The organism is Flavobacterium sp. 83 (genome assembly GCF_000744835.1).
Classification (GTDB): domain Bacteria; phylum Bacteroidota; class Bacteroidia; order Flavobacteriales; family Flavobacteriaceae; genus Flavobacterium.
This window is the reverse complement of the sequence record NZ_JQMS01000001.1, coordinates 2,594,887-2,652,557: the sequence shown is the minus strand read 5'-3', so window position 1 is coordinate 2,652,557 and position 57,671 is coordinate 2,594,887. Positions and strand designations below refer to the sequence as shown.

Here is a 57,671-nt window from a genome sequence, read left to right as displayed (position 1 = left end):
AACAATTGGCTCTGCAGTTTTTACAGCAACACTCCATGAAAATGTAACGGCAACGGCATTTAAAACTATGCTTCCACTAAGTATAAATATGATTGAGTTGAATGGAAACGAAAAATATTATAACTTAACTGAAAATATCCCAACCCAATCATCAAATCCTGGAACGATAAAAAACGGTGACTTGATGTTTTATGGTTCAAATACATTGGTATTATTCTATAAAACCTTTTCTACATCTTATCCCTATACCAAACTTGGACAAATTGATGATACAGCTGGTTTGGCATCAGCATTAGGTTCTGGAAATGTAACTGTTACTTTTGATAAGCGATAAAATATACCAATTGAAATATTTTAAAAAAAGGAACGACAAGACTTATTGTTTATTATTATCAAGAATGAATCATCTGAATCAGTAAAATTGGTTAGTAAAACCGTAAGTCGTATAACTAAAAACTATTTTATTCTAATGACCTTTGAATTCACAAAATACTAAAGTAATACACTATAAAATGACAACATTTACAGAAAAAGGAACTGCCGCTCCTATAGCCTATTTTACAGGAACCGTTTGGGTCAATATGAACGTGACACCCCAGGAAGGTTATAACATCAATATGGGAACTGTAAGTTTTGAAAAACTAGCAAGAACAAATTGGCACAGCCATACCAGCGGCCAAATATTGTTTGTTATTGAAGGTATTGGATACTATCAAGAGCTAGGTAAACCTATTCAATTAATACAAAAAGGAGATGTGATCAAAATCCCTAAAAACATTTCACATTGGCACGGAGCCTCACATAACAGTTCAATGCGTCATATTGCCCTAGTTCCTGAATTTGATAAAGATACAACAGACTGGTTACAAGCAGTAAGTGATGAAGAATATAACACTTTTAAAAATCCTGTTTATGAAGTAGAGAACCGTTTAAGTCCGTTTGCAATTATGAACCACGAACAATTATGGCCTAATAGGATTTCAAAACTCAAAGAAACGGATCCTGATTTGATTGAGATATTTGACAATTTTGCTTTTGATGAGGTGATAACCCACGATACCATGGATACCAAAACCCGTGTGCTACTTATTATGGCTTCTAGCATTGGTAGTCAAGGATTAAGTGTATATAAAATGTATGTTAGTGCCGCATTGAATATTGGAATTACACCTATTGAAATTAAAGAAGTACTATATCAATCCGTTCCTTATGTAGGAATTTCAAAAGTGATGGATTTTATTAATGCTACTAATGAAATATTTGGCGAAAGAAATATTTCCTTGCCTTTAGCAAGTCAATCGACCACTACACCAAAAACAAGAATGGAAAAAGGATTAGTTAAACAAAAGGAAATTTTTGGCGACATCATTGACAATATGTACAAAAATTCCCCAAAAGATTTGTTGCACATTCAGGAGTATTTATCTGCCAATTGTTTTGGTGATTATATTACTCGCAATGGCTTGGATTTAAAAACAAGAGAATTGTTAACGCTCTCTTTTCTTATTTCATTGGGTGGAACCGAAAGTCAAATTAAAGGACATATTCTAGGCAATTCCAATGTTGGAAATGACAGGCAAACCCTTATCAATCTGATAACACAATTATTGCCTTATGTAGGTTATCCGCGGACTTTGAATGCCATTCAATGTTTGAATGAAGTATTACCTTTAAAATAAAATTTAATAACAGCTATGAAAACAACAAACGTAAAAGCATTTGGTACAAAAGCAGCTGATACTCCTTTGAAAGAGATGACCATAAATCGCAGAGACCTCACTGTAAAAGATATCGAAATTGAGATTTTATATTGTGGCGTTTGCCATTCTGATTTGCACACTGCAAGAAATGATTGGGGATTTACGGTATATCCTACAGTTCCAGGTCACGAAATTGTAGACAGAGTAACCAAAGTGGGAAGCGAAGTAAGCAAATTAAAAGTAGGTGATATTGCAGGTGTGGGCTGTTTAGTTGATTCTTGCCAAACTTGCGAAAGCTGCAAAAAAGATTTAGAACAATATTGCCTGACCGGGTTCACAGGAACTTATGGTAGTGCTGATAAACATTTAGGTGGTTTCACTTTTGGAGGTTATTCTGAAAAAATTGTCGTAGACGAGCACTTTGTTTTGAAAGTACCTGCTAATTTAGATTTGGCAGCCGTTGCACCATTACTTTGTGCTGGAATTACCACTTGGTCTCCGCTTCGTCATTGGAACGTAGGCAAAAACAGTAAAGTAGCCGTTGTTGGTTTAGGAGGATTAGGTCATATGGCCATCAAATTAGCAAAAGGATTAGGGGCTGAAGTGACTCTTTTTTCCAGAAGCCCTGGCAAAGAAAAAGATGCTTTAGCATTAGGAGCCGATGCCGTAATTATTTCTACAGACAGCGGCCATATGAATTCTGTAAGCGGGAAATTTGATTTAATTATTGATACTGTTCCTTATGTACACGATGTTAATCCTTATGTAGCCACTTTAAACATTAGTGGCACATTAGTTTTGGTTGGCTATTTAGGCGGTTTAGAACCTATTTTAAATACTGTTCCAATGATATTAGGACGAAAATCGGTAGCAGGTTCTCTTATTGGAGGATTGGCTGAAACTCAAGAAATGCTAGACTTTTGTGGTGAACACAATATCGTTTCGGAAATTGAAATCATCAAAATGCAAGATATCAACGAAGCTTATGAAAGAATGCTCAAAAGTGATGTGAAGTATCGTTTTGTAATTGATATGGCTTCTTTGAAGGAATAATATCCATTCCTGTTTTTATATATTCCAAACACTAAATATTTTTAGTGTTTGGAATTTTTACTTTAAAATTCATAATCATAGCTAATAATAAAGTATGACACTAAAAAAACTTATTTAAAGCATTATAAAAAAAATATTTAATTCCTACATTTGAAGCTATTGCAAATTAAATTTAAAATAATGCAAAAAAAAAACCTGCAAACGATTCTACTATTCCTTTTTTGTTTTCAAATAGCAATCGCTCAACAACCTCAAAAATTAAATTCTGTTGAAATTTATAATCAAATTCAAAAGCTTAATTTTTTAGGTTCTGTTCTCTATATTGCTGCTCATCCTGATGATGAAAATACCCGTTTGATTTCTTATTTATCAAATGAAACTAAAGCAAGAACTGGCTATTTATCGTTGACCCGAGGTGATGGCGGACAAAATTTAATAGGTCCACAATTGCGCGAATTATTAGGCGTAATTCGAACTCAAGAACTTATAGAAGCCCGAAAAATTGATGGAGGTGAACAATTTTTTTCTCGTGCCAATGACTTTGGTTTTTCTAAAAATCCAACTGAAACATTAGAAATTTGGGACAAACAAAAAGTGCTATCGGATATTGTTTGGGCCATTCGGAAATTTCAACCTGATGTTATTATTAATCGGTTTGATCATCGCTCTCCGGGAACTACACACGGACACCATACAGCATCGGCAATGCTGAGTATAGAAAGTTTTGATTTAGCCAATAATCCAGTTATTTTTCCGGAACAATTAAAACTCGTGCAGCCTTGGCAACCCAAACGCCAGTTTTTTAATACCTCATGGTGGTTTTATGGCAGCAAAGAAAAATTTGATGCTGCTGATAAATCAAATTTGTTAGAAATGCAAATAGGAACTTATTTCCCATCAATTGGAAAATCAAATCAGGAAATTGCAGCTTTAAGCCGCAGTCGCCATCAATCACAGGGTTTTGGTAGTACCGGAAGTCGTGGTGAGGAAACCGAATATTTAGAATTTATAAATGGCGAAGCATTAAAAAATAAATCTTCAATTTTTGAAGGTATTGATACTAGTTGGAACCGAGTAAAAGGCGGAAAACCTATCGGAGAATTATTGACAACCATTGCCTCTCAGTTTGATTATACAAATCCTTCGGCCAGTATTCCAAATTTGGCGAAAGCCTACACAATGATGCAATCTTTAGACGAAAAGCATTGGACCACATTAAAATCATCCGCAATAAAAGAAATTATTGCTGCTTGTTCCGGATTGTATCTTGAAGCAGTTGCCCAAAACCAGGAAGCAACTGCCGGCAGCATTGTAAAACTAAAACTTGAAGCAATAAACAGAAGTACTGTTTCGATGCAATTAATAAGTGTAATCACTTTGCCGGAACAAAAAAACACGCCTCAAAATTCAGCTTTAAATACTAATATTTTAAAAAACATCAACCTTGATTTACAATTACCGACAACAATAGCATACACGCAACCGTATTGGTTAAACGAAAATGGAACGGTGGGAATGTACACGGTTAATGATCAAAAAAACATTGGAATTCCTGATATCATTCGCGAAGTGAAAGTGGTTTTTAACATACAAATCAATGGAATTGACATTCCTTTTGAGCGCACCGTTGTCTATAAATACAACGACGGTGTAAAAGGAGAAATGTATAATTATTTAGATATTGTTCCTGAAATAACAACTAGTATTCTGGACAAAGTAGCCCTTTTTAAGGACAACAAAACTAAAACTGTAGCAGTAAAAATAAAAGCTGGAAAAGATTCCGTAACAGGTAATTTACAATTTGAGTTACCAAATAATTGGATGGTTTCTCCAAAAATGATTCCTTTTAATTTAGAAAAAAAAGGAATGGAGCAAATCGTTTATTTTGAAGTAACTCCACCAAATCAACCCAGTGAAGCTGTCGCAAAAAGCATTGCTGTAATTGACAATACACAATATGATAAGGACCAAATTATAATCGATTACAATCACATTACCAAGCAACAAGTTTTAAAACCTGCCGAAGCAAAATTTATCAAACTGGATTTGAAAACGAATGAGGAACGCATTGCTTATATCATGGGAGCCGGCGATGAAGTTCCAAAAAGCTTATCGCAAATGGGTTATAAAGTAACAGTGCTTAAACCCGAAGAAATAACTCCTGAAAAACTAGCTAATTTTGATGTAGTGATGACTGGAATTCGAGCTTATAATACAGTTAAATTATTGGCAAACAAACAAAGCATTCTTTTTGATTTTATAAAAGAAGGAAAAACAATGATTGTTCAATACAATAACCCTAATGATCTTGTAACCCAAAACATAGCACCTATCGCCTTAAAAATTTCTGGAGACCGAGTGACCGAGGAAAATGCCGAAGTTCGATTTTTGGCACCGACTCACCCAATAATGAATTTCCCAAATAAAATCAATTTAAATGATTTTGAAGGTTGGAAACAAGAACAAGGATTGTATTATCCTAATGAATTTGATAAAGCCTTCACTCCTATTTTATCTTCAAATGATAAAGGTGAAACCCCAAAAGATGGTGCTTTGTTAGTAGCTCCTTACGGAAAGGGATATTATATTTATACCGGTTTAAGTTTGTTCAGGGAATTACCAGAAGGCGTTTCTGGCGCTTTTAGATTATTATCAAATATGATTTCGCTAAAATCACCTGTGACCATTCCTGCTCAAAAAATCAAGAATTAAAACAATTCAAAAAATGGAAACTAAAAAAATAAAAATCTGGAAAAAAAACTATACCTGGGTTCTATTGGCTAACGCTATCTACATTTTGATTTTTTATATAATAATGGAATTATACTCTTAAATTATGCAACTATTTGACTGGGTCGTACTCATAGCCACATTACTGTTTATTGTAATTTATGGCGCGTGGAAAACAAAAGGAAGTAAAAATGTAGAAGACTTTATTCTGGGCGGTAATGAAACACCTTGGTATGTAGTTGGACTTTCTGTTATGGCCACACAGGCCAGTGCTATTACTTTTCTTTCAACTCCGGGGCAAGCGTATCATGACGGAATGGGATTTGTTCAATTTTACTTTGGACTACCTATTGCAATGGTAGTAATTTGTGTCACATTTATCCCAATTTACCACAAATACAAAGTTTATACTGCTTATGAATATCTGGAAAAACGATTTGATTTAAAAACGCGCTCGCTTGCCGCCATACTTTTCTTATTTCAAAGGGGTTTAGGGACTGGTTTAACCATTTATGCTCCAGCTATCATTTTGTCTGCAATATTGGGTTGGAACCTTACCATAATGAATATTATTATTGGTTTGTTAGTAATCATATATACCTTTTCGGGCGGAACTAAAGCGGTAAACGTAACGCAAAAACAGCAAATGTTTGTAATTATGTCCGGAATGTTAATCACCTTTTTTCTGATTTTACATTATCTTCCAAATGATATGACTTTTAGTAATGCTATGCATATTGCTGGTGCAAATGATAAAATGAATATTGTTAGTTTTTCAACGGATCCAGAGGAAAAATACACCTTTTGGAGTGGAATAACTGGAGGTTTTTTCTTGGCATTAGCCTATTTTGGCACTGATCAATCTCAGGTAGGACGTTATTTATCAGGAAAATCAGTTCGGGAAAGCCAAATGGGATTGATTATGAACGGGCTTTTAAAAGTCCCAATGCAATTTTTCATTTTACTTACAGGAGTTATGGTTTTTGTTTTTTTTCAATTCAATCCAGTCCCTTTGAATTTTAATCCAAACAATAAAATAATTGTTGAAAAATCCCAATACAAAGGCGAATATCATGTTTTAGAAAAAAAACTGGATGCCCTATCCGAAGATAAAAAAGTAATCAATTTATTGTATATCGATCAGCTGAATCAGGATTATGATAATCCTATACTTCGAAAAGAATTAGTAGCCTTATCTAATAAAGAAAAAGATCTGAGAGATCGAGCCAAAGAAATTATATTAAAAGCTGATATTCATAGTGAGACCAACGATAAAGATTACGTGTTTTTCCATTTTATCCTTAATTATTTACCCAAAGGACTTATTGGTTTATTGCTTGCCGTGATTATTTCGGCAGCAATGTCATCTACAGCTTCCGGATTGAATGCACTAGCATCGACGACAGCAATAGACATTTACAAACGCAATTTAAAATACGAAAAATCAGAAAAACATTATCTTAATGCTACAAAGTTCTTTACACTGGTTTGGGGAATTATTGCTATTCTTTTTGCTTGTATAGGTACGTTATTCGAAAATCTAATTCAGTTGGTAAATATCATTGGCTCCATATTTTACGGAACCGTTTTAGGAATTTTCCTGGTTGGTTTTTATATCAAACAAGTTCATGCCAAAGCCATTTTTAGTAGTGCCATTTTTAGTCAATTAACCATTTTTATAATCTATTATTTCGCTATTTATATTTACCCAAGTGGGGAAGAAAAACTGGGCTATTTATGGCTCAACTTCATCGGTGCAATGTTAACCATTGTAATTTCGTTACTATTACAATGGACCATTTTCAGAAAGCAAAAAGAATTAGTTATTGATTAGCTCAAACAAAAAAAATCCCGTCTGGAAATATCAAGACGGGATTTTTGTATTAAAGAAATCGAAGATTTATTTCTTACTCCACTCTGCTATGCTTTCCTTATTCATTTTAACATAGTCTTGATTTTTAGCAATTTCAGCAGCGGCAAGAGAAACTTTAGCCGTTTCAATAGCTCCTTTTTTATCCCCTTGTTTGGCTTGAATCAAAGATTTCAAACGGTAATAATAAAATGGTTTATCTTGATTCAAATCTAAAGCTTTATCAATGTAAGTTCTTGCTTTTGCAATATCACCATTGGATTGAAATAAAAATTGAGCTGCAGAAAAATAATCTCCCGCAGTTGGACCTGCTAATGCTTTTTCTATGTTAGCCGTAGCCGTTTTTTGAGTAGGAACTTCAAACTTTAAAGCCGCATAAGAATTCTCCCAATACAATTCTAAAAAAGCAAAATTATTATCTAAATTACTTATTCCTAAAGTAAATGTTTCTACCTTTTTGGATAACGTTTCTGGTTTAACAGTAGCTTTAAGAGCTACGTTAGCTTCATTCCACTCTGCTGGATTTCCCCAATTATCAGTAGTTTTATAAAAAATTATATCCCAGCTTTCAATTTTAGGATTCGTATACAAAGCATATTTTCCTTTTTTCAAAATCTTGCCGTCAATAATCACATCATCACTAAATGATATCGTTGTGTTTTCATTTGCGCCAGTTCTCCATACTTTTCCAAAAGGAACCAAATCACCAAAAACAGCTCTTCCTCTGGCACTTGGTCTTGAATAATTAATCTCTACATCTGTCAAACCTACCGTTTGACTGATTACAGCTTTTGGGCTGGATTGTGGTGTTTTCACTTGAGCCTCAATCGTGAAATTTGCAATAATAATAGCAAATGCAATTAAAATATTTTTCATAGTATCGTTTTTAGGTTTTTCAAATTTACAAATTCAGGTATTCCAAAATGTTAATTATTACTTAATTTAGAATCAATATTTTTCACTTCATCAAAACCTAATTCATTGAAATGATTGATTACTACGTCAGCTTCCGATAAATCCTGGTCTTTAGAATGAACGCTGTTATACCCTACACAAAAAATACCGGCAGCTTTTGAAGCTTTAATTCCGTTAGTACTGTCTTCAATTACAATACAATTTTCTTTTGGAGCAATCGATAAACTCGCAGCATGCTCAAAAATGGCAGGATGTGGTTTTGACTTTGGAAAATCTTCCCCACTCACAATATGCGTAAAATATTCATGCAGTTTAAAGCGACGAAAAACACGTTCAATCGTTACTTTAGAAGCTGAGGAAGCTAAAATTAATTGTATCCCGTTTTGATGTAATTCTTTGATTAATTTTTCAACGCCTTCTAATAATTCTAAATCTTCTTTAAGATCGAAAGCGTCGTTAAAAATCGATCTTTTTCTTAGAATTAAATCTTCAACATCTTGGTCAAGATTAAATTTTTCCTTTAATTTCTGGAATATATTCCGAGTGGAATTTCCTGTAAATGAAGTATACAAGTCTTCAGTGACAGCAATATTCAATTCATCAAATTGTTTGAAATACGCATAACGGTGTACTGGTTCTGTATCGACAATTACACCATCCATATCGAAAATTACGGTTTGTATCATTTTATTTTTAGATTATTAGACCTTTTAGATTTCTTAGATTTTTAGAAGTGAATTCTGACGACTATTTCTTGAGCAGATACCGAATCACGGTTTCTGCAGCATATAAACCAAATAATCCTGGCATATAACTGTTTGTTCCGTAAAATGATTTTTTAAAATTAGAACCATCTGTCATTTTTAAACTGGATTCATCCTGAATTTCAGAAGAAAACACCACTTTCAATTTATCAATTTTCACTTCTTTCAATCGTCTTCTGATTGTTTTTGCAAAGAAACAATTCACGGTATTCGTAATATCGGTCACTTTTACTTTAGAAGCTTCCATCTTACCGCCAGCCCCCATACTGCTTATGATTTTTACTCTTTTTCTTTTGGCTGCAATAATCAAATTCAGTTTTGGAGTCACACTGTCAATACAATCCAAAACATAATCAAACTCTTCCGAAACAATTTCAAAAGCACGCTCTGGCGAAAGAAACTCCTGCACGCGTGTCAATTTCAATTCTGGATTAATATCCATCAATCGGTCGCCAACTAAAGTAACTTTGGGTTGACCCACTGTAGAATGCAAAGCTGGTAATTGTCGGTTTATGTTTGTAATATCTACAACATCACCATCCACAATTGTCATTTTCCCCACTCCTGCTCTGGCCAAAAATTCGGCAGCGAATGATCCTACACCACCAAGTCCTACAATTAATACATTTGCATTTTGCAATTTATTTAAACCTTCTTTTTTAAATAAAAGTTCGGCTCTTTCTGTCCACTCTGCCATTGTTTATTTGTTTAAATTTTAAAGTTCTTAAAAAATCTGAAATCAAGATTATAAATTAAAAACTTGATTAAAATTAGTACTTATTATTTTCTGAATTTCTTCTACCGAAACTCCTTTGTATTTTGCTGCCAAAGCATAAACGGTAGCTAAACTTTCTGCAATCGTATCCGTTTCTAAGAAAAAACGATCATTCGGCATGCTTTTAAAAACGGCCTCCAACTCAGCATTCAACAATAAATATTTACCAAACGAAATATAAAATCCGTTTTCTAATAATTGTTTCGCTAACTGTTCACTTTTAGAAAATCCATGAATCAATATTGGAACTGTAATATTCATTTTTTTTACAGTTTCAATTAATTCCTGAAAAGCGGCAACACAATGAATCACAACTGGTTTCTGATATTTCTGTGCCAAAAACAACTGTTTTTCGAAAACCAACTGCTGTAATTCCATTGGAACTTCTATTCGTTTATCCAATCCGCATTCGCCCATTGCAAGGCAACCTGGTTCCTGTAATTGGCGCTCGATTATCTCAAAATCAGATTCCAATCGTTCTTCAACAATAAACCAAGGATGTATTCCAATAGAATAATAAGGAATCGTTGCATCAAATTCCCATGGATATTGATTGACTAATTCCAAAACTCCAGACTGATTTGTGAATTTATGAGTATGTAAATTAAAAAACTCCATTAGTCGTGAAATTTTTTAACACCTGCTTTTATTTCAATATTCAAATCGTTTTCCAATGGGACAATTGGACAAGAATATTTATGACTATATGCACAATACGGATTGTACGATGTATTAAAATCGATAACCATCGTTTCTCCTTTTGGTACTTTCATGTCAATATATTTTCCACCAATATAACTTTCATTCCCCGAGGTTAAATCAGAAAACGGTAAAAATAAATAGTCTTTATAAGAAGCTTTTTTCGAAAGTTCAATATTCCTGTACACATTCAATTTTAGTTCTTTTCCATCAAGCGTAAAAAAAACTTCTCCGTATTTTACATACAAAGGCTTTCTGTCCGTCGAGGTTTTCATCTCAAATGGTTTTTCTTTTTTTGTTCTGACAAATTTAGCAATCACAAAAAAATGTTCATTCACAGGATAAAAATCCAACGCTTTAAATACAGCCAAATCTTCGGTTGTCAAAGGACTCGTTTTCACATCTGCATATTCTGTATTTAAATCCTTTTGAAATTTGGCAACAGCCGAAACATCGAATTGCTCTTGGCTAAAGCCAAAATTGAACTGCACTAAAAAAAACAAAGCGAATAGTGTTCTCATTTTTATAATTTTAAGCAAAAATAGTTTAAAAGTTACAATGCTACAAAGACGCAACGCTACAAAGTTTTCTACCTTTACAAAATTAGAACTTTATATATGCTTCAAACTGCTTTTCAACGTTATATTAACAATTTTAAAGGATTCACAAGAGAAGTATGGATTCTTACTTTGATTACTTTTATAAATCGTGCCGGGACGATGGTTTTGCCTTTTCTATCTAAATATTTGAAGGAAGATTTACATTTTTCGTACGCTCAAGTTGGATGGATTATGGTTTCTTTTGGTTTTGGATCCATGCTAGGCTCCTGGCTGGGTGGCAAATTATCTGATAAAATTGGTTTTTATAAAATCATGGTTTTTAGTTTGTTTACCAGTGGAATTCTATTATTTTTAGTTCAATATATCCGTACTTTTTGGGGATTGTGCATCGGGATGTTTGTTATCATGACCGTAGCTGACATGTTTCGTCCCGCCATGTTCGTTTCCCTAGGAACGTATGCAATACCTGAAAATCGCACCCGAGCTTTAACTTTAGTGCGACTCGCGGTTAATTTAGGTTTTACTGCCGGACCCGCTTTAGGAGGTTTAATCATTATGAATTTGGGATATACAGGACTTTTTTGGGTAGATGGAAGCTCTTGTATCGTTTCTATTTTGATCTTTGCAATATTGGTAAAAGAACGCAAAAAACCGGCTGATTTAAACTCCATAAATGATGAAACCGAAATCCCTGCTTCCGTTTTTAAAGACAAAATATTCTGGATATTCCTCTTTGTCTGTTTTGCCACAGCAATGTTGTTCTTCCAGCTTTTCACTACTTTACCTTTATATCACAATGAAAAATTTGGACTTACTGAATTTCAAAGCGGACTTTTATTATCCTTGAACGGATTATTAATTTTCTTTCTGGAAATGCCAATAGTAAGTTTCAGCCAAAGAAAAGGCATTCAAAAACTCAAAATAATCCTTTGGGGATGCGTGCTCATGTCCATAAGTTTTTACCTCCTTTTGATAAACACTTGGGCAGGAATACTAGTAATCGGTATAATTATAATGACTTTTGGAGAAATGTTCATCTTTCCTTTCTCTAATTCATTTGCTTTAAGCAGAGCACCAAAAGGACATGAAGGGCGCTACATGGCGTTGTTTACCATGAGTTTTAGCTTAGCACACATTGCGAGTTCTAAGACTGGATTGGAACTTATAGCCCATTTTGGTTATCAGACCAATTGGTTTTTCATGGGCAGCTTAGGACTTCTTTCCGTGTTAGGTTGTATTTGGCTGCAAAAACTCGTTCAAATAGAACAAAAATAATCCATTTTTAATACTTTGGGCGTGACCGCCTTGATTAAAGGGGCAAACTAACTAGCAGGTTATACTGCCCCTTTTATCAAGGCGGTCGGGCTATACGCGCTACTTTGGTAGCTTGCTTTTATCCCTCACGCGGCCTCATTTTCAAAACAATTTCACTGAAAATCAGGAATTTTATCTTTCCAAAATAACTTTATAAACAAGTCAAAATAAATCAAAAACTAAAAAATTAGTTAAATAACTATATTTATAGTTGCATAACTATAAATATAGTTTTACATTTGATTTAAATAAAAAAACTCATGCAAAAGTTAACCAATAAAGAAGAAGAAATCATGCACATTTTATGGAAGCTCAAAAAAGCTTTTGTGAAAGAAGTCATGGCCGAAATCACTGAAGAACAGCCTCATTACAATACACTTTCAACCATTGTACGCAACTTGGAAGAAAAAGGATTCGTGTCGCACAATGCCTTTGGGAACACCCATCAATATTACCCTATCGTTAGTCTGGAAGATTATAGAAAGCGTTTTATGAATACGGCAATCGACAATTACTTTAATAGTTCGTATAAAAACATGGTCTCCTTTTTTGCAAAAGAAGAGAAAATTTCTGCTGCCGAATTACGGGAAATTCTGACCATGATTGAAAATCAAGAAGAGAAAAAATAATTCTTCATAAAGAGTAGTTTTAAAACAACCAAAAAAAGCAATAAACTAGAATAAAATATAATGTAAAGCGTATGGAAGCACTGTTTATTTATCTCATCAAATCCAGCGGACTAATCGTCCTATTTTATTTAGCTTATTTCTTAATGTTACGAAAAGAAACCTTTTTCACAAGCAATCGTTGGTTTTTATTGGCTGGATTAATTACTTCAGTTCTTTTGCCATTTGTTTTTATTACAAAAATAATCTGGGTAGAACCAGCTAGTAATCCTATAAATTGGTCAAATATTCCTATGACAAATTATACGGAAGAAAAAACATTTGAAGATTATTTACCACTGCTTACTGCTCTTGCTTACGGAATTGGAACATTGCTTTTACTGGGCAAATTTGCCTTTGATTTTTATAGTTTGAATGCTGTTCTAAAAGGAAAATCCATCCAACAACAAGCCGATTTTAAATTTATAGATACTAAAGAAAATGTAGCTCCATTTTCCTATTTCAATACCATCGTTTACAATTCGGCTTTATACACCGCTTCCGAATTAGAAAATATTTTAGAACATGAAAAAGTACACAGCGAACAGAATCATACCATTGATGTTTTGATTTCGAGATTGTTTTGTATTGTATTTTGGTTCAATCCGTTCATTTGGCTGTACAAAAAAGCAATGCTACAAAACCTTGAATTCATTGCAGACAGTGAAGCTACAAAGAAAATATCCGACAAAAAAGCCTATCAAATCACGCTTTTAAAAATAACAACACACGAGAATTGTGTTGCCATCACCAATCATTTTTATCAATCATTAATCAAAAAACGAATCGTTATGTTAAACAAAAATCAATCAAAAAAATGGAATTCCTGGAAGTATGCTTTAGTACTTCCATTATTAGCGGCATTTGTATTCTTATTCCAAGTTAAAACTATTGCACAAGAAAAAACGAATCAGAATGCGTCAAAAAGTGTACTGGATGTCGTTACAACGATTAACAAGAATTTTTCAGATGAAGAATTAAAAAAGAAAGCCGAATTTTTCAAAAAAGAATTTAATTGCGATTTAATATTCTCTGAAATAGAACGCAATTCAAGTAAGGAAATCACAGGAATAACGGTCAACTACAATGGGAATTTATATGGTAATGGAACTTATAAACAACACAGCAATAGCACAATCAAAGATATCTATATCAAGCATAAAGGAGGTAAAATTGACATCAGTGATGCTGAAATTGATGCGAATATTAAAACCTCATCTTCCGATAAAATGCTTTCTATTGACAAAGAAATTTTCATTAATGGAGAAAAAGTAAGTCAAAATGATATGGATAAATTAGATCCTGATGAAATTGAGCGCATGGATGTAAATAAAAAAAATGATCAACAAGAAATCAGAATCGTTACAAAAAAATTCCACAAAACAATTACTGAGAATGACATTTATATCGATGGCGAAAAAGCAGATAAAAATGAATTGTTACAACTTGACCAAAATACAATTGACAAAATGGATGTCAATAAAAAAGAAAAAACAATTAGAATCACCACTAAAACTAATACTCAAACTTTCAATGATACCGATATTCCAACTCCGCCAACACCTCCAAAATTTCCTGACGGACCAATGCCAGTAGCTCCTCCTATTGATATGTCAAAACTGCCTTCGCCACCTGCTCATCCATCGAACGTAAAAGATAAAAAAGCAATGGCTGAATTTGAGAGAAAAATGAAAGAATTCGAAAAAAAGATGGAATCATTCGAGCCAGATATGACCACCTATGAAAAAGAAGTAGAAGAAGTAATGGCCAAACGCGAACAAATATTTGAAAAAGAAATGACTAAATACGAAGATGCCATGGAAAAATACAGAGACGCCTTGGAAAAACGTAATAATTAATTTTATTTTTCTAAAAATAACCAAAAAAACGGTCACTCATCAAGACCGTCTTTTTTATATCTTTGAAAAAAATCACCAATGTTTAAAATTTTAGCCCAAATCAACAAAGTCATTTTTCCTAGTTTCACTAAACAGCGATTGGACTTGGCTAAAGCCAAGAAATGGCAAATGGCAATTATTGGGTATCGCTATTATGTAACTACCCGAGCTTTAGATTAGTATGTTATTCCAGCAAAAATCTCATTTCCCTTGATTTTTGCTCTTCCATTTAGGAAAGTCAATTCCATCAAGAAATTGCATTGTACAATTTCACCTCCCAATCTTTCTACCAATTCACATACCGCTTTAGCCGTTCCTCCAGTTGCCAAAACATCATCGTGAATTAGAATTCGATCTCCTTTTTGAATCGAGTCAACATGAATTTCTAAAGTATCCGTTCCATATTCTAATTCATAGGTCGCTGAAATAGTTTCGTAAGGCAGCTTGTTAGGCTTTCGAACTGGAATAAAACCAACATTTAATTCTTGTGCGATAAGCATCCCAAAGAAAAAACCCCGACTCTCCACTCCTATTACCTTGTCTATTTTTTTATCTTTAAGAGTTGAAACCAATATTTCAAGGCATTTATTCCTTGCTTCGGGATCAATTAGCAAGGGAGTAATGTCCTTGAACAAAATTCCTTCTTTAGGAAAACCCTGAATATCACGTATGTAATTCTTAAGTGGCATATTTTTTTATTTTTTTACATAATTACTCTTGCAAATTACACAATTATTCCTATATTTGCACCCGCTAAGGCGCTTAACAGCAATATGTCTTACAAAAATGGCCTTGTGGCGCAACTGAATAGCGCACTTGATTACGGCTCAAGAGGTTACTGGTTTGAATCCAGTCAAGGTCACTTTAAAAATCCCTAAATACTTGATTTTCAAGGATTAGGGATTTTTTATTTCTATATTTGTACGATTTTTGTATTGCTGATATTTATTACTTCTTTTTATAGACGTTAAAACTATTTTTGACCACATTATAAACATCATTTTTTTTTAATCACAATACATCTTTTTAGCGTTGTTAATTTTAGTATAGTTGTAACTATTTAGATTTCCCCAAACTTTATTTTTCAATTCTAAATTTTCAAAATTCCAAGCGTTAAACAATCCCGAAGCTCTATTTCTTAAATGTGGAAAATCTAAAATTAAATTTGAAATGAAGTTATGATTATCTTTTGCAAGGGCTAATGTTATATATCCCTCAACGTGTTCGAAATGATATTTAATAAAATCGTTATTCTCATTCAAAAAATAAGGATGATATTTTTCAGCTTCATCAAATTTATCATTCCATAACAAAACAGAACATATTATATGAAATGCCGAAATTTTAGTTGATTCGTTTTCATCATTCAAATTATATTCTATTGCAATTGCTACATTTTCTAATGCAAATTCTTTTAAATGTTTGATGTTTTTACTCAAAATTATATAAGACAATTTTATTAATGCCGTAGGGCTTTGATTTATATCTAATACAGCAAAAAACATTCTTATGGTTCTATCGTTTACAGTACCTAAATTATATTCATTCGTGGCAATAATTTCTGCTATTAACCCCGTAAAATCATCTGAAAAATCAATACTGTCAATTTTACTTAACGCATCTTTAATATAATTGTTTGAAAGTTCACTTTTGCCTTCATAGAAATAGGCAATCCCAATAATTAAGCCAACAAACGGCATTTCTTCTACTATTGTTTTAAGAATACCAATACACTTTTTATTATCAATATCTAAAAAATCTAAACCAATTTTATAGACTTCTTTTGGGCTTTTGCCTCCTAACTCAAGTATAAAAAGGGGGTCAAAAAATTCAATTGGTTCAAAGGTTTCTTGTAATTGACTAAGATGAACTTTAAAACTCAATTCAATTTTATCTTCGGAAGATTTTAAAAGTTTTAAATCGGTTGCTCTTTCTTTTATTTTTAGTAAGTAATCAAATAAAAAACCTCTCCAGTTTACATACTCATTTTCTATTTTGTTTTGATTTACAATTTCATCGAATATAGTTTCCAAAAAAGCTCCTTTCATTTTGGTTGCAATCCAATTACTAATAAACTCAAAAGCTTCTCCAGTGTCCTTAATGGATAAATAAAATTTAGTTTCAGAATTTTTGATCGTGTAATTAGGTAATCCAACACAACTATGAGTAATACTATTGAAACCGATTGTAAATTGTTCTCCTTTTTTAAATCGAGGATAAATTCTATTAGTATTTATATTGCTAAATATGCCTTTCCAAATAAAGTTATGATATATGTATTCTTTTGCCATTTAACTATTTTCTACAATTCCAATCTCTTTTTTACTCAAACCATACAACTCATAAACCATTGCTATCATAATCATTATAATTTGATGTATTAAACTTTAAAATCCTTAAAGTCGTCAAAAATAATTTCTGTAATATTTCTATAACTTAAATCGTTTAACTTTAAATTTTCATAATCGCTTCTAAAGGGTAAGTTTTTAGCAATCATATCTTGCTTTATTTCGTCATAGGATTTGCCTTCCCAAGCCCAACATTCTAAATATGTTGCTATTTTATCACAAGCATTATCAGCTAAATAAATTATTTCTGTTCCGCCAAAAATGGATATAATATCAAATATATTTCTTCTAAATTCAAGCAAATTTTCTTTTGCTATATCCAACTGCTTGTATTCATCTTCATATAAATAACGATATTTATAAATTGTAGTTAATTCTAAACAGTTTTCATATACTCTTATACTAAAAACAAAAGGACTGGAATAATATATAAGTTCTGTGGTGTCTTCATCAGAAATAATTGTATCTAAAACCTCGTCATAAGTGTATGGAAATTCATATTCCCAATCGCCTTCACATTGTTTATATTTCCCATCTCTAAAATTACTTGTATGCTCTAATTTTAACTCTTTAAGTTTTTGAAGATAGATATCTTTGTTATCAAGAACATCTTCTTTCCTAGTTTCAATATTGCTAATAAGGTATAAATCGGTTGCCATAACTAACTATTTTCTACAATCTCTATTTCCTCACTACTCAACCCATACAATTCATAAATCATTGCATCAATAGCTTTATCGGTGGTGTAGATTTGGGTTTTGATTTCCAGTACTTTTTTGGCTTCGGTAGTGAAATACTCTTCCCACTCGGCTTCCTGCGAAAGGGCTAGTTTTATTTTCTTTTTTGCCAGTTCTTTGATGAAATCAGCATACGACAACAAATACCAATCTTGTAGTTTTTTTGGAAGAACGCTATTACTATTACTATCACTATCAACAAGGGGTTTAAACCCCTTGTCATCAGTAGTACTAAAAAACTTTCGTTGTATCGTTCTTTGAAACTTTTGCGATTGTTCTTGTTGTTGATTTTTAAATTCTATTATTTCATTACTCAAACTTCCTAACTTTATATCAATATCAATTAATTTTTCTGAAATAGGAAAAGATTTAAAATGCTGTAATTTAACTTTAGGAAACAAGTCATCAAATTCTGAATAGTTAAATTTGAAATAAAAAGCCATCAATTTTGAGCCTAAAATTGACATTATAGATTTAGAATTAAATTTTGAATTATCATAAAATCTTGCAATAAATACTGATTGGTCAATTACAAAATCTTGATCCAAATAAGCGACAATCAGCTTTTTAGATGGAATTTGTCTCAAAACTATTCTTTGTCCTGTGAAAAATTTAGGATCTCTCGGTTCTGCTAACCATCTTCCATAACTTATATAACTATCATTGTTCCAATTCAAATATCCTGATTGAACATTTCTACCTCTTAAATATGGCAAAAAAGTAGCATCGTCTTTTTTATCAGATTGAAAAGGATCTTTTTCAATAAATTCCTTTGTATGTCCAACTCGCTTATGATAAACCCCAACACCTCTGCCAATATCCGCTAAAGCTTCTAATGATATTGAATTATGATTTAATTTCTTAAATATCTCATTAATATTTTTAGTAATATGAACGTTTATATACGCACCTTTTTCTTTAAACCAATCCATTTGATTAATCTCCCCAGTAACATCAAATTGTTCATTAGTACATTTTGTTAGCTTGGTCAATTTATCTTTTGAATTTTCAAATGTTACAATTATTGTATCAACATTAGCATCTAAAAAAGTATTAGATGGCATTGAAACAATTTCAATAATTTGTGAATTAGTCAAAAAGAATTTCCTGACATTTTCTAAAAATAAATTGTTTAACCACGAATTAGGAACAATTAAAGATGACGTCCCTATATTAGAAATTAGTTTCAAACTTTTTTCAAGAAATAAAATGTATAAGTCAATTTGGTATGCTGAAGTTTTATAATTCTGTATAAAGAATTCCTTTACCTCTTTAGTAAACATTTCTTCTTTACTATTTACATAAGGCGGATTTCCAATAATCACATCAAAACCTCCTTTATATTCTTCTCTAAAAGCGTGTTCGTAAGTACAAGATATACTATCGACAAGGGATTTAAACCCCTTGTTGCTATTGTCGGGCAAATTGTGTTTTGCTCTGTTTGTTTTTATGTAATTAATTGTATTAGTCAATTGGTTTTCATCAACTATTTCTTTACATCCAAATTTTTGTGTCCACAACGGAATGCTTTTTTCTCCAGTGCTTTCGACAATGGGTTTAAACCCATTATTGTAATCTTTGTCGATTATAGGATTTATTCCGTTATTTTTATTGACCTCGCGGGCTGTTCGTCCTTTTATTTTTCTTACTATTTCATTTACTTCTTCCTCTTCGCAAACCAAAACGATATGAATATGGTCTTTGCAAATATTAAATGCCAAAATATTTAGATGTTGTTCATTTACTAAAATTGAAACGGTTTCTGCAATTACCATTTCGTCATTATCCGTAAGATAATTTATTTGTGGTTCGGGCATTGTTCCCATTGCTCTTTTTTCTCTCACTTTATAATCTATCATTCTTTGAGAAGTGCGACTATCGTGAATAGCTGTTGTGATGTGCCAAGGCTTTTTTTGCTTTTCTGTGAATATTTTAGGAAATGCGGTCTGCCAGTTAAAAGCTTTGTCACCAGCAATGGTTTCATCGTCAATCAATGAGTTGCCGCATTTAATATTGCTGTTTAAGTCGTTTAATTTTCTATTGGGTTGTGCGGTGCGTAGCCATAAGGAGAGTTTGGCGATTTCCACACTTTCTTCATTCAAATCTACTCCAAAAAGGTTGTTTTCGAGAATGCTTTTTTCTACATCGCTCAAAACCATTGCATCGCCAAATAATTTGGCTTGGAGTTCGTCAATATATCCGTGTTCTGCAATCAAAAATTCTAAAGCTTGGTTCAAAAATGCGCCACTGCCACAAGCCGGGTCGCAAATCGTAATTTGCAACAACCAATTTCTATACGCGTTTAGTTTTTCTAATAAGGGTTGTTTGATTTTCTTTGCAATGCGCTTAAGCCCATTGTTGCTAACATAGTCTTCCTCAATGATTTTGAGTTCGGCTTTTTTGTCGATACATAATTTACCAACCGTATTGTCAACAATATATTTGGTAATGTATTTGGGCGTATAGAAAACGCCGTCTTTTTTTCGTTTGGTTTGCTCTCTTGCCAATGGGTTTAAACCCATTGTTGCATTTGTTATTTCGTCTAATTCATTCAATGAATTTTCAAAAATATGCCCCAAGATGTTTACGTCAACTTCACTCTGAAAGTCGTAATTGCTTAATCTTTGCGTGTGTTTGTAAAGCAATTCATCATCAATTTTGATGTGGTCTAAAATGGCATCCGGATGAAACAATCCACCATTGTAGGCAAATATCTGATGCTCTTCTTTTTGTGCCGTCCTTGTTTCAGAAAAAGCTGGCAACACAACTTTTGCGCCTTGGTTCAAATCATTAAAATAGATTTTGTAGCGGTCGTAAAGCGAAATATTCATGCGCATTTCCTGCAATTGTCGCCATTCTTGGTTGATTCTGAAAATCAAATTAGTAGGCAGCAAATTTCTATCTTCGGCAAAGAAAATAAACAAAAAACGATCTAATAATTTTTGAGATTTTTGGAATAATTCCAACGCGTCAAAATCAGGATTTTGTTTGACTAAATCTTGGTGTAATTCTCTTTTAAATAGCGAATAATCCGAATATAATTTTTTGGTTATGTCTTTTTCCTGGCTCAAAGATTGTTCTTTGAGTTTCTTGGGAATATCATTGGCAATGTTCTCATAAGCCAAACACAAATAGAGTAATTCAAATTCCTTTAGAGTAAGACTAAAAAGATTGAACTCTACATATTCGGTGGCGTTATCAATATAGAAACGTAACTTTTCAAAGTTTGCCGTAATTACATAAACGCAATCAGGTTGGTTGTTTTTATATCCAAAAGCCTGAACTTCAATTTTATTTAAATCGGTTGTATTCGTTCCTTTTAGCTCAATTACAGCTGTAACTTTGTCTTTTATGAGTATTGCCCCATCCGCCTTTTTACTGTCTTTAACGTTTTTGTATTCTGTTGTTAAATTATAATTAGGGGTTGGATTTTTAGTATATCCCAATACATTTACAAACAAATCTATTAAGAACTCGCCTTGGTATTGTTCTTCTTTACTTGAACGAATATTATCTTGAATAGTTGGATTGTGAAAATGTTCTTTGAAAACATTCCATTGCGCAACCAATTTGATTTTATCTTGACTTTGTAATTGTTTTGTAACAACTGAATTTTGAAATAACGGCATAGACGAAAGTAATTTTTACAATTGCCAAGGTAATAAAAATCTTAGTTTGATTTATTGGTATGTCAATTCCCTTTCCTTTTACTTTTTAATTGGCGGGGATTTTATAATTCTACAGCTATTCGATTTCAATTGTACTGTATCCGGCACCGGTTCTAACTAATTTTATTTTTGAACCAATACGGTCTTTCAATTCGCCCACATGTGATATTATACCGATGGATTTATTACTCTCGTTTTGCATGTTCTCGAGTATGCTTATCGCCTGATCTAAGGATTCTGGATCTAAAGAACCAAAACCTTCATCAATAAACAAGGACTCAATTTCAACATTACGAGCGGCCAAATCTGATAATCCAAAAGCCAATGCCAAACTTAATTTAAAAGTTTCTCCCCCTGACAAGGATGATACGGAACGCTTGGTGTTTCCCATATACGTATCAATAACTTTCAAACCATCGGAATCATTGGTAACATCCAGCAAATAACGATCTGAAAAACCTCTAAGACGTATGTTTCCATATTCAAGTAATTGTCTCAAGGTTAAGTCCTGCACGAAATTGGAGAATTTTTTCCCCTGTGCATCACCAATAAGCATATTCATTTTACTCCAAAGCGACAAATCTTTATTCAAAGCATCCAACGCTTCCTGGCTATTCTTTTGCTTCGCTCTGTTTAGAGTATCAATTTCGATTCGTTTCTCCTGATCCCAAATGTGTTTTTGAAGTATGGCAAACTCTTTAATTACTGCGGGCAGTAATATTATTAGTTCATCCAGTGTAACCGTAGTATCATTTAATAGCTCTTCTTCGGCTAAGGTTTCATCAATTGCTTTTAGACTAGTCTGCAGGCGTATCTCGTTGTCCTTTAGCATTTGTAACTTTTTACGAATTTGACTCGCATTGGATTCCTCGAGTATTTTAGATTTCAATATTAACAATGAATCAATCTCCTTTTTTTGAAGTTCAGGGATAAGAACGGCTAATAACTGCTCTTTAAGAGCTACCGTTTTGGTTCTACTGGCTATAAATTCAGAAAGCTGTGCCGTCAGTGCGTTAAGTTCCGAACGACATACACTAAATTTCCTATTCAAATCACTAACAGCGTTATTGATGTCATTTTTGTTATAAACCGACAATAGCGTTTCTTTAGCTAGTATATAAGCCGTTTTCAAAACGGAGTAGCTGCTATTTAACTGTTCCATTTCGTTCAAAACTACTTTGGCCTGTATGCACTTCCCTAATTTGTCTAATTCGGTTTGCTCTTGCTGTAAAGTAGTAAACTCGGATTCCCATTTTTCGAGCAGATCTTCCTTATTCCACTTCAATTGGGAACACAATACCGCGATATCATTTTCTAAAATCTTAAAATCTGCCGCCCTTATTTCTAAATCCAATTCCTCCTTAGAATTGGTCGTTTGCAAACCTGCTTTTTTTGCTTCCGTTTGCAATAGGATTGTTTTTAACTCTTCTGATTTTTTGGTGAGTTCATTCAATTTATCCTGCAATGTGCTGACCAAAATATCTTCGATACTTTCTGCGTAAGGATGGTTTTCAGAGCCACATAATGGACAAGGCTTGCCGGGTTCTAGCTCAGCACGATGCTGATCAAGACTTTTACGTTGCTTCCAGTCTTCTAGTTCCACCTTTGCTTTTTCAACTATTGGAAGCAGATTATCCAATTCTGCTTTTTGGAGTTTTTCGGATTCAATGAAATTATTGATTTCACTGAACTGGCTTTTAATTTTAATTTTTAATTCTGCTATTCCCTCGCTTTTTAAATCATATAATTTCCGATCACCAATTAATTGGCTAGCAGGCAAAACCAGTTTTGACAGTTCTTCCTTTTTTGTGCGAACCGCATCAATGGTCGAAAGCCCTTTACGTTTTATTTCAACTTCAATTGTGTTTAATTCCTGTCTGATTTGCAGCGCTAGATTTTCGTTTTCGATTAATGTTATTCCAAACGCTTTAAGTTGCTGTAATTTGTCCTTAATACGCTGTGCTTCCTGCTTAGCTTCATTTAATTTTTCCTTTTCAGCTTCCTGAAGAGAAACTACCTTTTCCCTGAAATCCTCCAGTAAAAGCTCCAGTTTATCTTCCGTTACTTCTTTGGCTATCAATTCGGAGGCGGATTGAATCAACTCCTTTTTAGTAGCTTCAAAATCTAAGATACGTTGTTTTCCTTTTTCTATTGTGGCAGAAAGTTCTAATGCCGTTTTATCTGCCTGTTCTATCTGGATCATTTGGTCTTTGAAAACCACCACACTATCATGCACTTCCAGTTGTTGTTCCTGAATTGCTACTTCTTTTTTATCAGTCAAAAAAGCTTTCCATTCGATTTGGTTTGCCTCTTTTTTCTGGATATTTTTAAGAATGCTTTCTTTCAGTGCTTTTTTGTTTTCGAGCTCCTTTTGTTTTTTTTCGGTAGCAATACACAATGGCTTTTTCTCGACTATATCATCCTGAATCTCTTTCATAGATTCATCACTCAACAAGACTGTTTCCCCCATTTTGATTTGTTGGGTCTTTACTGCGTCTTCCACTCCCCTGAATCGTTGAAATACAGCCCTGCCTATCTTTCGATAAATGGAAGAACCCGTTATTTCCTCTAAAAGTGCATTTCGGTCGTCTTTTTTAGCCAAAAGCAATTTTGAAAACTGACCTTGGGCAAGAATCATCGATTGGACAAACTGATTGTAATTCAGACCAATGATTCGTTCGTTTTCACTAATCACTTCGTTTACGCCTGAAACTAAAATTTTACCGGTTGTAACTTCAATTAATTCTTGTTTTCGCTTATCTAATGATCCCGTTCTGGTTCTGCGGATGGACCAGGAAGACAAATATCTTTTGCCTTTAACCGCATATTCCACTTCCGCATAACAATCCAAGGCATTTTTAGTCAGGATAACACCTTCTTCCTCAATTACTTTTTCAGTGATTGATTTTTCTATTCTGGGAATTTTATTATACAAAGCGAGGGTTATCACATCCAGAATGGTTGATTTACCAGTTCCCGTTGCGCCCGTAATTACAAAAAGACCTGCTTCTCCGAGGATACCATTTTCAAAATCGATGGTATGCTCCCCTTTCAGAGCATGTATATTTTTAAATTTTATTTTACAAATTTTCATATGAAAGTTTTATTGGTACGATATTAATCGATTGAATCCGAAGATTGCATAGACTCCATTATTTCCTTAAAAGCGTTTACAAAATCCTGAGTGCTTTCTATCGAGGCATCCTGCTCCAAGCGCTTTTCAAACAATTGCAGTGGGGAAAAATCGCTGACGTCTTCTCCTTTTGTCAGTAATTTTGAAGTCCCTGCAAGCTCATTCTTAAATTTAATACTACCTTTTAAAATCTGCAGTCCGTTTTCCGACTCAGTGGTCAGTAATTCTTCCAATATTCTGATGTGTTCAATATTCTCATTTTCCTCTTCAATCAGCACTTCGGCCAAATCGATTAACGAGGATTCTGATTTGTAGTTTGATATTACTTTTTTTACTTCTTCAACTGTTCCTTTTATGGAGATCAATTTTCTGAATTGTGGGATTGGCAAAGATGATATATTGAATTCATTTCCTTCCAATTCTAAAATAACAACTTCTTTACGATCTTCTTTTTCACTGAAACTCAATGCAATTGGGGAACCGCTGTATCTGATATGCGATTTCCCGACAATTTGCGGTCTGTGGATATGTCCTAAAGCAACATAATGCGGTTCTTCCCCAAAAATTGCAGATTCGACACCCGCCTGGTTTCCAATTTGGATTTCGCGTTCACTTTCTGATACAGAAGCACCCTGAGCATATAAATGTGCCATAACGATAAACGGAACACCATTGTGATTGGCTTTGTAATACTCATTTACTCCGCTAAAATAAGTGTTAATTCCGTGTCTAATGAGTTCAATTTTATCATCATACGATTCTCCAGGAACTACATTCCGAATGTCTTTATCCCTTAAAAAAGGAACAGCGGCAACAACTACTTTTTGGTTATCTACTTCAATTTCGACAAACAATTCAGAAACAGCCTCAGGAACACCACCTACAACAGTAATGTCCAGGATTTCCAAAAGTTCTTTTGGGGCATTGATAACATGGGGAGAATCGTGATTTCCTCCAGTTAAAATAACCTTACATTTCAAGGGTAGTAATTGCTTTAAAAAATAATAATACTGCTTCATTGCCAGCTGTGATGGATTTGCCTGATCGAACAAATCTCCTGACATCAATAACACATTTATTTCATTCTCTTCAATACATTTGATTAACCAGTGCAAAAAAAGATTCATGTCCTCTAAAAAATCAATTTTCAGTAACTGCTTTCCAATATGCCAATCGGCGGTATGTAAAATCTTTATACTCATATTTTAATTGTTATGTTTACGCATGTAGCAACATAGTTGCTGTCCTTTGCAAACCGTTTATTCTTCAGCACTGTTTCACTTTCCTGTACTATGTATCTTTTTGTAATAAATGTTCGAAAACTGTTTTTATAGCTTCTACAAACTATAGTTTAGCAACTCTTTTTTTTTAATCCCTATATATCAAAAAAAAATATTTCCTAACTTCCAAATCGCAGTAAACATAAACTTTAAAAAGTAATAACCTTTACGGATTTCCGTAAAATAGTAGTTTTTTAACACCCAAATTTAAGTTTTGAATTGCAGTTTCATGCTCCAGTTCCGGATACAAATTGATAAAAAAAAATCCATGCTGAACTTATATTGTTTCCAAAGATAAATCATTTGTCAGCCATTATATGACAGAATAAAACAACAACATCAAAACTATAAATATTGTATTTTTATGCCAAAACCTTTTGGCCGGACCAAGTGCAAACCAAAGAAGAATATAAAAAGTACCTTATAGAAGGGAATAAAAATAATGCACACGATATTGAATTTTAAAGAAAAACATACCATGAACATCCTTTTCCTCCACGGGCTCGAAAGCAAATTAAGTGCCCCAAAAAGAGCCATTCTCGAAACTTACGGAACGGTTATCGCTCCCGATTTAGATTACAAATCGAATCCAAATATGATTCAAATGCTGTACGATGAATATCACAGTCAGGACATCAATGCAATCATAGGTAGCAGTATGGGAGGTTTTGCCGCGTTTCATTTGGCAAATAATATGGGTATTTGTGCCTTGCTGTACAATCCGGCACTGCCCTACCGCAATGCAGTCGAGCAAATAATACCTGCAACCTTGCCTATCAACAACTCCGCTTTCATACGAATTGTTTTGGGTGCCCAGGATGATGTTATCAAGGCAAAAGACAACTTAAACTATTTCGCACAACATAGTAATCCGACAACTGATTATACTATAACTATTAAAAAAGAGTTGGCGCACCAAATTCCTGTTAAAATTTTCGAACAAGAAACAAAAGCTTTTTTTGACGAAATATGTTAGTAACACATATTTGATAAGAAGGTCATGAATCCTAAAATCTATTAGATATCGCATAAACTAGCCAAAAAAACGAAACCATTTAATCCTGAAAATAAATTAGGAGCCAACAGCTATTCTATTTAATTTTATAAACCTCTCTTTTTTACCAATTAATTTAAATGCATACTCTCAAAATCAATCTTCACGGGAAAAGCTGGATACTCAAAAAATTCGAGTGTAGTATGGAGGATTTAAATACCTTTTTGGAGGTGGCACAAAAAATGAAACTTCCTTTGGTAAAAGCTTTAAATGTACTTTACAACTAAGATATTAAAATTAATACAGTAATGCATATCAGATATAAAACTTGAAACTACGCTCGAATAGTTATTGCTTTGACTACCTTTAAAAAAACTTTAAAAGAAAATTATGGAAACACAATCTTATAAAAACCATATTCGATATTATCCGCCCCATCATTTTGTTTATTATCCTATAATAATGACATTTCTGGCCTTTAGCATCTATTTTGTTTTTACGACCACTGAGAAATTGATTTGGATTTTCATTAGTGGTATTTTTGTCATTCTATTTTGTCTGGCTTTCATGTTACGCCAGCATTACGCTTTGACTTTACAAAACAGAATCGTACGCTTAGAGCTTCGGTACCGCTATTTTTCAATAACAGGAAAGAGAATGGAGGATTTTGAACACCAATTAAATGACGACCAATTATTTGCCTTACGTTTTGCACCAGATGATGACCTTCCTGCGCTGCTAGAAAGAACACTGAATGAAAATCTTTCAGGAACAGCAATTAAAAAAGCCATTATTAATTGGAAAGGAGATTACGACAGAGTTTAAAATTTTAAAATAATTATTTCTGATTCTGAATTGTATAGCTATAGAATTTTGTTTCTTTGTTGCGCAAAATAATCGCCTTAAACTTGAATTTAAAACCCATAAATGCCTGAATATTTTCTAGATATTGAATACAATAACATCATTTATAGCGAAGAAGAAGTCAATTTTAAGGAATTTGAGTGTTGTACTTTTACAAATTGTAATTTCTCCCAATGTATTTTTCTGGCAGTAACTTTTATTGACTGTACGTTCAATGAATGTACTTTTAGCAATGCAAAAATAAATTATGTCGCCTTTAGAACCGTAACTTTCAATCGCTGCAAAATCAAAGAGGTAAATTTTGCCATGTGCGATAAATTAATTTTCGAAATTACTTTTAATGATTGTATTTTAGATTTCTCCAAATTTTACACGCTAAAAATTAAAGGAACATCCTTTACCAATTGTAGTTTAATTGCAGTAGATTTTATGGCCACTGATTTAACCGAAGTCATTTTTGAAAATTGCGATTTATACCGTTCTGAATTTGCAAAAGCAATTGCTAATAAAGCGAATTTTAAAACAAGTTACAACTACACTATTGACCCAACCAAGACAAAATTAAAAAAAGCTGTTTTCTCTTTGGAAGGACTTAAAGGATTGCTATACAAACACGAGATTGTAGTTAAATAATAGTCCCATCTTCCATGGTAATGATTCTATTAGTCCGTTCGGCAAAATCGCTATCATGCGTTACAACCAATAAAGTCTGATTTTGCTCTTGGGTCAACTTATTAAATATATCAAAAACCAAATCGCTATTTTTCTTGTCTAAATTTCCTGTAGGCTCATCACCCATTATAATCAAAGGATCATTTATTAAAGCGCGAGCAATTGCCACGCGCTGTTTTTGTCCACCACTCAATTGATTAGGCATTTTGAGAGCTTGATCTTCCATGTCCAATGTTTTTAAATGCTCCATCGCTCGATGTTCGAGTTCCTGATTGGAATATTTGCCTAATTTCATTCCCGGAAGCATGACATTTTTTAAGACATTATATTCTGCCAATAAATAATGAAACTGAAAAACGAAACCTATTTTTTCATTTCTAACTAATGCTAATTCTTTATCGGTTTTTCCAGTAACAAGTTCGTTATGAATAAATATTTTTCCATCATAATCCGTATCCATGGTAGAAAGTAAATACAACAAAGTCGATTTTCCGCAACCTGATTTTCCTACTATCGAAACAAACTCACCATGATTAATACTCATGTTGATTTCTTTTAAGACCTGAAATTTCACAGGATCATAAAAATATTTACTCAAACCAACAGCTTCTAAAACTTTATTGTTTTCCATGATTACTTCCCTCTGATTATTTCTACCGGATCAACTTTACTGGCTTTCAAAGCAGGAAAAAGCCCTGCAATTATCGTGGTAAATAGTGCAAAAGTAATTCCGATAATATAGAATAATGGGTCATAATTGATAGGATAGGTTTTTATTGTAGGCAATGAAGCGGTTTCAAATGGAATGACATCTATAATTGAGGAAAAGACATAGCCAAATAACAATCCAAATAATCCACCTACAAGTCCTATAATAATAGAAAGTGAAACAAAAATCCATTTGACATCATTCCCAGAAAAACCAGTTGCTTTTAGAATAGCAATGCTATCCATTTTTTCATAAATCATCATATTCAGGATATTATAAATTCCAAAACCAGCAACAATAAGCAACACCACTCCAACCGCATAAGAGATAATACTTCGCACTGTACTTCCGGTTTCAAATTGTGAATTGGCAGTTTGATAATCGATAGTGTCTATGTTGAATTTATCCCGAAACTCTTTTGCAACAGCAGGAGCCAAAGTCATATCAAAAAGTTTAATCTGAATATCAGTAATATAATTAGTAGGTTCCCCTAATATTTTTTGGGCTGTGTCCAATGAAGTATAGCTCATCGTATTGTCAATTTCAGCAATACCAATTTCAGAGATTCCAACGATTTTTAAAGAGGCCAAATTCCCTTTGGAAGTAGTAATTTTGATAATATCCCCTTTAGAAAGTAACATTTTGTCAGCTAATCCCTTTCCGATGATAATACTGTTATTCTGAAGTAAATCAGCTACTTTCCCTTCTATAATATAATCGCTTATTTTAAATAATTTCTCTTCCGGTAAAACATCAATACCATTGATTACCCCTGATATTTCAATGGTTCCAGAATTAAAAAAAACAGGAGTAGTAACTTTTGGTGCGACATCAATAATACGAGCATCATCTTTTAAAATTTTAATAATCGTTTTACCATTGTAAATAGATTTCCCCCTATCTTTTGGCTTAATCGAATGAATAAAATTGTTGTTGTTTTTATAATCGCCAGATAACGAAACTGGTTGATTCTCTGAAGGTTTTATTTCGTTATACAAAAGAACATGTGGCGTTCTATTGAGCATTAATCCATCTAATAAATCATTTAAACCATGCATAAAACTAACCAAGGATATAAACATAGCAATACTAAAAGTTACTCCAACTGCCGCAACAATAGTTTGTTTTAGTCTCGCTTGAAGCAAATGCAGTGCAATGTTTAATATTAGTTTGAAGTTCATTACTTGGGCATATAAATAGTTTCTTCTGCTTTTAATCCTTCTAGAATCTCTACTTTTTCATAATCACTCAAACCCACTTTTACTTCTCGCTTTTCATCATTATTCACCAAAACATATTTGTTTTGAATTAAATAAGATTTAGGAATTGTGATAGTATTTTTCTTGACCTGAATTATAATATTCGCTTCAGCGGTAAGATTAGGATATAGTTTATCCGGTGGTTTTATAAAATGAGCTTCAATTTTGAAAGTACGGGAACGCTCATCCATGATAGGATAAATTTTATCGACAACTGCGTCAAAAACCTGACCTTTATAACTGTCCATCGTCACGAGTACTTTTTGCCCCAGCGTAACTCGTACCATATCATTTTCGTCCACTTCTAATTCCAATAAAAAAGAATCTGGTTTACCTATTATTGCCAAAGGAGTTTGCGGTGTAATCAAAGTTCCTTCTTTGACCAATACATCAAACAATTTTCCTGAGAAGGCGCTTTTAACACTGAAATCGCTTTGGGATTTTTGATTGATTTTAAGGTTAATTTTATTCCTGTTTTGGTCATTTTCTAATTGCGCCTTGAGTTGACTCAATTGCTTTTTGGCAGATTCATAATTGATTTTAGAACTTTTAAAAGCTAATGCTACTCTTTCAAAATCAACTTCCGAAATTCCGCCTTGATTTTTAATATTCTTATTTCTGTTATAAATCGATTCATCTAAGGTTAGTTTATCTTTGGCAGACTGAACTTTCATTTCCATTTCGGAAATTTTATCTTGGATATAACGGTTACTTTGCAGGCTTAATTGATACGCTAATAGGGCATTTTCAGTATTCAATTCTGCTTTATCACTTTCCAGTTCAAATAATGATTGTCCTTTAGTTATGGACTGACCAGCAATAACATTTACTTTTTGCAAGGTTCCATTCACTGTCGATAAAACGGTATATTGTCCATCAGCTTTAATTACACCCGAAGCATAAACACTTTCTGTGACATCTCCCAAAGTGGGTTTTGTTTCTTCGGTACTTTTTTTAGAACAAGATAATACACTAAAAATAAGTAAAAAAAATAATGATCTTGATTTAAAACTCATTTTGTCTTTATTTGAAACAGGAATATTTTTGGAAAATTCTTACTATCAAATATACGAAAAGATTGACTTTAACCGCAGATTCATTCTTACATAATTATGCTAAAAATATTTTTTTTTTAAAAGAAATTATAATTTCTTTTCCATAATATAATCTTCCATCAAATAACCAAAATCCAATTCAATATCTTCTTCTGAAACAATTTCAAAACCATTTTTTTGGTAAAAAGAGAGTGCTTTATTAAATTTATTTACATTTAATGAGATAGCTTCCGAATGATTTATTTTAGCTAAATTTTCAATAGTATCAATCAGCAATTTCCCTGCTCCTTTACCTTGTGCTTCAGGGAGCAAATAAATTTTGTGTAGCCTGGTCTTATTTTTATCCAAATAATTATGCTCATACGAGGCAAATCCTATACAAGTACTATTATAATGAACTAGTATGAAATGATGGCTTTTTTCATTTAAATTCTCAGTTAAAGTTTCATCTGAATAAAACAAATTGAGCATGTAGTCAATCTGTTCTTTGGATAAAATTTCTCCATAAGTAGCTGGCCAAGAACCATAAGCAATACCTCTTATTGTTTTAAGATCTTTAGTTGTTGCCTCCGTAATTTGTAACATTATTTATATTTTTTTTGGAAATTATTAAAATTAAATCAAATCTCCTTTAGGAATAAAAACATAGAATTTAGCTCCTACTCCAGGTTCGCCTTTTACTTTTATAAAACCCTTGTGGTTCTCTACAATTCGATTACAAATAGCCAGACCAAGCCCAGTACCTGAGTATTTAGGATCTGTTTCTAAACGTTTGAATAATAGAAATATTTTCTCGGCATATTCTTGTTTGAAACCAATTCCATTATCTTCTACCACAATTTTATAATAATCCGTTGCATTTGCTATTTTATACTCAACCACTTCTTTTTTAGTAATTTCTTCAGAAAATATACTTATTTGAGGTTGTAAATCGTCTTTACTATATTTAAGAGAATTAGAAATTAAGTTTATAAAAAGCTGCTTAATCTGAAAAGGTATTACTTTGATTGTTGGTAAATTTCCAATTTGAACGGTTGCTTTTTTCTCTTCAATAGTAGAGGATAAATCTTGAGTAGTTTCCTCCAAGAGTTTATTTAAATCTGTTTCTACAAAAACCTTGTCTCCTTTTATTGTTCTGGAATAATCAACTAAATCTATTAACAAGGTTTGCATTCTATTGGCCGCAACACGAATTTTAGAAAAATATTCTTTCCCCTGTTGGGTCATCAAGTACAATTCTTTTTCTTCTAATCTGGAAATAAACATTTGAATCTTACGAAGCGGTTCTTGCAAATCATGACTCACTATATTATTGAAAGCTTCGAGTTCTTTATTGATATATTTAAGCTCTTTATTATTTTCTTCTAATTCAAGTGTTTTTTTGTATTGATTTGTAATATCACAATTTACCCCTATTTTAATTAAATCCCCATTTCCATCATTAGTAAAACTGCCTACACCCATTATATATTTAACGTCCCCTTTTGGAGTTAAAAACCTAAATACCATCGAAGTAGACTGGTGATTTACTAAAGAATCTTTATGTACTTTGATTACATAATCTAAATCATCCGGATGAATGTATTTAATTGTATTTTTTATATTGGGCTCAAATTCATTGGGTTCAACCCCCATTAAACGATATAGATTATCTGAAAAAGCATAGGTGTTAGTTTCTAGATTAACCATCCAATGTCCGAAACCTGCAGTCATTTCAGCAGTATTATAGGACTCATTAAGCAATTTTAATTTATCATTCGCCTTTTTGAGTTCATCAATATCTACATTCATTTTGTTAAATGATAACAGTAATATTAAAAGAGAAAGGATAACTAATAAAAAAGCCGTTACAATCGAATCTCGCAATTCAAATTGATGATTATCATTTTGAAATTTAGTTTTAGCGCTTTCGGAAAAAATTATCTTAGTAACAAAAGACTTCATCTTATCAGTAACCTCACTACTTTCAAGCAATTTAGCATTTAAGTATATGGGTCCTGAATTTTTACTTTTTGCAATAATTAACGTCTGTCGGAATAACTTAAATCTATAATCAATTATCTTTTTAAGTCCGTCAATATCCTTATTTCTTACTGGATTATTTGAAGTAAGCTTTTTTAACTTAGTTAAGTTTTCTTCTATTTTACCTCTACTTAAAAAACGGTCTTGTATATACGATTCATCTTTTGTGATGATAAAGCTTCGCAAATTAGTTTCATAAATACTTATTACTGATAAAAGTTTTTCGAGTTCAATTTGAGTCTCATTTGATTTTGCAATTAAGTCAACAGTTGAATCGAGTTTTTTCATTTGAGAATAAAAAACTGAAGCAATATAACAAACCACAACAATTGCAATAGCTAACGCTATTTTAAACACTTGAGAGTTTTTATATAGGCCCAGAATTTTCATTTTATTCTTGATTATATACTAAAGAAAAAGGTTTCTATATTCAAACCTGAGGTATGAAATTGCCAATTCATATTTACAACTTCTTTAATTACTTTTTTCAACATTGAAAAATCATTTGGCTTTTTAATGTAAATATTTGCGCCTTCTATAAACGTATCTTCAATATCTTTTTCTGATGAAGAAGTAGAATATATAGCAATTGAAACATCTTTGAAACGAATATTTGCTCTGATTTCTTTTAGACAATCTATACCTGTTTTTCCTGGCATATTTAAATCCAGAAATAAAACATGGGGTAACCTAATATCAGGATGTTCTAAATAATCCATTAGATCTTTACCATCTTTAAATAGAGTCAACTTATTATTCATTTTAAGCTCCTGTATAGCTTCACTAAAAAATGTGCGATCATCTTCATCATCGTCAGCTAATAGAATATGCATTGAATCTTGATGTGTAATCATAAAATATTGGGGGGTATTTTGTGTTTTTATTATTCATTATTAGCTAACTCTCTTCTTTTACCAACAATCCTTTTAAACATGGAAGGCGTTAATCCTGTTACTTTTTTAAACTGAGTTGATAAATAAGCGACACTGCTATAATTCAGTTCATGAGAAATCTCAGTTAAAGTCAGTTGCTCTTCAATTATTAATTTCTTTGCTCTTTCAATCTTTTGGATAATAATAAAATTCTCAATTGATGTATGCGTATATTCTGAAAAAACATTGGTAAGGTATCCATACCTAAAATTCAATTTATCTGATAGATACTGAGAAATAGTTATATTAGGAAATTTATCTTTTTCGTACACTATCTCAATAATAACATCTTTAATTTTTTGAATTAATTGCCCTTTTGGGTTATCAATAATATTAATTCCATATTTCCTCAAACTGTCTTGAAGTATTGCAAAGCTATCGTCTGACATATCTTCACCGATTTCAATCTGTCCAAGATTCAAAAATTGATATTTAATATCTAATTTTTCTAATTGATCTTGTAATATCGCTCTACAAGCCATATTTCCATCATAATTAAAATTGAGTTTCATAGCGATAAACAATTGTTATAGTTAAAATCAAACGTTAAAAGTAAATCAAAAATTATTAATCCATAACAAATAATTTACTTTAAATGCAAAACATTAATTTCCTCAAAACACAAAAACCATAAAAAACTGATTATTAAGACTCTCAAATAAATCAGGCATATTTTAATAAAAATTAAAAACATCACTATTAAATTCACCCATGAATTGTTTCGTTTTTACCGTAATTTGTGATAATATTTTCTTCAAATGCAAGCCATTCTCTCCAACGTTTTTCAACATCAATTCCCACTCCATATTTCCTTGCATAGGTTATAAAAGTGGTATAGTGACCTGCTTCACTTTCCATCAAATCTCTGTAAAAAGTAGCTAATTCTTCGTCTTGTATGTTTTCTGAAAGCACTTTGAATCGCTCACAACTTCTTGCTTCTATCATTGCCGAAAACAACAAGCGCTCCACTAAACCCGAAACCCTGCTTCCATTACCGCTCTTCTTCATGTATAAATACAATTCGTTCACATAATCATCTTTACGTTCACGGCCTAACTTTAAGCCACGCTTAATGATGATATTGTGTACTTGCTCAAAATGATCAATTTCTTCTTTGGCCAAAGCCAATAAATCCTTCACTAAATCCTGATGCTCCGAGTTATTAGTGATAATCGTAATGGCATTTGTGGCTGCTTTTTGTTCACACCAAGCATGATCCGTCAAGATTTCTTCGATGTTTTTTTCTACAATATTGACCCATCTCGGATCGGTAGGCAATTTTAATCTTAGTACAGACATAATTTTAGTCTTAAAGTTAGAAAGTCCTAAAGTCGAAAGTCGAAAGCCAAAAACTAAGATAGAATATAAAATTCTATTCAAAGACTTTCGACTTTCGACTTTTAAAACTTTAAGACGTATTTATTTAGTATACGAAAATAGCTCTTTCGCTCATCATTTCGTTTACTTCAGCTGCTACAGCTTCAATAACATCTTCGTTAGTATGATCCACTAAAACTCTGTCAATTAGAGCTACAATAGTTTCCATATCTTCTTCAAGCAAACCACGAGTGGTAATCGCTGCAGTTCCTACACGAATTCCTGAAGTTACAAATGGTGATTTATCATCAAATGGAACCATATTTTTATTTACAGTAATTTCTGCTTTTACCAATGCATTTTCAGCATCTTTTCCAGAAATATTTTTGTTTCTTAAATCAATCAACATCATGTGGTTATCTGTACCTCCAGAAATGATTTCATATCCTCTTTTTACAAAAGCATCTGCCATTGCGTTAGCATTTTTTTGTAATTGCAAAGCATAAGTAAAGAACTCATCTTTCAATGCTTCACCAAATGCTACAGCTTTAGCAGCAATAATATGCATTAAAGGACCACCTTGATTTCCAGGAAAAACAGCTAAGTCTAATAACGATGACATCATTCTGATTTCTCCTTTTGGTGTTGTTAAACCAAACGGGTTTTCAAAATCTTTACCCATTAAAATTAAACCTCCACGAGGACCACGTAATGTCTTATGAGTTGTAGTAGTTACAATATGACAATGAGGCAATGGATCATTCATCAATCCTTTTGCAATAAGACCTGCTGGATGAGAAATATCAGCTAATAAAATAGCACCAACACTATCAGCAATTACTCTGAAACGCTCAAAATCCATATCACGAGAATAAGCCGAAGCTCCTGCGATAATTAATTTTGGTTGCTCTTTTGTTGCAATTTCTTGAATTTTATCATAATCTAATCTTCCTGTTTCCTTATCCACACCGTAGAAAGAAGGAGTATATAAACGTCCTGAAAAGTTTACAGGAGAACCGTGAGTTAAATGCCCACCATGAGACAAATCAAAACCTAAAATTTTATCTCCAGGTTTAATACAAGCGTGATAAACAGCCGTATTTGCTTGTGAACCAGAGTGTGGCTGTACATTTGCGTAAGCAGCACCAAATAATTCTTTAGCTCTGTCAATAGCAATTTGCTCAATAACATCAACTACTTCGCAACCGCCGTAGTATCTTTTGCCAGGATATCCTTCTGCATATTTATTGGTTAAAACAGAACCAGCTGCTTCCATTACTTCGTCACTTACGAAGTTTTCCGAAGCGATAAGTTCTAATCCGTGTATTTGTCTTTCTTGTTCTTCTAGAATAAGGTCAAAAATTTGTTCGTCGCGTTGCATTTCTTTGATTTTCGTTAATATGTTGCAAAAATACAAAAAAACGTTTGGTTAATAGTTAGATTATAATATATTTGATGAGTAATTTTCAACAAAATAATTAACATCGATATGCCTATAACAGCTAACAATACTAAAAGAAAATCATGGTTAGAAGTAGCTACAAGCAGCGATTTTCCCATTCAAAACATTCCTTTTGGGGTTTTTCTTACCAAGGAAAACATAGTGACTGTAGGAACTAGAATTGGAGATTTTGCAATTGATTTGGGAGCTTTACAACAATTAAATTATTTTGAAGGCATTGAGCTGACGGATGATATGTTCATGCAAGACACTTTGAATGATTTTATTTCAGATGGAAAAAAAACCTGGCGATTGGTTCGAAATCGTATTGCTGAAATTTTTGACGAAAAAAATCCAAAATTAAAAGATAATACAAAAGACAGAGACATTGTCATCTTCAAAATGGAAGATGTAGAAATGCAACTACCAGTATTAATAGGTGATTACACAGACTTTTATTCCAGCAAAGAGCATGCAACTAATGTAGGAAAAATGTTTCGTGACCCAGAAAACGCATTATTACCAAACTGGCTTCACATCCCAGTAGGATATCACGGAAGAAGCTCTACTATTGTTCCTTCAGGAATTCCGGTACACAGACCAATGGGACAAACCTTGCCAAACGGCGAAACAACACCAGTTTTTGGCCCTTCCCGTTCCGTCGATTTTGAACTGGAAACTGCTTTTATCACAACAGATGTCAATATCATGGGAGAAAATATTCCAGTAACTGAAACCGAAGATTATATTTTCGGAATGGTTTTATTGAATGACTGGAGCGCCCGCGATATTCAAAAATGGGAATATGTGCCATTAGGACCATTCTTATCAAAAAACTTTGCCACTTCTATATCACCATGGATTGTAACTATGGATGCTCTGGAGCCTTTTAGAACTAAAGGCCCAAAGCAAGAACCTACTCCGCTGCCTTATTTACAGCAAAAAGGAAAACATTCTTTTGACATCAATTTAGAAGTGGCAATCCAACCTGAAAATGCCGAGGAAACAGTTGTTTCTCATTCTAATTTTAAATATTTATACTGGTCAATGTGCCAACAGTTAGCACATCATACTTCCAATGGTTGTCGTGTGAATTCTGGTGATATGATGGGATCCGGAACCATTTCAGGGCCTACTGAAGATAGTTTTGGTTCTATGCTAGAATTAACTTGGGGAGGAAAAAACCCTATCAAACTTAATGATGGAACAGAGCGAAAATTCATCAATGATAACGATACAGTAATCATGAAAGGATTTTGTCAAAACGGACAAGTTCGCATTGGTTTTGGCGAAGTTTCCAGTAAACTACTTCCGCCATTCGTGAGAAAATAAATAATTAAAAATACACTTTAAAAAACCTAACATTTATTCTATTTTTGTTAGGTTTTTTTATGGCATTATTTTTGAAATTTGAATTTTAAACTAAGACAGAGATTCAAATAAATAAACAACTATTCACCTTTTTTGCTTATGAAAAAAATTACTCTTTTATTATCCCTATTTGTACTTATATCCTCTTGCGGAGTAAAACAAACTCAAAATTTATTAAGCTCTGGAAATTACGATCTAGTAATCGACAATGCCATTTCAAATTTACAATACAACAAAGACAAAAAAGGCAAGCAAGATTATGTCTATTTATTGGAAGAGGCTTTCGCCAAAGCTAAAGAGCGCGATCTTAATACAATAAACTTATTGACAAAAGATGCAAATCCGGCACAATTGGAAAAAATATACACCACGTATATGCAATTGAATAACCGTCAGGAAAAAATCAAACCCATACTTCCTTTAAAATTAATTAAAGAAGGCAGAAATGCTATTTTTCCTTTTGACAACTATAACAACCAAATTGTTGACAGTAAAAATGCATTATCTGCTTATTTATATGTGAATGCCAAAAAGTTAATGCTCACTTCGGACAAGATGAATTTTCGCAAAGCTTATGATGATTTGGATTATTTAAATCAGATAAATCCAAATTATAAAAATGTTTTGCAACTTATGGATGAAGCTAAATTCAAAGGGTCTGATTACGTTTCAGTTTATACCAAAAATGAAACCAATATGATTATTCCGGTTCGTTTGCAAAATGATTTATTAGATTTTAGCACCTATGGACTTAATGACAAATGGACCGTTTACCATAATAACAAACAAAGAGGAATTGATTACGATTACGGAATGATGATTAATTTTCGCCAAATTTATATTTCACCAGAGCAAATCAGAGAAAAAGAATTTGCAAAAGAACGAATCATAAAAGATGGGGTAAAAAAATTGATTGATGCCAATGGCAAAGAAGTTGTAGACGAAAAAGGTAAAGTAGTCATGGTTGATAATCTTAGAACCGTAAATGCTCGTATTTATGAATCGAGACAATTTAAATCCTGCCAAATTACCGCAAAAGTGGATTTTGTAAACGTAAGAACCAATCAACTCCTACAGTCCTTTCCTGTGACAAGTGAGTTTACTTTCGAAAATATCTATGCAACTTATAAAGGAGACCGACGCGCTTCTGACGATAATTACTACTCCTATTTTGATAAAAGAGCTGTTGTTTTTCCTAGCAGTGAACAAATGATTTATGATACAGGAGAAGATTTGAAAGCTAAGCTAAAAGAGATTGTTATTAGTAATAAATTTCGAAACTAACCGGCAAACTTCATTAAAAAAGAGCAACTCCTTGATATTAAATTATTTCAAGGAGTTTTTTATTTATAAAACAAACATTGTATTAAAATTTTGTTACAAAAAACAAAATAAGTATTCTATTTATAAAATATTTGTACTTTTGCACCCATGAATAATATAAGTGTACATATAACTTCTATATCACGGACAAACACACCTACGGCTTCTCCCGAAGTACGGATACTATAATATAGTACCCAATAACGTGTTTTGTTTTTTTTTATTCATTTTTCATTTATACAGTTTTGAAATTATCCCAGCTAACCATTGGATTAGTATATCCTAAAAAAACAATATTTCCTAGTTCTATAGCATACACAACGCTATATTCAGGATCAATGTCTTTTTTTGTATCTATTTTAATTGATTGGTATAACTCTTGTTTTTCAAAACTTGAATCCAAATCATTTTTTAACTCAAAATAATCGCTTGAAATGAAAATTTCTATCATTGTAACTCAGGAAGAACATTATAAGTATTCGCAGGAAATATGCGATACTATTGAATCGTCTGCCTTATTGAGAGGTACTGGGATTGCTAAAAGAACTCCAGAATACATCCAAAAAAAGATGGAAAGCAAAGATGCCGTTATTGCATTAGACAATGGGAAATTTGCTGGTTTTTGCTATATCGAAAGTTGGCAACACGGAAAGTTTGTAGCACATTCTGGTTTGATTGTACATCCTGATTACAGAAATTTAGGTTTAGCAAAAAAAATCAAATCATTTGTTTTTGACTATTCATTGCAAAAATATCCAGAAGCTAAGGTTTTTGGAATCACAACTGGTTTAGCAGTAATGAAAATCAATTCAGATTTGGGTTACAAACCAGTTCCTTTTTCAGAATTGACCAGCGATCCAAGTTTTTGGAAAGGATGTCAAACGTGTACAAATTATGAAATACTAAAAAGCAAAGACAATAAAATGTGTTTGTGTACGGGAATGCTTTATGACCCAAAAGAAAAACCTAAGGACCCACCTAAACATCCATTTAATGTTAGAGTATTAAACCGATTAAAATTAATTAAAGAAGCCTTGTTCTTAAAAAAATAATATTATGAAAAAAGTTGTATTAGCTTATAGTGGAGGATTAGATACCTCATATTGCCTAAAATATTTAAAAAATGAAAAAGGATATGAAGTTCATACCGTTCTTATAAATACAGGAGGATTTGATGAAGCCGAACTAGCCGCTATTGAAGAAAGAGCCTACGAATTAGGAAGTGCACAACATGCAAATCTTACAATTGTAGATAAATATTATGACAAAGCCATTAAATATTTGATTTATGGAAATGTATTAAAAAACAATACCTATCCATTATCCGTAAGTGCAGAACGTGTTTTTCAAGCTATCGAAGCGATTAAATACGCAAAATCTGTTGGTGCAGAGGCAATCGCCCACGGAAGTACTGGTGCAGGAAATGACCAAATTCGTTTTGATTTAATTTTCCAAACCATTGCTCCCGAAATTGAAATCATCACACCTATTAGAGATTTAAAATTATCAAGACAGGAAGAAGTTGATTATTTATCTAAAAACGGAGTTCATTATTCTTGGGAAAAAGCACAATATTCGATTAATAAAGGATTGTGGGGAACAAGCGTAGGTGGTAAAGAAACATTGACCTCAAATCAATCTTTACCAAGTGAAGCTTATCCTTCTCAATTGCAAAAAACGGGCGAAGAGAAAGTAACACTACAATTTGAAAAAGGACAATTAGTAGGCATCAACGGGAATTTGGACACACCAACAAAAAACATCGTTGCCTTAGAAAAACTAGCCAGCGCATATGCAATTGGTAGAGATACTCACGTAGGAGATACGATAATCGGGATTAAAGGAAGAGTTGGTTTTGAAGCTGCTGCGCCTTTAATCATTATCAAAGCGCACCATTTATTAGAAAAACATACACTAGGTAAATGGCAACAATACTGGAAAGAACAATTAGGAAACTGGTATGGAATGTTGTTTCATGAAGGACAATTTTTAGATCCAGTAATGAGAAACATCGAGGCGTTCCTAGAAGACACGCAAACAACTGTAAACGGAACCGTTATCGTTTCGCTAAAACCATATCACTTCACATTAGACGGAATTGAATCTGAAAATGATTTAATGAATACCAGTTTTGGACAATATGGAGAAATGAACAACGCTTGGACCTCTGACGATGCCAAAGGATTTATCAAAATTCTGGGGAATGCTCAAAACATATTTTCATCTGTAAACAAACTGACACATGATTAATATTGGAATAATCGGAGGTTCGGGTTACACAGCAGGAGAACTCATCAGAATATTGATGTTTCATCCCAATGCTACACTTGATTTTGTTTACAGCACGACAAATGCTGGAAAACCACTTCATGTTGCGCATCATGATTTAATGGGTGATATCGAAATGAATTTTACCGATACCGTGAATCCAAATGTGAATGTTGTTTTCTTGTGCTTAGGACACGGTAAATCAAAATCATTTTTAGAGCAAAATCAATTTGCGAGTCATACCAAAATCATCGATTTAGGAAATGATTTCAGATTGACAAAAGACAAAGATTTTGATAGCAAAACTTTCGTTTATGGTTTGCCAGAATTGAATAAATCAGCAATTAAAAACGCTCAATTCATAGCAAATCCGGGGTGTTTTGCAACAGCGATTCAACTAGCTTTATTGCCATTGGCTAAAAACGAAATGCTTACGACTGACGTTCATATCAATGCTACAACCGGAAGTACAGGAGCCGGAGTAACTCCTTCAGAAACGACACATTTCAGTTGGAGATCGAACAATATGTCGCATTACAAAGCTTTTGAACACCAACATTTGGGCGAAATAAACCAAAGTGTAAACCAATTGCAAACGGATTATACAAACGAATTGATTTTTGTACCTAACAGAGGTGATTTTGCGAGAGGAATTTTCGCAACATTATACACAACAATCGAAGAAAATCTGGAAGATGTAGTTGGGAAATATGAAGCTTTTTACAAAGACCAACCTTTCGTAACCGTTACTACGACTGGAATCAATATGAAACAAGTGGTTCAAACAAATAAATGTATTATTAGTTTAATGAAAAAAGGAAACCGGTTATTGATTACTTCAGTAATTGATAATTTAACAAAAGGAGCCTCAGGACAAGCCATACAAAACATGAATTTAATGTTTGGATTGGATGAAACCACAGGATTACATTTGAAACCATCTGGATTCTAAAAATTTGTTTCAAGCTTAAAGTTTAAAGTTGCACATGTAACTTGAAACTTGAAATCTTAAACCATTTAAACAAAAAAAGAAAATGAACTTATTTGACGTTTACCCATTATACAACATCACTCCCGTAAAAGCACTGGATTGCACGATTACAGATGAAAAAGGAGTGGAATATTTAGATTTATATGGTGGTCATGGAGTAATTTCCATTGGACACACACAACCGGATTATGTTACCAAATTAAAAAATCAATTGGACAATATTGGTTTTTATTCGAATGCAATTCAAAATCCATTACAAGTAGAATTAGCAGAAAAATTAGGGAAACTTTCCGGATTGGAAGACTATACTTTATTCTTGTGCAGTTCTGGAGCTGAAGCAAATGAAAACGCTTTGAAATTAGCTTCTTTTCACAACAATAAATCACGTGTAATTGCTTTTGACAATTCCTTTCACGGAAGAACTTCGGCGGCAGTTGCAGTGACAGATAACAAAAAAATTGTTGCACCAATCAATGCACAACAAATTGTTACTTTTTTACCATTGAATAATATCGAATTGGTAGAAAACGAATTAAAAAAAGGAGATGTTTCTTCTGTTATCATTGAAGGAATTCAAGGAGTTGGTGGTTTAGACCAAGGAACAACAGAATTTTTCCAGGCATTAGAAAAAATATGCGAGGCACACGATGTTGTTTTGATTTTGGATGAAGTGCAATCCGGATACGGAAGAAGCGGAAAGTTTTTTGCGCACCAACATCATGATATCAAAGCAGATATTATTTGTCTGGCTAAAGGAATGGGTAACGGATTTCCTATAGGTGGCATCTTGATTTCTCCAAAATTCACAGCGAGTTACGGATTATTAGGAACTACTTTTGGTGGAAACCATTTGGCTTGTGCTGCTGGAATAGCAGTTTTAGATGTGATTGAAAGCCAAAAATTAATGGATAACGTAAATGACGTTTATGCCTATTTTTTAGAAGCAATCAAACAAGTTCCTGAAGTTATCAACATAAAAGGAAAAGGATTAATGCTAGGTGTAGAATTTGATTTTGATGTAAGTACACTTCGTAAAAAAATGATTATAGACAAACATATTTTTACAGGAAATGCTAATAATAAAAACTTATTAAGAATCCTTCCTCCATTGACAATCAAAAAGGAAGCGATTGACACCTTTATTATAGCTTTAAAAGAAACATTGGCAGAATTAAAATCGTAGCAAGACTATTATTTAAATAATAAAGTAAAATCATATAGATTTTTTTTTAATCAAATAAGAAAGATAAGGACATATAAATCAATATTCAAATTAGCTTAAATGAACTTACATTTCTTATATCGTTTAAATTTTAATTTTATTAATTTGCCATTAACCACTAACCAAAAGCAATGAACCACTTATTACCAATAGAAAAGCGAAATTCAGTTTTAAGCCGTATGGCCGAACTTCTTGAACAAGAAAGAGCCAATCTTAAGACTATAAATCAACAAGATTTAAATAATTATTCTGGAGATGACTTGGCCATGGAAAAACGTTTGCTGGTTGATGATGCCAAAATTAACGGGATGATTTTATCCCTGCAACAATTAGCAAGTCAAGAAGATCCTATTGGCGTGGAGCGTTTTAATTTCGACCATGAAAACGGAATGAAAATCATCAATAAAACAGCGGCTTTCGGAACCATAATGATCATTTATGAATCCAGACCTGATGTTACTGTTGAAGCTGGTGGAATCGCTTTTAAATCCGGAAATAAAATTCTATTGAAAGGCGGAAAGGAATCTTTACTGTCCAATTTAAAAATTGTAGAATTGTGGCATCAAGCTTTAACAGCAAACAATGTTGCTTCAGAATGGGTGGAATACTTGAATTACAATCGGGAAGAAACGCAGGCATTTTTGGAGAAACCAACACAAAAAGTAGATTTAATCGTTCCTCGTGGTGGTGAAAATCTAATTGCTTTTGTAAAAAAACATGCCACTTGCCCAGTAATAATAAGTGGTCGGGGAAATAATTTTGTGTATGTAAATAAGGAAGCCGATTTAGAGAAAGCACTTGACATTATTATTAATGGAAAGACCTCAAATATATCCGTTTGCAATGCTTTAGATAAAGTTTTAATTGATACAAATCTTGAAAATTGGGAAGCTTTTGCTACCAGTATAGTTCAGGAATTACAACAAAGAAACGTAACTGTTTTGGGAGATGAAAGTATTTCAAAAGTAGCAAATGTACCTCAGATCGAATCGGATTTAATTTGGTACGAAGAGTTTTTAGATTATAAAATTGTTATTGGAACAACAAATTCAGACCAAGAAGCGATTAACAAAATAAATAAATATTGTGGAGGACATTCTGCTTCCATAATCACAAAAAATGATGCTATTGCTCAGGAATTCATGGAAAATGTGGACACAGCAGCCGTTTACCAAAATGCCTCTACCCGATTTACTGATGGAGGGCAATTTGGTTTAGGTGGAGAATTAGCGATAAGCACGGACAAATTGCACCAACGTGGACCAATTGGCTTGCAACATTTAGTTACTAATAAGTGGTATATTTACGGAAATGGACAAATCAGGTAAAAAAAGAATTTTATTAAAGTTAGGTAGCAATACCTTAACCAAAGAAACCAATCACATTTCGAGAGGAAAGATTGAAGATATTGGAATGCAAATTGCGGCATTGAAAGACGATTATGAGTTTATAATTGTAAGTTCTGGTGCTATTGCTGCAGCCAAACAATTTGTAAAACTGGATAACCACGATAAAGATGTTTTTGTAAAACAAGCCTTGGCTTCAATTGGTCAGCCTCATTTGATGCGGATTTACCACGAAAATTTTAGCGATTTAGGTTTGCATACTTCACAATGTTTACTTTCGTATTCTGATTTCGAAAAAGAACAGACCAAAATCAATATTGTTAACACAATCAACGTTTTGGTCAAAAACAGTTACATTCCAATTATCAATGAAAATGATACTGTGGCAACGGATGAAATTCAGTTTGGTGATAATGATAAATTAGCCGCTTTAACAGCCGTTTTATTAAATGTTGACATTCTTATTATTGCTACCAATACGAACGGAATTTACACCAAAGTATCTATCAATGATGCAGTTCCTGAAACAATTTCTTTAGTAACTGATTTGCAACTATTGGAAAAAGAAATTGGGGATTCGAAATCCTCGCACGGAACCGGCGGAATGCAATCTAAAATAGAAGCTACGGCAATTGCCAAAGCAGCTAATATAGAAACCTGGATTGTCAATGGATTAGAAGACAACTTTATTTTGAAAGCTTTAAAAAACGAAATACCTTTTACGAAAATAACTTAATTCGAATATTGGATTTTTAGATTGTTAGATTTTTTGACAATTGATAATTCATAATTCATAATTCATAATTACAATGAACTACATCTCCATACAAAACATAGATTTACTCGATATATGGGTGAAACAAGCATTAAAAATCAAGAAAAAACCACTTAAAAACAAAAAACTAGGAAAAAATAAAACCTTAGGAATGTTGTTTTTTAATTCCAGTTTAAGAACGCGTTTGAGTACACAAAAAGCAGCTTTGAATTTAGGAATGAATGTCATGGTAATGAATTTTACCAGCGAAGGATGGACACTTGAATTTGAAGATGGAGCTATCATGAATCAAGGGGCTTCTGAGCATATTAAAGAAGCTGCTGAAGTAGTTTCTCAATATTGTGATATTATTGCCATTAGAGCTTTTGCCGGATTAATAGATAAAGAAAAAGACAATGCCGAAACCGTTCTTATGGGTTTCTTAAAATATGCCACTGTGCCTATTGTCAATATGGAAAGTGCTACAGGACATCCATTACAATCACTTGCCGATGCCATCACTATGGCAGAACACAAAACTAAACACAGACCAAAAGTAGTTTTAACTTGGGCACCACATCCTAGAGCTTTACCTCAGGCTGTTGCTAATTCTTTTGTACAAATGATGCAATTGCAAGATGCTGATTTTGTCATTACACATCCTGAAGGGTACGAATTGAATCCTGAAATAACGAAAGATTCCAAGATTGAATATGATCAAGATAAAGCTTTTGAAAATGCCGATTTTATCTATGCCAAAAACTGGAGCAATTACAAGGAATATGGTCAAATTACTAATTCCGACCCAAATTGGACCGTAACTGCCGATAAAATGAAGCTGACAAATAATGCTAAATTCATGCACTGTTTGCCTGTAAGACGTAATGTAATTGTTACTGATGAAGTAATCGACAGCGAAAATTCAATTGTTATCGAACAAGCCAACAATAGAACCTATGCCGCACAATTAGTATTGCAAAAAATATTGGAAAATGGAAAATAAAAAACCGTTAACCCTAATAAAAATCGGAGGAAACATCATTGATAATCCAATGGAGTTAAAACAATTTTTATCTGATTTTTCTAAAATTGAAGGATATAAAGTACTCGTTCATGGCGGAGGAAAATCAGCTACTAAAATGGCCGAAAGTATTGGTTTAGTTCCACAAATGATTGATGGAAGACGCATTACTGATGCCGCTATGCTAGATGTAGTCGTAATGATTTATGCAGGTCAAATTAATAAAAATATTGTTGCTCAATTACAAGCAAATTCAACTAATGCAATGGGCTTTTCTGGCGCTGATGGAAACTTAATTCAATCAGATAAAAGAAACCACCCAACCATTAATTATGGTTTTGTGGGCGATGTCAAAAAAGTAAATACACAATTATTGGAAACATTACTTTCAACTGGTATAGTTCCTGTATTTTGTGCAATCACACACGATGGAAAAGGGCAATTATTAAATACAAATGCTGATACTATCGCAAGCGAATTAGCAATTGCTTTATCGGAAGTTTTTGATGTAACTTTGAATTATTGCTTCGAGAAACCTGGCGTTTTATATGATGCCGAAGACGATTCTTCAGTAATTGAAAACATCAATCAAGAATTATATTCCAAATTGAAATCCGAAAAAGCGATACATTCCGGTATGATTCCTAAATTAGACAACTGTTTCAATAGTTTATCCAAAGGAGTTCAAAAAATAAAAATTGGTCATCACAGGATGTTACAAGATAAAACGGCATTGTACACGAGTATAGAACTATAAAAAGTTAAATACGAATTTCACAAACTTACACGAATTAAATTTTTTGTGTCTTTGTGTCTTCGTAGCAAAAAATAGCGCCTTTGTGGCAAATAAAATATGAAGAGTATAGAAATCCTTACACAAGAAGCGATTGCACTATTAAAAGCATTGATTGAAACGCCTTCATTTTCTAGTGAAGAAGATAAAACAGCCCTTTTAATAGAAAATTGGTTTAGACAAAACAACATCCCTTTCAAAAGAGAGAATAATAATGTTTGGGCTTTCAATAAACATTTTGACGCTAAAAAACCAACGCTTTTACTGAATTCACACCACGATACCGTAAAACCAAACCAAGGCTATACTAACGATCCTTTTGAAGCCATCGTAAAAGAGGGTAGATTATTTGGACTGGGAAGCAATGATGCGGGAGGTTGTTTGGTTTCGCTTTTAGCCACTTTTGTACATTTTTATTCGAATGAAAACCTGCCTTACAATATTGTAATGGTCGCTTCAGCCGAAGAAGAGAGCAGCGGAAAAAATGGATTAAACAGCGTTTTAAAACATTTACCGGAACTGGAATGTGCCATTGTGGGGGAACCTACTTTGATGCAATTGGCCGTAGCCGAAAAAGGTTTATTGGTACTCGATGTCATCGTAAAAGGTACCGCCAGTCACGCCGCACACAACAATCCGGACAATCCAATTTACAATGCGATTCCCGTTATCGAATGGTTTAACAGCTTTCAATTCGAAAAAATATCGGAGGTTTTAGGTCCCGTAAAAATGACCGTAACACAAGTGGCTGCCGGAAAACAACACAATGTAGTTCCTGCTGAATGTCATTTGGTTGTCGATATCAGGGTGAATGATTGCTACAATAATCAGGAAATTTTAGATACCGTAAGAAAACATTTAACCGCTGAAATTAATCCGCGTTCGATGCATTTAAACGCGTCATCAATTCCTGTTGCACACGGATTAGTGCAAGCCGGAATCGCATTGGGAAGAACCACATATGGCTCGCCTACCCTTTCGGATCAATCGGTTTTGAGTTGTCAATCCTTAAAATTAGGACCTGGCGAAACTCTGCGGTCACACTCTGCAGATGAATTTATATTTATAAACGAAATAGAAGAAGGAATCCAGTTGTATATCAAAATACTAACTGATTTTTTCAAACAATAATATGTACGAACAAGTAGGGACAAGTCGCGACTTGTCCCTACGATAATACGATACAAAAAAAATACACCTATGAAACTTTGGGAAAAAGGAATACCAACCGATAAGCAAATTGAACATTTTACCGTTGGAAACGACAGAGAACTGGATTTAGTTCTGGCAAAATATGATGCATTAGGTTCTATTGCACATGCTAAAATGCTGGGACAAATCGGTCTTTTAACAGACTCCGAAACCGTTTCTTTGGTTTTAGCTTTGGAAGAAATAATAAAAGATGCTGAAAACGGAAAATTCGAAATCGAAGACAGCTTTGAAGATGTACATTCCAAAATCGAATATTTACTTACAGTAAAATTGGGAAACGCCGGAAAAAAAATTCATACCGCCCGTTCTCGTAACGACCAAGTTTTGGTAGATGTTAATTTATACTTGAAAGATGTCGTTAAAGAGCTGAAAGAGCAAGTAAAAAGCCTTTTTGATTTGCTAATGGAATCAGCAGATAAACACCAAAATGTTTTATTGCCAGGATACACGCACCTTCAAATTGCAATGCCGTCTTCTTTTGGGATGTGGTTTTCCGCCTACGCTGAAACTTTGATTGATGATATTACGATGTTGAATGCAGCTTTGAAAATTGTAGACCAAAACCCATTAGGATCAGCTGCAGGTTACGGAAGTTCATTTCCTATCAACAGAACATTCACGACACAGGAATTAGGTTTTGAAACTTTAAAATTCAATTCAGTTGCCGCACAAATGAGCCGAGGAAAATCAGAGAAAACAGTGGCTTTTGCTATGAGTAGCGTGGCAGCAACTTTGGCTAAATTCTCGATGGATGTTTGTTTGTACATGAGTCAGAATTTTGATTTTATCACTTTGCCTTCGCATCTTACAACCGGTTCGAGTATTATGCCACACAAGAAAAACCCAGATGTTTTTGAGTTGATTCGTGGAAAATGCAACAAAATTCAAGCCTTACCATACGAAATTACTTTAATTACGAACAACCTTCCAAGTGGCTACCACAGGGATTTACAATTATTAAAAGAAGGATTGTTCCCAGCGATTCAAAACCTGAAAGCCTGTTTGGATATTGCGATTTTTTCTATCAAAGACATCAAAGTAAAAGACAATATACTTGCCGACCCAAAGTACAATTATTTGTTTACCGTTGATACTTTAAATGAAATGGTGGTTGCGGGAATGCCTTTTAGAGATGCTTATAAAGCCGTTGCCGAACAACTGGAAAATGGAACATTTCAATCACCAAAAGAAACCAAGCATACGCACGAAGGAAGCATTAACAACCTTTGTTTGGATGCCATAAAAAAGAAAATGAAAGATTCTTATTAATTCAAAACCAAAATAGTTGTTACTAAAAAATCCATTCGTTGATGCGAATGGATTTTTTTATAGTTTAAATTTAAACTGTTGGTTTTATCCAATTTATTAGGTATTCATCAAACCAAATCATGCTTGTACTGAAACCAATAATAATCCATATCAAAAAACATTTGTTCATCATTTATTTGAGTTAAGTTTCCTATAATTTCGTCCAATCGTTTTGTTGCTTCATCCTTAATTTTAATGATATATTTGATCTACAAAACAAGATTTGATTTCCTGTTCTTTTGGAAAATATATCTATTTCACTATTAAGTTCGTCAGCACACTACAAATAACTGTAGTGTTTTTTTAAGGAATTAAAACGCAATTGATCTAAATATTACGATACTCAAATATCAAAAAATAAAGAAATAATGTACATTTGAGAAGAGTAACTTTAAAAGACCATAATGGAAAAATTTGAAGAAAGTGCGACAGATAAACTTTTTGAAAAAAAATTAATCAACAAAGTGCAAAGGGAGCAAATTATTGCTCACCGAGATTTAAATATTTTTTCATTAAATACAGAACTGAAATTATTGGTATACCTCTCCGTTTTATTGTTTACTTCCGGCATTGGTATATTAATATATGAAAACATTGACAGCATTGGCCATATTGCTATTCTTACTTTATTATTAGTAGTAACTGCAATTTGTTTTTACTTCAGTTTTAAAAACTCCATTGGATTTCAAAAACAGCAAACCAATTTTGAAAACCCCATATTTGACTATCTCCTACTTGCTGCTGTACTTTTAAGCATCATTTTCATAGGATATCTACAATTTCAATATACCGCTTTTGGCACACATTACGGGTTAGCCACTTTGATTCCCACAGCAATTGGATTATTTTGCGCCTATTATTTTGACAATAAAAGTATCTTATCTATTGCAATCACTGGCCTGGCAGCTTATATTGGTTTATCGGTAAGCCCGAAATCGTTACTTAGTAATGATTTTCACAATACCGCTTCGTTAAGTTATTCTGCTATTGGTTTAGGTTTTTTATTGATTATATGGTCTATTTATAGCGTGAAAATCGACCTGAAAAAACACTTCAATTTAATCTTCCTAACTTTTGCTTTACATCTAATCAGTATTTCTTGTATTAATAATCTATTCGCATCGTATTGGGGGATCTTTATAATTCTGTTAGCAATTTCCTCTTACTATTTTTATACAACGAGTTACCAAATTGAATCAGTGTCCATCTTTGTCTTTACCATTTTGTATGCTTATTTTGGAATTAATTTCCTTTTATACAAAATCATTGTCGCGATTGACCTTACTGATTTATTGAGTAGTTTCTTTTTTGTGGTACCTTTTTACTTCGTAGCCTCTATAGTCTTATTTATTCGCCTTATTAAAAATTTTAATAAAAAAACATCTGATGATCGTATATGATAAAACAGAACTAGAGAACTTACTGCTAGTGAAAGAAGCGAAATCTTTACAAACCGCTGGCTTTATACACAAAGAACAATATAATCTGACAACTAAAGAATTAACTACGTTAAAAAGTCAGAAAAACACTTTAATTCGCGCTGGCTTTTTCTTATTGGGGTGTTTTTTATATTCTTCAATTTGCGGCTCACTTGCCTTTTTGGGCATGGATACAATTGATCCTAATTTTAAATTTTCAGTCTATATTTATGCGATTATTGGTTTTGCAGGAACCGAACTTTTGGCCAAACAAAAATATTATGGTTACGGCCTTGACGACGCCTTTTTACTTGGCACACAATTAACTTTAGCAATAGCAATAGGGATTTCAACAAATGGAAACGGTTTACTGATTGCATCAACTATTACAATAACTTCATTATTAAGTTATCACCGTTATGTTCATTTATCAATGGCATTGCTGTTATGTTTGGCAGGTACAACAACTTTGATTTATGCAGTATTTGAATTAGGTACTTTAGGAAAAACCATTTTACCATTTATAATGTTATTATTTTCGGCAAGCATCTATTTTTCTAGTAAACTAGTTCTAAAAAAAACAACAACTTTTTTTTATCACCAAGGGATTTTGTTAACCAATAGTTTTAGCCTTATTCTATTTTATTTAGCGGGGAATTATTTGGTAGTGCGCGAACTTTCGGTTGTATTACTTGGTACAGAGATTGCTCCAAAAAGTGATATTCCCTTTGCATTATTCTTTTACATCTTCACAATTATTGTTCCTCTAGTGTATCTTATATATTCTTTATTAAAAAAAGACCGCATAATGCTTTGGATAGGATTACTGGCAATAGCATTCTCTATTTATACCATTCGTTTTTACTATGCATTTTTACCCATCGGAATCGCCTTGACTATGGGAGGATTATTCTTATTTGCTTTCACCTATTTTACGATAAAAAAAATAAAAAATAATGCGACTGGAATTACATTCCGACCAGATCGTTTTACTAATGCAAATGCTTTTATGAATGCCGAAGCAGTAATCATTTCACAGCTCGGATTGAAACCAGAAATTACCCAAAAATCCGATATGAAATTTGGTGGTGGCGATTTTAGTGGTGGAGGATCTGGAGGGAAATTTTAAAATTTCATCCAAACCAAAAAAATCCATTCGCAGCAACGAATGGATTTTTTAAATATCTTAAATTTAAACTATTGACTTAAACCTTCTTTCCCAACTCCTCCGCATCAATATCACTGTGCGAAACGTTATAAATGGCTTTTCCATCTTTAATTAAAATTAATTGTGGGGATTGATGTGTAACTCCAAAACGATTCGCTATTTCATTAGAAATATCGCGATGTGCTATTAAATCTAAAAAATAAGGCGTAACTTTATCTGAGCTATTAAACTCATTTTCAAACTGTTTAAGTGCCATCCTACTGACGCTGCAACGTGTACTATGTTTGAAAATGGCTACCGGTTTTTCATTTGAAATCTCGATAATTTCACTTAGTTGCCCTAAATCGGTTAGTTCATTCCAGTTGATTTTGTTTTCGTTTGAATCTTTTTCTTCTGAACTGTTGAACATATTTTTAAAAAAACTCATAATTGTCTTGTTTTAAGACATTTTGACTTTAAAACATGATAAAAATCATGAAATTTCTGTCAATTTGTCTGTATTATTGTATTGGAATATATATTGAATATTGATTCGCAAAGTTAGTCAAATAACCACAAAACAATATAACATCATGAACATAAATAAATTTACTATCAAATCCCAGGAAGCCATTCAGCTTTCGCAACAATTGGCGCAAAGCCAAGGACAGCAACAAATAGAAAACGAACATATTTTCAAGGCTATTTTTGAAGTCGATGAAAATGTGGCTCCTTTTATTTTGAAAAAACTGAACGTGAATGTTCCTCTTTTTCTTCAAATATTGGACAGCACAATTCAGAGTTTTCCAAAAGTTTCTGGTGGCGAAATTATGCTTTCCAGAACCGCAAACACAACGTTGAACGAAGCGGAAATTATTGCAAAGAAAATGAATGATGAATTCGTTTCCGTAGAGCATTTGATTTTAGCAATTTTTGATTCAAAAACCAAGGCTGCCCAAATATTAAAAGATCAGGGTGTTACTGGAAAAGGATTGAAAGCCGCAATAGAAGAATTGCGAAAAGGAGAACGTGTAACTTCTGCTTCTGCTGAAGAAAACTACAATTCATTAAATAAATATGCCAAAAATCTAAACGAACTCGCACGTTCTGGAAAACTGGATCCCGTTATTGGTCGGGACGAGGAAATTCGCAGGGTATTGCAAATTTTAACTCGTAGAACTAAAAATAATCCCATGCTAGTAGGAGAACCCGGTGTGGGAAAAACTGCCATTGCCGAAGGATTAGCCCACCGAATCGTAGATGGAGATGTTCCAGACAATTTGAAAGATAAAATCGTTTATTCGCTTGATATGGGAGCGTTGATTGCCGGTGCAAAATACAAAGGAGAATTTGAAGAGCGATTGAAATCCGTGGTAAAAGAAGTAACTTCTGCCGAAGGTGATATCGTTTTATTCATTGACGAAATTCACACACTCGTAGGCGCAGGAGGTGGCGAAGGTGCTATGGATGCTGCAAATATCTTGAAACCGGCCTTGGCTCGTGGAGAACTGCGCGCTATTGGAGCAACCACATTAGACGAATACCAAAAATATTTCGAAAAGGATAAAGCACTCGAAAGACGTTTCCAAAAAATAATGGTCGAAGAACCGGATACTGAAAGTGCTATTTCGATTTTGCGTGGAATCAAAGAAAAATACGAAACCCATCATAAAGTCCAAATCAAAGACGATGCAATTATAGCAGCCGTAGAATTATCACAACGCTACATTACCAACCGTTTTCTACCGGACAAAGCTATTGATTTAATGGATGAAGCAGCTTCAAAATTGCGTATGGAAATCAATTCGAAACCCGAAGAACTCGATGTATTGGATCGAAAAATCATGCAATTGGAAATTGAAATTGAAGCCATTAAACGCGAAAAAGACGAAAGCAAACTCAAAATCCTAGGCATGGATTTGGCAAATCTCAAAGAAGATCGCAACGAAATCTACGCCAAATGGAAATCAGAGAAAGATGTAGTCGATAATATTCAAGCCGTAAAAACTGAGATTGAGGATTTCAAATACGAAGCAGAGCGTGCCGAACGTGAAGGCGATTATGGAAAAGTTGCCGAAATTCGTTATGGTAAAATCAAGGAAGCGCAAGAACGTTTAGATATTTTGCTGAAGGAATTACAAGAAAACCAATCCGGAACTTCGTTGATAAAAGAAGAAGTGACCCGTGAAGACATTGCTGAAGTCGTGGCCAAATGGACAGGTATTCCAGTGATGAAAATGCTTCAGGGCGAAAGAGAAAAACTATTGAAACTGGAAGATGAACTGCATCACAGAGTTGTAGGTCAGGAAGAAGCCATTCAAGCCGTGAGTGATGCCGTGCGCAGAAGCCGTGCTGGATTACAAGATATGAAAAAACCGGTGGGAACCTTTCTATTCCTTGGAACAACAGGAGTTGGTAAAACCGAATTGGCAAAAGCTCTGGCCGAATACCTGTTTGACGATGAAAATGCGATGACCCGTATTGACATGAGCGAATACCAAGAACGACACAGCGTAAGCCGCTTGGTCGGTGCGCCTCCAGGATATGTAGGGTATGATGAAGGTGGACAATTGACCGAAGCCGTTCGTAGAAAACCCTATTCCGTAATCTTATTGGATGAGATTGAAAAAGCGCATCCGGATACGTTCAACATCTTATTACAAGTCTTGGATGAAGGACGTCTGACAGATAACAAAGGACGTTTAGCCGATTTTAAAAACACAATTATCATCATGACTTCTAATATGGGAAGCCAGATTATTCAAGATAAATTTGAGAATTTAAAAGGAGGTGTGGAAGCCGCAACCGAAGCTGCAAAAGTGGAAGTACTGGGATTGTTAAAACAAACGGTACGTCCTGAATTTATCAATCGTATTGACGAAATTGTGATGTTCACACCGTTAACCAATGAAAACATTGCTCAAATTGTAGGATTACAACTGAAAAGTGTAACTAAAATGTTAGCGCAGCAAGGCATCACGATGGATGCAACTCCAGAAGCTATTGCCTATTTATCTGAGAAAGGATACGATCCGCAATTTGGTGCCAGACCGGTTAAAAGAGTAATTCAAAGAGATGTGCTTAATGAATTATCCAAAGAAATTCTATCAGGAAAAATAACTACAGACAGTATCGTTCTAATCGATGCTTTTGATGGTAAACTGGTTTTTAGGAATCAAAGCGAATTAGTGCATTAATCATCCAATTCTAATAAAAAAAGACTTCACAGAATCAAACCTGTGAAGTCTTTTTATTTTATACAAGAAAATTTTTATTTATAAATAAAATTAAAAACAGCTTGATTCATAATCTTTTATCAATTCTACAACTCCTTCTTCTCCACTAATTTTTAATGTTTTATTTTCTACCTTTTCTAATACACTTGGACAATCAGTAATTTCACGGCTAATAACTTTTTTAGAGATAAGCCTGCCTAGCCCCATAGCTTCCATAAATGATGGCTTGCTATTATTTGGCCTTACAATAACATAAATATTGACAGTTGTATAACCAGGTTTTATTACCTTTAATAATTTTAATTTATTGGAATACATTACTAATCCAAATACATTATCATCAATATTAATAAACTCAACCCGTTTATTCTCTCTTGTAAAACTAAAAGATTTTAATTCATTGGGCAAAAACTCTTTTTTTTCACCTTTTACATTAACAACAACTAGTTTTTTTTCTAAATCCAACACCATTGAATTTTCAAATGAATAATCCTTTTTTAATCTGAATTCTTTTATAGTGTCATTTTGCTTGGTTATGATATCTACTTGTACATTTTGACTAGAAATTTTAAATACTAAAAAGAACAAAAAAAGAGTGTAATATATTTTTCTCATGTAATTTTATTGAAGATTTATCTCATTTACTGCTCACAAATCTAATTGTATTTCTTTAGAATTTAATAAAAAATAACCCGTTGGGTGCAATTAGATTATTTGTGTTTTAATATTGTTTATTGGTCTTTCAAAAATAAATTTATTAATGAATTGTACCAAAGTTAATGCTGTTATTTTAGCTAAAATTCTTGTTTTAAAACCTTGAAAAGATTTAGCATAATTTCGTCTAATCATAAATTGATCACACAATTGAGAGAATAATGTCTCTATTC

At 33.1% G+C, this 57,671-nt stretch carries 51 protein-coding genes and 1 tRNA gene (2 of these 52 only partly in view); 28 read left to right on the top strand and 24 right to left on the bottom strand.

Annotation, left to right across the window (positions count from 1 at the left end):
* The 5 genes from T410_RS11625 to T410_RS11605 form a co-directional block, all read left to right on the top strand.
* A protein-coding gene (locus T410_RS11625; RefSeq protein ID WP_202963246.1) for a cyclophilin-like fold protein crosses the window boundary here: on the top strand, positions 1-334 show its 3' portion. 8 nt of this gene lie to the left of the window's left edge; the window shows 334 of its 342 coding nt (coding positions 9-342); its start codon lies off the left edge, out of view; its stop codon occupies positions 332-334.
* Between the two features lie 178 nt (positions 335-512).
* The gene (locus T410_RS11620) at positions 513-1,679 is read left to right on the top strand and encodes a carboxymuconolactone decarboxylase family protein (protein WP_035671875.1); all 1,167 of its coding nucleotides are present in this window, start codon (positions 513-515) and stop codon (positions 1,677-1,679) included.
* A gap of 15 nt (positions 1,680-1,694) precedes the next feature.
* Positions 1,695-2,753: an NAD(P)-dependent alcohol dehydrogenase gene (locus T410_RS11615; protein ID WP_035671872.1), complete on the top strand. Its 1,059-nt coding sequence runs from the start codon at positions 1,695-1,697 to the stop codon at positions 2,751-2,753.
* A gap of 180 nt (positions 2,754-2,933) precedes the next feature.
* Complete coding sequence (locus T410_RS11610; protein WP_035671869.1) at positions 2,934-5,465, top strand: PIG-L family deacetylase; 2,532 nt, start codon at positions 2,934-2,936, stop codon at positions 5,463-5,465.
* Between the two features lie 124 nt (positions 5,466-5,589).
* Positions 5,590-7,317: a sodium:solute symporter gene (locus T410_RS11605; protein WP_035671866.1), complete on the top strand. Its 1,728-nt coding sequence runs from the start codon at positions 5,590-5,592 to the stop codon at positions 7,315-7,317.
* A 66-nt stretch (positions 7,318-7,383) separates the two neighbouring features.
* Here T410_RS11605 and T410_RS11600 read toward each other — a convergent pair whose 3' ends face one another.
* The 5 genes from T410_RS11600 to T410_RS11580 all read right to left on the bottom strand — a co-directional run bounded on the left by T410_RS11600 (position 7,384) and on the right by T410_RS11580 (position 11,027).
* Positions 7,384-8,229, bottom strand: coding sequence for a DUF2911 domain-containing protein (locus tag T410_RS11600; RefSeq protein WP_035671862.1), 846 nt, complete (start codon positions 8,227-8,229; stop codon positions 7,384-7,386).
* A gap of 50 nt (positions 8,230-8,279) precedes the next feature.
* Positions 8,280-8,954, bottom strand: a complete 675-nt coding sequence (locus T410_RS11595) for an HAD family phosphatase (RefSeq protein WP_035671859.1) — start codon at positions 8,952-8,954, stop codon at positions 8,280-8,282.
* A gap of 61 nt (positions 8,955-9,015) precedes the next feature.
* Entirely contained in the window at positions 9,016-9,729 is a 714-nt protein-coding gene (locus T410_RS11590; protein WP_035671856.1) for a ThiF family adenylyltransferase, read from the bottom strand.
* Between the two features lie 48 nt (positions 9,730-9,777).
* Complete coding sequence (locus T410_RS11585) at positions 9,778-10,425, bottom strand: TatD family hydrolase (protein WP_035671852.1); 648 nt, start codon at positions 10,423-10,425, stop codon at positions 9,778-9,780.
* Positions 10,425-11,027, bottom strand: coding sequence for a DUF1684 domain-containing protein (locus T410_RS11580; protein ID WP_035671850.1), 603 nt, complete (start codon positions 11,025-11,027; stop codon positions 10,425-10,427). Before T410_RS11580 ends, T410_RS11585 begins: the two co-directional genes overlap by 1 nt.
* 96 nt (positions 11,028-11,123) lie before the next feature.
* Here T410_RS11580 and T410_RS11575 point away from each other — a divergent pair, with 96 nt between their 5' ends.
* From T410_RS11575 to T410_RS11560, 4 genes are all read left to right on the top strand, one after another.
* Positions 11,124-12,341, top strand: coding sequence for an MFS transporter (locus tag T410_RS11575; RefSeq protein ID WP_035671848.1), 1,218 nt, complete (start codon positions 11,124-11,126; stop codon positions 12,339-12,341).
* A 299-nt stretch (positions 12,342-12,640) separates the two neighbouring features.
* Positions 12,641-13,009 (top strand): BlaI/MecI/CopY family transcriptional regulator, encoded by a 369-nt coding sequence (locus tag T410_RS11570; RefSeq protein ID WP_035671845.1) that lies wholly within the window; start codon positions 12,641-12,643, stop codon positions 13,007-13,009.
* A 71-nt stretch (positions 13,010-13,080) separates the two neighbouring features.
* The gene (locus T410_RS11565) at positions 13,081-14,904 is read left to right on the top strand and encodes a M56 family metallopeptidase (RefSeq protein WP_035671843.1); all 1,824 of its coding nucleotides are present in this window, start codon (positions 13,081-13,083) and stop codon (positions 14,902-14,904) included.
* A gap of 78 nt (positions 14,905-14,982) precedes the next feature.
* The gene (locus tag T410_RS11560; protein ID WP_035671839.1) at positions 14,983-15,123 is read left to right on the top strand and encodes a hypothetical protein; all 141 of its coding nucleotides are present in this window, start codon (positions 14,983-14,985) and stop codon (positions 15,121-15,123) included.
* Here the strand turns inward: T410_RS11560 and T410_RS11555 are convergent.
* Positions 15,120-15,632, bottom strand: a complete 513-nt coding sequence (locus T410_RS11555) for an adenine phosphoribosyltransferase (protein WP_035671835.1) — start codon at positions 15,630-15,632, stop codon at positions 15,120-15,122. The two genes, T410_RS11560 and T410_RS11555, sit on opposite strands and share 4 nt — an antisense overlap.
* A 99-nt stretch (positions 15,633-15,731) precedes the next feature.
* On the opposite strand from T410_RS11555, the gene T410_RS11550 reads away from it, so the two are divergent.
* Positions 15,732-15,805, top strand: a tRNA-Arg gene (locus T410_RS11550).
* 145 nt (positions 15,806-15,950) lie between these two features.
* Here T410_RS11550 and T410_RS11545 read toward each other — a convergent pair.
* From T410_RS11545 to sbcD, 5 genes are all read right to left on the bottom strand, one after another.
* Positions 15,951-17,234: a hypothetical protein gene (locus T410_RS11545; RefSeq protein WP_035671832.1), complete on the bottom strand. Its 1,284-nt coding sequence runs from the start codon at positions 17,232-17,234 to the stop codon at positions 15,951-15,953.
* A gap of 89 nt (positions 17,235-17,323) precedes the next feature.
* Positions 17,324-17,950, bottom strand: coding sequence for a hypothetical protein (locus T410_RS11540; protein ID WP_035671829.1), 627 nt, complete (start codon positions 17,948-17,950; stop codon positions 17,324-17,326).
* Positions 17,951-17,952: 2 nt separating this feature from the next.
* Positions 17,953-21,657 carry a TaqI-like C-terminal specificity domain-containing protein gene (locus tag T410_RS16505; protein WP_051929404.1) on the bottom strand — a complete coding sequence of 1,235 codons (3,705 nt, stop codon included), beginning with the start codon at positions 21,655-21,657 and terminating at the stop codon, positions 17,953-17,955.
* A gap of 115 nt (positions 21,658-21,772) precedes the next feature.
* A complete protein-coding gene (locus T410_RS11530) occupies positions 21,773-24,790 on the bottom strand; it encodes an AAA family ATPase (RefSeq protein WP_035671826.1) in 3,018 nt (1,005 codons plus the stop codon).
* A gap of 23 nt (positions 24,791-24,813) precedes the next feature.
* A complete protein-coding gene (gene sbcD / locus T410_RS11525) occupies positions 24,814-26,031 on the bottom strand; it encodes an exonuclease subunit SbcD (RefSeq protein ID WP_051929403.1) in 1,218 nt (405 codons plus the stop codon).
* A 556-nt stretch (positions 26,032-26,587) separates the two neighbouring features.
* Between sbcD and T410_RS11520 the strand changes: the two genes are divergently transcribed.
* The 3 genes from T410_RS11520 (at position 26,588) to T410_RS11510 (ending at position 28,600) form a co-directional block, all read left to right on the top strand.
* Positions 26,588-27,085 carry a YqiA/YcfP family alpha/beta fold hydrolase gene (locus T410_RS11520; RefSeq protein WP_035671823.1) on the top strand — a complete coding sequence of 166 codons (498 nt, stop codon included), beginning with the start codon at positions 26,588-26,590 and terminating at the stop codon, positions 27,083-27,085.
* Positions 27,086-27,493: 408 nt separating this feature from the next.
* The gene (locus tag T410_RS11515) at positions 27,494-27,928 is read left to right on the top strand and encodes a DUF6526 family protein (protein WP_035671821.1); all 435 of its coding nucleotides are present in this window, start codon (positions 27,494-27,496) and stop codon (positions 27,926-27,928) included.
* Between the two features lie 102 nt (positions 27,929-28,030).
* Positions 28,031-28,600: a pentapeptide repeat-containing protein gene (locus T410_RS11510; protein WP_035671818.1), complete on the top strand. Its 570-nt coding sequence runs from the start codon at positions 28,031-28,033 to the stop codon at positions 28,598-28,600.
* On the opposite strand, the gene T410_RS11505 is transcribed toward T410_RS11510, so the two are convergent.
* From T410_RS11505 to glyA, 9 genes are all read right to left on the bottom strand, one after another.
* Positions 28,593-29,270, bottom strand: coding sequence for an ABC transporter ATP-binding protein (locus tag T410_RS11505; protein ID WP_035671815.1), 678 nt, complete (start codon positions 29,268-29,270; stop codon positions 28,593-28,595). The two genes, T410_RS11510 and T410_RS11505, sit on opposite strands and share 8 nt — an antisense overlap.
* A gap of 2 nt (positions 29,271-29,272) precedes the next feature.
* Positions 29,273-30,529: an FtsX-like permease family protein gene (locus T410_RS11500; RefSeq protein ID WP_035671814.1), complete on the bottom strand. Its 1,257-nt coding sequence runs from the start codon at positions 30,527-30,529 to the stop codon at positions 29,273-29,275.
* Complete coding sequence (locus T410_RS11495; RefSeq protein ID WP_035671813.1) at positions 30,529-31,623, bottom strand: efflux RND transporter periplasmic adaptor subunit; 1,095 nt, start codon at positions 31,621-31,623, stop codon at positions 30,529-30,531. The genes T410_RS11500 and T410_RS11495 overlap by 1 nt, the downstream gene beginning before the upstream one ends.
* Before the next feature lie 126 nt (positions 31,624-31,749).
* Positions 31,750-32,247 (bottom strand): GNAT family N-acetyltransferase, encoded by a 498-nt coding sequence (locus T410_RS11490; protein ID WP_035671810.1) that lies wholly within the window; start codon positions 32,245-32,247, stop codon positions 31,750-31,752.
* Between the two features lie 30 nt (positions 32,248-32,277).
* Entirely contained in the window at positions 32,278-34,074 is a 1,797-nt protein-coding gene (locus tag T410_RS16500) for an ATP-binding protein (RefSeq protein WP_051929402.1), read from the bottom strand.
* A gap of 11 nt (positions 34,075-34,085) precedes the next feature.
* The gene (locus tag T410_RS11480) at positions 34,086-34,538 is read right to left on the bottom strand and encodes a response regulator (RefSeq protein ID WP_238567370.1); all 453 of its coding nucleotides are present in this window, start codon (positions 34,536-34,538) and stop codon (positions 34,086-34,088) included.
* 29 nt (positions 34,539-34,567) lie between these two features.
* Entirely contained in the window at positions 34,568-35,128 is a 561-nt protein-coding gene (locus T410_RS11475; protein WP_035671806.1) for an AraC family transcriptional regulator, read from the bottom strand.
* Positions 35,129-35,321: 193 nt separating this feature from the next.
* Positions 35,322-35,915, bottom strand: a complete 594-nt coding sequence (locus T410_RS11470; RefSeq protein ID WP_035671804.1) for a tRNA-(ms[2]io[6]A)-hydroxylase — start codon at positions 35,913-35,915, stop codon at positions 35,322-35,324.
* Between the two features lie 124 nt (positions 35,916-36,039).
* Positions 36,040-37,314, bottom strand: a complete 1,275-nt coding sequence (gene glyA, locus T410_RS11465; RefSeq protein ID WP_035671802.1) for a serine hydroxymethyltransferase — start codon at positions 37,312-37,314, stop codon at positions 36,040-36,042.
* A gap of 108 nt (positions 37,315-37,422) precedes the next feature.
* On the opposite strand from glyA, the gene fahA reads away from it, so the two are divergent.
* Positions 37,423-38,706, top strand: a complete 1,284-nt coding sequence (fahA, locus tag T410_RS11460; RefSeq protein ID WP_035671800.1) for a fumarylacetoacetase — start codon at positions 37,423-37,425, stop codon at positions 38,704-38,706.
* Between the two features lie 138 nt (positions 38,707-38,844).
* Positions 38,845-40,029, top strand: a complete 1,185-nt coding sequence (locus T410_RS11455) for a hypothetical protein (protein WP_035671798.1) — start codon at positions 38,845-38,847, stop codon at positions 40,027-40,029.
* A gap of 274 nt (positions 40,030-40,303) precedes the next feature.
* On the opposite strand, the gene T410_RS11450 is transcribed toward T410_RS11455, so the two are convergent.
* Entirely contained in the window at positions 40,304-40,519 is a 216-nt protein-coding gene (locus tag T410_RS11450; protein WP_035671796.1) for a hypothetical protein, read from the bottom strand.
* On the opposite strand from T410_RS11450, the gene T410_RS11445 reads away from it, so the two are divergent.
* From T410_RS11445 to T410_RS11390, 12 genes are all read left to right on the top strand, one after another.
* Positions 40,503-41,120 (top strand): GNAT family N-acetyltransferase, encoded by a 618-nt coding sequence (locus tag T410_RS11445; RefSeq protein WP_035671793.1) that lies wholly within the window; start codon positions 40,503-40,505, stop codon positions 41,118-41,120. The two genes, T410_RS11450 and T410_RS11445, sit on opposite strands and share 17 nt — an antisense overlap.
* A 4-nt stretch (positions 41,121-41,124) precedes the next feature.
* Positions 41,125-42,318, top strand: coding sequence for an argininosuccinate synthase (locus tag T410_RS11440; protein WP_035671790.1), 1,194 nt, complete (start codon positions 41,125-41,127; stop codon positions 42,316-42,318).
* Positions 42,311-43,288, top strand: a complete 978-nt coding sequence (gene argC, locus T410_RS11435) for an N-acetyl-gamma-glutamyl-phosphate reductase (RefSeq protein ID WP_035671788.1) — start codon at positions 42,311-42,313, stop codon at positions 43,286-43,288. The genes T410_RS11440 and argC overlap by 8 nt, the downstream gene beginning before the upstream one ends.
* 82 nt (positions 43,289-43,370) lie before the next feature.
* Positions 43,371-44,510, top strand: a complete 1,140-nt coding sequence (locus tag T410_RS11430) for an aspartate aminotransferase family protein (protein ID WP_035671786.1) — start codon at positions 43,371-43,373, stop codon at positions 44,508-44,510.
* A gap of 170 nt (positions 44,511-44,680) precedes the next feature.
* Positions 44,681-45,877: a glutamate-5-semialdehyde dehydrogenase gene (locus tag T410_RS11425; RefSeq protein ID WP_035671783.1), complete on the top strand. Its 1,197-nt coding sequence runs from the start codon at positions 44,681-44,683 to the stop codon at positions 45,875-45,877.
* A complete protein-coding gene (gene proB / locus T410_RS11420) occupies positions 45,861-46,631 on the top strand; it encodes a glutamate 5-kinase (RefSeq protein WP_035671780.1) in 771 nt (256 codons plus the stop codon). Before T410_RS11425 ends, proB begins: the two co-directional genes overlap by 17 nt.
* 73 nt (positions 46,632-46,704) lie before the next feature.
* Positions 46,705-47,652: an N-acetylornithine carbamoyltransferase gene (locus T410_RS11415; protein WP_035671778.1), complete on the top strand. Its 948-nt coding sequence runs from the start codon at positions 46,705-46,707 to the stop codon at positions 47,650-47,652.
* Complete coding sequence (gene argB / locus T410_RS11410) at positions 47,642-48,427, top strand: acetylglutamate kinase (RefSeq protein WP_035671776.1); 786 nt, start codon at positions 47,642-47,644, stop codon at positions 48,425-48,427. Before T410_RS11415 ends, argB begins: the two co-directional genes overlap by 11 nt.
* A gap of 96 nt (positions 48,428-48,523) precedes the next feature.
* Entirely contained in the window at positions 48,524-49,594 is a 1,071-nt protein-coding gene (locus tag T410_RS11405; RefSeq protein WP_035671775.1) for a M20 family metallo-hydrolase, read from the top strand.
* A 69-nt stretch (positions 49,595-49,663) separates the two neighbouring features.
* On the top strand, positions 49,664-50,944 hold the full coding sequence (gene argH / locus T410_RS11400) for an argininosuccinate lyase (RefSeq protein ID WP_035671770.1): 1,281 nt from the start codon (positions 49,664-49,666) through the stop codon (positions 50,942-50,944).
* A 443-nt stretch (positions 50,945-51,387) separates the two neighbouring features.
* A complete protein-coding gene (locus T410_RS11395) occupies positions 51,388-52,383 on the top strand; it encodes a DUF2157 domain-containing protein (protein ID WP_035671769.1) in 996 nt (331 codons plus the stop codon).
* The gene (locus T410_RS11390) at positions 52,370-53,530 is read left to right on the top strand and encodes a hypothetical protein (protein ID WP_035671767.1); all 1,161 of its coding nucleotides are present in this window, start codon (positions 52,370-52,372) and stop codon (positions 53,528-53,530) included. The genes T410_RS11395 and T410_RS11390 overlap by 14 nt, the downstream gene beginning before the upstream one ends.
* A gap of 76 nt (positions 53,531-53,606) precedes the next feature.
* Here the strand turns inward: T410_RS11390 and ytxJ are convergent, their stop codons facing one another.
* On the bottom strand, positions 53,607-53,996 hold the full coding sequence (gene ytxJ, locus T410_RS11385) for a bacillithiol system redox-active protein YtxJ (protein WP_035671765.1): 390 nt from the start codon (positions 53,994-53,996) through the stop codon (positions 53,607-53,609).
* A 145-nt stretch (positions 53,997-54,141) separates the two neighbouring features.
* On the opposite strand from ytxJ, the gene clpB reads away from it, so the two are divergent.
* Positions 54,142-56,745, top strand: a complete 2,604-nt coding sequence (gene clpB, locus T410_RS11380) for an ATP-dependent chaperone ClpB (protein ID WP_035674447.1) — start codon at positions 54,142-54,144, stop codon at positions 56,743-56,745.
* Positions 56,746-56,835: 90 nt separating this feature from the next.
* On the opposite strand, the gene T410_RS11375 is transcribed toward clpB, so the two are convergent.
* On the bottom strand, positions 56,836-57,399 hold the full coding sequence (locus tag T410_RS11375) for a hypothetical protein (RefSeq protein ID WP_035671762.1): 564 nt from the start codon (positions 57,397-57,399) through the stop codon (positions 56,836-56,838).
* Positions 57,400-57,489: 90 nt separating this feature from the next.
* Positions 57,490-57,671, bottom strand: partial view of an IS982 family transposase gene (locus T410_RS11370; protein WP_369793036.1) — the end only. The gene runs 604 nt beyond the window's last position; only the last 182 of its 786 coding nucleotides appear in the window; the start codon falls outside the window, past its right edge; the stop codon is at positions 57,490-57,492.

Coding starts and splice junctions, on each gene's coding strand:
- T410_RS11620 (WP_035671875.1), top strand. CDS start 513: ATGACAACATTTACAGAAAAAGGAACTGCCGCTCCTATAGCCTATTTT.
- T410_RS11615 (WP_035671872.1), top strand. CDS start 1,695: ATGAAAACAACAAACGTAAAAGCATTTGGTACAAAAGCAGCTGATACT.
- T410_RS11610 (WP_035671869.1), top strand. CDS start 2,934: ATGCAAAAAAAAAACCTGCAAACGATTCTACTATTCCTTTTTTGTTTT.
- T410_RS11605 (WP_035671866.1), top strand. CDS start 5,590: ATGCAACTATTTGACTGGGTCGTACTCATAGCCACATTACTGTTTATT.
- T410_RS11600 (WP_035671862.1), bottom strand. CDS start 8,229: ATGAAAAATATTTTAATTGCATTTGCTATTATTATTGCAAATTTCACG.
- T410_RS11595 (WP_035671859.1), bottom strand. CDS start 8,954: ATGATACAAACCGTAATTTTCGATATGGATGGTGTAATTGTCGATACA.
- T410_RS11590 (WP_035671856.1), bottom strand. CDS start 9,729: ATGGCAGAGTGGACAGAAAGAGCCGAACTTTTATTTAAAAAAGAAGGT.
- T410_RS11585 (WP_035671852.1), bottom strand. CDS start 10,425: ATGGAGTTTTTTAATTTACATACTCATAAATTCACAAATCAGTCTGGA.
- T410_RS11580 (WP_035671850.1), bottom strand. CDS start 11,027: ATGAGAACACTATTCGCTTTGTTTTTTTTAGTGCAGTTCAATTTTGGC.
- T410_RS11575 (WP_035671848.1), top strand. CDS start 11,124: ATGCTTCAAACTGCTTTTCAACGTTATATTAACAATTTTAAAGGATTC.
- T410_RS11570 (WP_035671845.1), top strand. CDS start 12,641: ATGCAAAAGTTAACCAATAAAGAAGAAGAAATCATGCACATTTTATGG.
- T410_RS11565 (WP_035671843.1), top strand. CDS start 13,081: ATGGAAGCACTGTTTATTTATCTCATCAAATCCAGCGGACTAATCGTC.
- T410_RS11560 (WP_035671839.1), top strand. CDS start 14,983: ATGTTTAAAATTTTAGCCCAAATCAACAAAGTCATTTTTCCTAGTTTC.
- T410_RS11555 (WP_035671835.1), bottom strand. CDS start 15,632: ATGCCACTTAAGAATTACATACGTGATATTCAGGGTTTTCCTAAAGAA.
- T410_RS11545 (WP_035671832.1), bottom strand. CDS start 17,234: ATGGCAAAAGAATACATATATCATAACTTTATTTGGAAAGGCATATTT.
- T410_RS11540 (WP_035671829.1), bottom strand. CDS start 17,950: ATGGCAACCGATTTATACCTTATTAGCAATATTGAAACTAGGAAAGAA.
- T410_RS16505 (WP_051929404.1), bottom strand. CDS start 21,657: ATGCCGTTATTTCAAAATTCAGTTGTTACAAAACAATTACAAAGTCAA.
- T410_RS11530 (WP_035671826.1), bottom strand. CDS start 24,790: ATGAAAATTTGTAAAATAAAATTTAAAAATATACATGCTCTGAAAGGG.
- sbcD (WP_051929403.1), bottom strand. CDS start 26,031: ATGAGTATAAAGATTTTACATACCGCCGATTGGCATATTGGAAAGCAG.
- T410_RS11520 (WP_035671823.1), top strand. CDS start 26,588: ATGAACATCCTTTTCCTCCACGGGCTCGAAAGCAAATTAAGTGCCCCA.
- T410_RS11515 (WP_035671821.1), top strand. CDS start 27,494: ATGGAAACACAATCTTATAAAAACCATATTCGATATTATCCGCCCCAT.
- T410_RS11510 (WP_035671818.1), top strand. CDS start 28,031: ATGCCTGAATATTTTCTAGATATTGAATACAATAACATCATTTATAGC.
- T410_RS11505 (WP_035671815.1), bottom strand. CDS start 29,270: ATGGAAAACAATAAAGTTTTAGAAGCTGTTGGTTTGAGTAAATATTTT.
- T410_RS11500 (WP_035671814.1), bottom strand. CDS start 30,529: ATGAACTTCAAACTAATATTAAACATTGCACTGCATTTGCTTCAAGCG.
- T410_RS11495 (WP_035671813.1), bottom strand. CDS start 31,623: ATGAGTTTTAAATCAAGATCATTATTTTTTTTACTTATTTTTAGTGTA.
- T410_RS11490 (WP_035671810.1), bottom strand. CDS start 32,247: ATGTTACAAATTACGGAGGCAACAACTAAAGATCTTAAAACAATAAGA.
- T410_RS16500 (WP_051929402.1), bottom strand. CDS start 34,074: ATGAAAATTCTGGGCCTATATAAAAACTCTCAAGTGTTTAAAATAGCG.
- T410_RS11480 (WP_238567370.1), bottom strand. CDS start 34,538: ATGATTACACATCAAGATTCAATGCATATTCTATTAGCTGACGATGAT.
- T410_RS11475 (WP_035671806.1), bottom strand. CDS start 35,128: ATGAAACTCAATTTTAATTATGATGGAAATATGGCTTGTAGAGCGATA.
- T410_RS11470 (WP_035671804.1), bottom strand. CDS start 35,915: ATGTCTGTACTAAGATTAAAATTGCCTACCGATCCGAGATGGGTCAAT.
- glyA (WP_035671802.1), bottom strand. CDS start 37,314: ATGCAACGCGACGAACAAATTTTTGACCTTATTCTAGAAGAACAAGAA.
- fahA (WP_035671800.1), top strand. CDS start 37,423: ATGCCTATAACAGCTAACAATACTAAAAGAAAATCATGGTTAGAAGTA.
- T410_RS11455 (WP_035671798.1), top strand. CDS start 38,845: ATGAAAAAAATTACTCTTTTATTATCCCTATTTGTACTTATATCCTCT.
- T410_RS11445 (WP_035671793.1), top strand. CDS start 40,503: ATGAAAATTTCTATCATTGTAACTCAGGAAGAACATTATAAGTATTCG.
- T410_RS11450 (WP_035671796.1), bottom strand. CDS start 40,519: ATGATAGAAATTTTCATTTCAAGCGATTATTTTGAGTTAAAAAATGAT.
- T410_RS11440 (WP_035671790.1), top strand. CDS start 41,125: ATGAAAAAAGTTGTATTAGCTTATAGTGGAGGATTAGATACCTCATAT.
- argC (WP_035671788.1), top strand. CDS start 42,311: ATGATTAATATTGGAATAATCGGAGGTTCGGGTTACACAGCAGGAGAA.
- T410_RS11430 (WP_035671786.1), top strand. CDS start 43,371: ATGAACTTATTTGACGTTTACCCATTATACAACATCACTCCCGTAAAA.
- T410_RS11425 (WP_035671783.1), top strand. CDS start 44,681: ATGAACCACTTATTACCAATAGAAAAGCGAAATTCAGTTTTAAGCCGT.
- proB (WP_035671780.1), top strand. CDS start 45,861: ATGGACAAATCAGGTAAAAAAAGAATTTTATTAAAGTTAGGTAGCAAT.
- T410_RS11415 (WP_035671778.1), top strand. CDS start 46,705: ATGAACTACATCTCCATACAAAACATAGATTTACTCGATATATGGGTG.
- argB (WP_035671776.1), top strand. CDS start 47,642: ATGGAAAATAAAAAACCGTTAACCCTAATAAAAATCGGAGGAAACATC.
- T410_RS11405 (WP_035671775.1), top strand. CDS start 48,524: ATGAAGAGTATAGAAATCCTTACACAAGAAGCGATTGCACTATTAAAA.
- argH (WP_035671770.1), top strand. CDS start 49,664: ATGAAACTTTGGGAAAAAGGAATACCAACCGATAAGCAAATTGAACAT.
- T410_RS11395 (WP_035671769.1), top strand. CDS start 51,388: ATGGAAAAATTTGAAGAAAGTGCGACAGATAAACTTTTTGAAAAAAAA.
- T410_RS11390 (WP_035671767.1), top strand. CDS start 52,370: ATGATCGTATATGATAAAACAGAACTAGAGAACTTACTGCTAGTGAAA.
- ytxJ (WP_035671765.1), bottom strand. CDS start 53,996: ATGAGTTTTTTTAAAAATATGTTCAACAGTTCAGAAGAAAAAGATTCA.
- clpB (WP_035674447.1), top strand. CDS start 54,142: ATGAACATAAATAAATTTACTATCAAATCCCAGGAAGCCATTCAGCTT.
- T410_RS11375 (WP_035671762.1), bottom strand. CDS start 57,399: ATGAGAAAAATATATTACACTCTTTTTTTGTTCTTTTTAGTATTTAAA.